At 70.2% G+C, this 57,671-nt stretch carries 42 protein-coding genes and 1 tRNA gene (1 of these 43 running past the window's edge); 12 read left to right on the top strand and 31 right to left on the bottom strand.

Features of this window, described 5'->3' with window-relative positions; all coding sequences use genetic code 11:
- The 6 genes from rho to argS form a co-directional block, all read right to left on the bottom strand.
- Nucleotides 1-1,337: the 5' portion of a transcription termination factor Rho gene (gene rho / locus H4281_RS11980; RefSeq protein ID WP_182890966.1), read on the bottom strand. The gene continues 688 nt to the left of window position 1, outside the view; 1,337 of the gene's 2,025 nt are visible here — the first part of the coding sequence; the start codon lies at nucleotides 1,335-1,337; its stop codon lies beyond the left edge, outside the window.
- 406 nt (nucleotides 1,338-1,743) lie between these two features.
- Entirely contained in the window at nucleotides 1,744-2,655 is a 912-nt protein-coding gene (gene thrB / locus H4281_RS11975) for a homoserine kinase (protein WP_182890965.1), read from the bottom strand.
- A 94-nt stretch (nucleotides 2,656-2,749) separates the two neighbouring features.
- Nucleotides 2,750-3,805 carry a threonine synthase gene (gene thrC / locus H4281_RS11970; RefSeq protein ID WP_182890964.1) on the bottom strand — a complete coding sequence of 352 codons (1,056 nt, stop codon included), beginning with the start codon at nucleotides 3,803-3,805 and terminating at the stop codon, nucleotides 2,750-2,752.
- The gene (locus H4281_RS11965; RefSeq protein ID WP_220507190.1) at nucleotides 3,802-5,076 is read right to left on the bottom strand and encodes a homoserine dehydrogenase; all 1,275 of its coding nucleotides are present in this window, start codon (nucleotides 5,074-5,076) and stop codon (nucleotides 3,802-3,804) included. Before H4281_RS11965 ends, thrC begins: the two co-directional genes overlap by 4 nt.
- Before the next feature lie 63 nt (nucleotides 5,077-5,139).
- The gene (gene lysA, locus H4281_RS11960) at nucleotides 5,140-6,570 is read right to left on the bottom strand and encodes a diaminopimelate decarboxylase (protein WP_182890962.1); all 1,431 of its coding nucleotides are present in this window, start codon (nucleotides 6,568-6,570) and stop codon (nucleotides 5,140-5,142) included.
- A gap of 3 nt (nucleotides 6,571-6,573) precedes the next feature.
- Entirely contained in the window at nucleotides 6,574-8,238 is a 1,665-nt protein-coding gene (gene argS, locus H4281_RS11955; protein ID WP_182890961.1) for an arginine--tRNA ligase, read from the bottom strand.
- A 202-nt stretch (nucleotides 8,239-8,440) separates the two neighbouring features.
- On the opposite strand from argS, the gene H4281_RS11950 reads away from it, so the two are divergent.
- Together H4281_RS11950 and H4281_RS11945 are read left to right on the top strand one after the other, a co-directional pair.
- Nucleotides 8,441-9,277 carry a thioredoxin-like domain-containing protein gene (locus tag H4281_RS11950; RefSeq protein ID WP_182890960.1) on the top strand — a complete coding sequence of 279 codons (837 nt, stop codon included), beginning with the start codon at nucleotides 8,441-8,443 and terminating at the stop codon, nucleotides 9,275-9,277.
- A 143-nt stretch (nucleotides 9,278-9,420) separates the two neighbouring features.
- Entirely contained in the window at nucleotides 9,421-10,071 is a 651-nt protein-coding gene (locus H4281_RS11945) for a DUF305 domain-containing protein (protein WP_182891527.1), read from the top strand.
- A 32-nt stretch (nucleotides 10,072-10,103) separates the two neighbouring features.
- On the opposite strand, the gene H4281_RS11940 is transcribed toward H4281_RS11945, so the two are convergent.
- The 3 genes from H4281_RS11940 to H4281_RS11930 form a co-directional block, all read right to left on the bottom strand.
- A complete protein-coding gene (locus H4281_RS11940) occupies nucleotides 10,104-10,700 on the bottom strand; it encodes a flavin reductase family protein (RefSeq protein WP_182890959.1) in 597 nt (198 codons plus the stop codon).
- A 10-nt stretch (nucleotides 10,701-10,710) separates the two neighbouring features.
- Nucleotides 10,711-11,631 (bottom strand): cation diffusion facilitator family transporter, encoded by a 921-nt coding sequence (locus H4281_RS11935; RefSeq protein ID WP_182890958.1) that lies wholly within the window; start codon nucleotides 11,629-11,631, stop codon nucleotides 10,711-10,713.
- A 133-nt stretch (nucleotides 11,632-11,764) separates the two neighbouring features.
- Complete coding sequence (locus H4281_RS11930; RefSeq protein WP_182890957.1) at nucleotides 11,765-12,886, bottom strand: epoxide hydrolase family protein; 1,122 nt, start codon at nucleotides 12,884-12,886, stop codon at nucleotides 11,765-11,767.
- Between the two features lie 105 nt (nucleotides 12,887-12,991).
- On the opposite strand from H4281_RS11930, the gene H4281_RS11925 reads away from it, so the two are divergent.
- A tRNA-Arg gene (locus tag H4281_RS11925) sits at nucleotides 12,992-13,064 on the top strand.
- Nucleotides 13,065-13,145: 81 nt separating this feature from the next.
- On the opposite strand, the gene H4281_RS11920 is transcribed toward H4281_RS11925, so the two are convergent.
- The 3 genes from H4281_RS11920 to H4281_RS11910 form a co-directional block, all read right to left on the bottom strand.
- Nucleotides 13,146-13,658, bottom strand: coding sequence for a hypothetical protein (locus H4281_RS11920; RefSeq protein WP_182890956.1), 513 nt, complete (start codon nucleotides 13,656-13,658; stop codon nucleotides 13,146-13,148).
- A 380-nt stretch (nucleotides 13,659-14,038) separates the two neighbouring features.
- Nucleotides 14,039-14,701, bottom strand: coding sequence for a response regulator (locus H4281_RS11915; protein ID WP_182890955.1), 663 nt, complete (start codon nucleotides 14,699-14,701; stop codon nucleotides 14,039-14,041).
- Nucleotides 14,698-15,783 carry a sensor histidine kinase gene (locus H4281_RS11910; RefSeq protein ID WP_182890954.1) on the bottom strand — a complete coding sequence of 362 codons (1,086 nt, stop codon included), beginning with the start codon at nucleotides 15,781-15,783 and terminating at the stop codon, nucleotides 14,698-14,700. The genes H4281_RS11915 and H4281_RS11910 overlap by 4 nt, the downstream gene beginning before the upstream one ends.
- Nucleotides 15,784-15,991: 208 nt before the next feature.
- On the opposite strand from H4281_RS11910, the gene H4281_RS11905 reads away from it, so the two are divergent.
- The gene (locus H4281_RS11905; RefSeq protein WP_246411745.1) at nucleotides 15,992-17,401 is read left to right on the top strand and encodes an alpha/beta hydrolase family protein; all 1,410 of its coding nucleotides are present in this window, start codon (nucleotides 15,992-15,994) and stop codon (nucleotides 17,399-17,401) included.
- Nucleotides 17,402-17,407: 6 nt separating this feature from the next.
- Here the strand turns inward: H4281_RS11905 and H4281_RS11900 are convergent, their stop codons facing one another.
- Nucleotides 17,408-18,403: an NAD-dependent epimerase/dehydratase family protein gene (locus tag H4281_RS11900; RefSeq protein ID WP_220507146.1), complete on the bottom strand. Its 996-nt coding sequence runs from the start codon at nucleotides 18,401-18,403 to the stop codon at nucleotides 17,408-17,410.
- A gap of 372 nt (nucleotides 18,404-18,775) precedes the next feature.
- Here H4281_RS11900 and H4281_RS11895 point away from each other — a divergent pair, with 372 nt between their 5' ends.
- Nucleotides 18,776-20,050, top strand: coding sequence for a nucleotide disphospho-sugar-binding domain-containing protein (locus H4281_RS11895; RefSeq protein ID WP_182890951.1), 1,275 nt, complete (start codon nucleotides 18,776-18,778; stop codon nucleotides 20,048-20,050).
- 91 nt (nucleotides 20,051-20,141) lie between these two features.
- On the top strand, nucleotides 20,142-21,077 hold the full coding sequence (locus tag H4281_RS11890; protein ID WP_182890950.1) for an NAD-dependent epimerase/dehydratase family protein: 936 nt from the start codon (nucleotides 20,142-20,144) through the stop codon (nucleotides 21,075-21,077).
- Between the two features lie 34 nt (nucleotides 21,078-21,111).
- On the opposite strand, the gene H4281_RS11885 is transcribed toward H4281_RS11890, so the two are convergent.
- Genes H4281_RS11885 through H4281_RS11875 form a run of 3 tightly spaced genes read right to left on the bottom strand, consistent with a single transcriptional unit; the run spans nucleotide 21,112 to nucleotide 24,772 of the window.
- Nucleotides 21,112-22,329, bottom strand: coding sequence for a class I SAM-dependent methyltransferase (locus H4281_RS11885; protein WP_182890949.1), 1,218 nt, complete (start codon nucleotides 22,327-22,329; stop codon nucleotides 21,112-21,114).
- 53 nt (nucleotides 22,330-22,382) lie between these two features.
- Complete coding sequence (locus tag H4281_RS11880; protein WP_220507145.1) at nucleotides 22,383-23,357, bottom strand: Gfo/Idh/MocA family protein; 975 nt, start codon at nucleotides 23,355-23,357, stop codon at nucleotides 22,383-22,385.
- A complete protein-coding gene (locus H4281_RS11875; protein ID WP_182890948.1) occupies nucleotides 23,354-24,772 on the bottom strand; it encodes an NDP-hexose 2,3-dehydratase family protein in 1,419 nt (472 codons plus the stop codon). The genes H4281_RS11880 and H4281_RS11875 overlap by 4 nt, the downstream gene beginning before the upstream one ends.
- Nucleotides 24,773-25,296: 524 nt before the next feature.
- On the opposite strand from H4281_RS11875, the gene H4281_RS11870 reads away from it, so the two are divergent.
- The gene (locus H4281_RS11870) at nucleotides 25,297-26,466 is read left to right on the top strand and encodes a glycosyltransferase (RefSeq protein WP_220507144.1); all 1,170 of its coding nucleotides are present in this window, start codon (nucleotides 25,297-25,299) and stop codon (nucleotides 26,464-26,466) included.
- A 238-nt stretch (nucleotides 26,467-26,704) separates the two neighbouring features.
- Here H4281_RS11870 and H4281_RS11865 read toward each other — a convergent pair whose 3' ends face one another.
- From H4281_RS11865 to H4281_RS11850, 4 genes are read right to left on the bottom strand one after another with little or no spacing between them, the layout of a single operon-like run.
- Nucleotides 26,705-27,964 (bottom strand): aromatic ring-hydroxylating oxygenase subunit alpha, encoded by a 1,260-nt coding sequence (locus tag H4281_RS11865; protein WP_182890947.1) that lies wholly within the window; start codon nucleotides 27,962-27,964, stop codon nucleotides 26,705-26,707.
- Between the two features lie 47 nt (nucleotides 27,965-28,011).
- Complete coding sequence (locus H4281_RS11860) at nucleotides 28,012-28,608, bottom strand: 3-phenylpropionate/cinnamic acid dioxygenase subunit beta (RefSeq protein WP_182890946.1); 597 nt, start codon at nucleotides 28,606-28,608, stop codon at nucleotides 28,012-28,014.
- A 17-nt stretch (nucleotides 28,609-28,625) separates the two neighbouring features.
- Nucleotides 28,626-28,958, bottom strand: coding sequence for a Rieske (2Fe-2S) protein (locus H4281_RS11855; protein WP_182890945.1), 333 nt, complete (start codon nucleotides 28,956-28,958; stop codon nucleotides 28,626-28,628).
- A gap of 13 nt (nucleotides 28,959-28,971) precedes the next feature.
- A complete protein-coding gene (locus tag H4281_RS11850; protein WP_182890944.1) occupies nucleotides 28,972-30,000 on the bottom strand; it encodes a class I SAM-dependent methyltransferase in 1,029 nt (342 codons plus the stop codon).
- Nucleotides 30,001-30,378: 378 nt separating this feature from the next.
- On the opposite strand from H4281_RS11850, the gene H4281_RS11845 reads away from it, so the two are divergent.
- From H4281_RS11845 to H4281_RS11830, 4 genes are all read left to right on the top strand, one after another.
- A complete protein-coding gene (locus tag H4281_RS11845) occupies nucleotides 30,379-31,137 on the top strand; it encodes a thioesterase II family protein (RefSeq protein WP_182890943.1) in 759 nt (252 codons plus the stop codon).
- Nucleotides 31,138-31,352: 215 nt separating this feature from the next.
- Complete coding sequence (locus H4281_RS11840) at nucleotides 31,353-34,433, top strand: AfsR/SARP family transcriptional regulator (RefSeq protein ID WP_182890942.1); 3,081 nt, start codon at nucleotides 31,353-31,355, stop codon at nucleotides 34,431-34,433.
- Between the two features lie 170 nt (nucleotides 34,434-34,603).
- A complete protein-coding gene (locus tag H4281_RS11835) occupies nucleotides 34,604-35,389 on the top strand; it encodes an FkbM family methyltransferase (RefSeq protein ID WP_312872096.1) in 786 nt (261 codons plus the stop codon).
- A 29-nt stretch (nucleotides 35,390-35,418) separates the two neighbouring features.
- The gene (locus tag H4281_RS11830) at nucleotides 35,419-36,078 is read left to right on the top strand and encodes an O-methyltransferase (RefSeq protein WP_182890941.1); all 660 of its coding nucleotides are present in this window, start codon (nucleotides 35,419-35,421) and stop codon (nucleotides 36,076-36,078) included.
- Between the two features lie 306 nt (nucleotides 36,079-36,384).
- On the opposite strand, the gene H4281_RS11825 is transcribed toward H4281_RS11830, so the two are convergent.
- The 9 genes from H4281_RS11825 to H4281_RS11785 form a co-directional block, all read right to left on the bottom strand.
- The gene (locus H4281_RS11825; RefSeq protein WP_182891523.1) at nucleotides 36,385-37,449 is read right to left on the bottom strand and encodes an HAD-IIIC family phosphatase; all 1,065 of its coding nucleotides are present in this window, start codon (nucleotides 37,447-37,449) and stop codon (nucleotides 36,385-36,387) included.
- 14 nt (nucleotides 37,450-37,463) lie between these two features.
- The gene (locus H4281_RS11820) at nucleotides 37,464-38,588 is read right to left on the bottom strand and encodes an acyl-CoA dehydrogenase family protein (protein ID WP_182890940.1); all 1,125 of its coding nucleotides are present in this window, start codon (nucleotides 38,586-38,588) and stop codon (nucleotides 37,464-37,466) included.
- Nucleotides 38,581-38,874, bottom strand: coding sequence for an acyl carrier protein (locus tag H4281_RS11815; protein WP_182890939.1), 294 nt, complete (start codon nucleotides 38,872-38,874; stop codon nucleotides 38,581-38,583). Before H4281_RS11815 ends, H4281_RS11820 begins: the two co-directional genes overlap by 8 nt.
- Complete coding sequence (locus H4281_RS11810) at nucleotides 38,871-39,737, bottom strand: 3-hydroxyacyl-CoA dehydrogenase family protein (RefSeq protein ID WP_182890938.1); 867 nt, start codon at nucleotides 39,735-39,737, stop codon at nucleotides 38,871-38,873. Before H4281_RS11810 ends, H4281_RS11815 begins: the two co-directional genes overlap by 4 nt.
- Nucleotides 39,738-39,925: 188 nt before the next feature.
- On the bottom strand, nucleotides 39,926-44,392 hold the full coding sequence (locus H4281_RS11805; protein WP_182890937.1) for a type I polyketide synthase: 4,467 nt from the start codon (nucleotides 44,390-44,392) through the stop codon (nucleotides 39,926-39,928).
- Nucleotides 44,393-44,687: 295 nt separating this feature from the next.
- Complete coding sequence (locus tag H4281_RS11800) at nucleotides 44,688-45,632, bottom strand: ParB/RepB/Spo0J family partition protein (protein ID WP_237597063.1); 945 nt, start codon at nucleotides 45,630-45,632, stop codon at nucleotides 44,688-44,690.
- Between the two features lie 536 nt (nucleotides 45,633-46,168).
- Nucleotides 46,169-48,292 (bottom strand): AfsR/SARP family transcriptional regulator, encoded by a 2,124-nt coding sequence (locus H4281_RS11795; protein WP_182890935.1) that lies wholly within the window; start codon nucleotides 48,290-48,292, stop codon nucleotides 46,169-46,171.
- Between the two features lie 492 nt (nucleotides 48,293-48,784).
- Nucleotides 48,785-49,798 carry a Gfo/Idh/MocA family protein gene (locus H4281_RS46560; protein ID WP_237597065.1) on the bottom strand — a complete coding sequence of 338 codons (1,014 nt, stop codon included), beginning with the start codon at nucleotides 49,796-49,798 and terminating at the stop codon, nucleotides 48,785-48,787.
- Nucleotides 49,799-49,836: 38 nt separating this feature from the next.
- Complete coding sequence (locus H4281_RS11785; protein ID WP_182890934.1) at nucleotides 49,837-51,468, bottom strand: GMC oxidoreductase; 1,632 nt, start codon at nucleotides 51,466-51,468, stop codon at nucleotides 49,837-49,839.
- A 164-nt stretch (nucleotides 51,469-51,632) separates the two neighbouring features.
- Here H4281_RS11785 and H4281_RS11780 point away from each other — a divergent pair, with 164 nt between their 5' ends.
- The gene (locus tag H4281_RS11780; RefSeq protein WP_182890933.1) at nucleotides 51,633-52,166 is read left to right on the top strand and encodes an SRPBCC domain-containing protein; all 534 of its coding nucleotides are present in this window, start codon (nucleotides 51,633-51,635) and stop codon (nucleotides 52,164-52,166) included.
- 212 nt (nucleotides 52,167-52,378) lie between these two features.
- Here the strand turns inward: H4281_RS11780 and H4281_RS11775 are convergent, their stop codons facing one another.
- Nucleotides 52,379-53,572, bottom strand: a complete 1,194-nt coding sequence (locus H4281_RS11775; RefSeq protein WP_370648125.1) for a cytochrome P450 — start codon at nucleotides 53,570-53,572, stop codon at nucleotides 52,379-52,381.
- Nucleotides 53,573-53,602: 30 nt separating this feature from the next.
- Nucleotides 53,603-57,671: SDR family NAD(P)-dependent oxidoreductase (locus H4281_RS11770; protein WP_182890932.1), on the bottom strand; the 4,069-nt coding region annotated here is incomplete at its 5' end.

Genomic DNA, 57,671 nt, shown 5'->3' with positions numbered 1-57,671 from the left:
TTGTTCGTGGTGATCGCGTTCGCGATGTCCTGCATGATCGTGGTCTTGCCGGCCTTGGGCGGGGACACGATCAGCGCACGCTGGCCCTTGCCGACCGGCATGATCAGGTCGATCACGCGGGTCGTGAGCTTGTGCGGCTCGGTCTCGAGGCGCAGCCGCTCGTTCGGGTACAGCGGGGTCAGCTTGGTGAAGTCGGGACGGCGCTTGGCCTCGTCCGGCTCCAGGCCGTTGATCGAGTCGACGCGCACCAGCGGGTTGAACTTCTGCCGCTGCTGCTCGCCCTCGCGCGGCTGGCGCACGACACCGGTGATCGCGTCGCCGCGGCGCAGGCCGAACTTGCGGACCAGCGACAGCGACACGTACACGTCGTTCGGCCCGGCCAGATAGCCCGAGGTGCGCACGAACGCGTAGTTGTCGAGCACGTCCAGGATGCCCGCGACCGGCAGCAGGACGTCGTCCTCGCGGATCTCGGTGTCCGGGGCGCCGCCTTCGCGCTGGCCGCCCCCGCTGCCCCGGCGGCGGCGGTCGCGGAAGCGGCGCCCGCGGCGGCCGCCTTCCTCGTCGTCGTCCTGGGGGCCGTTGTTCCGGTTGTCGCGGCTGTCCTGCTGGTTCCGCTGCCGGTTGTCCTGGCGGTCCTGCCGGTTGTCCTGGCCGCCGCGGTTGTCCCGGTTGCCGTCGCGGTTGTCGCGGCCGTTGTCGCGGTTGTCGCGGTTGCCGTCGCGATTGTCCCGGTTGCCGCCCTGGCGGTCGCCGCGCTGGTCGCGCTGGCCGTCGCCGCGGTTCGCGCCGCCGCGGCGGCGGCGGTTGCGGCCGCCCTCCTCGGACTGGCCCTCGGACTGGCCCTCGGAACGGTCGTGGCGCTCCGGGCGCTCCTGCGCGGCGGGCTTGCCGTCCTGCGCGGTCTCCGCCTTCGGGGCCTCGGCGCCGGCGGCCTTGGGGGCCTCCGCCTGGACCTGCTCGGCCTTCGGCTCCGCCTTGGGCGCCTCGGTCTTCGGAGCCTCGGCCGCCTTCGGCGCGTCGGCCTTGGCCCGGCGGGCGGGCTTCTCGGCCTTCTCCGCCTTGACCGGCTCGACGCCGTCGAGCGGCAGCGTGTCGGCCGGGACGGCGGCGCGCTTCTTGCTCTTGCCCTGGCGCTCGCGGATCGCGGCGATCAGGTCCCCTTTGCGCATGCCGGTGGTCTCGCCCACACCCAGTTCGCCCGCCAGCTGGCGGAGCTCGGCGATGACCATTCCGGACAGGCCCCCGGTGCGGCGCTTCGGAGCGGCCGCGGCCCCATTGGTCTCAGCGGCCGCGGCGGGGGTCTCCACGTCGCCGCTCAACAGATCGGTGTTGCTCACACATGTCCTTCCTGACCGATCCACGTTCCAGGTGGATCAGCGGACTGCCGCCGGTAGCGAGACGGCTTCTGCCTCCGATGCGGACGGCTCGCGCCCAGCCGTGCGAGACACAGCGAAGCGCCGCCAGCACAGGGTGTTTGCCCCCTCCGGACGGAGAAAGCGGAATTCGGCACCGCCGGAACCGGAAACCCGCCTGCGTCCCTCCGCGTCCCGCGTGCCGGGCGGTGCGGAATCGGCGGATCGACGAAGGATGCGGACCGGAGCCGCCGCTAGGGGCGAACAGGCCCGGCATCGGGTGCGGAAACGCACGGTGATCGAACGCCCCCGAGGGTAGACCGCGCCCTGTCCGCGTGCAACAACCACCCCCCGCGTGGCGCACGCTGCCGTCCAGCCTGTGACCAGGTCGTCACCTGGCCACAACCTGCACGCCATCGCGGTCCACGGGCAATTCGGCGACGTCGAAGCCGGTAACGTCCACGCCCGCGGGGAGTATTCCCGTCAGCGTGAGAGCGAGCACAGTCGGACCGGCCCCGGAAATGGCGGCGGGCACGCCGTGCGCACGCAGCGTGCGCACGAGTTCCGTGCTCGCCGGGTACGCCGCGGCGCGGTAATCCTGGTGCAACCGGTCCTCGGTGGCGGCCATCAGCAGTTCGGGCCGTTCGGTGGCCGCCAGCACGGCGAGCGCGGCCCGTCCCGCGCTGTGCGCCGCGTCGGCGTGCGGCACTTGCGCGGGCAGCAGGCCGCGCGTCGTGGTGGTGGACGACTTTTCCGCCGGTACCGCGACCACCGGCCGGATCGCCGGGTTCGGCTCCACGCGTTCGGCGCGGAACCGGCCGTCCTCGGACCACGCCACCACGAGCCCGCCGAACAGGCTCGCCGCCGCGTTGTCCGCGTGGCCTTCGAACTCGGCCGCGAGCTGGAGCGCGTCGGCGTCGAGCGGACGCTCCGCCAGTGCGTAGCCCAGCGCCACGCCGGTCACCACCGCGGCCGCCGACGACCCGAGGCCGCGCGCGTGCGGAATGCTGTTGTGGCAACGAAGATGCAGGCCGGGCGGCCGCACGTCGAGGTGTTCGCAGGCTCGCCGGAGCGCGCGGACCACCAGGTGGGATTCGTCGGTCGGCACGTCCTCGACGCCGCCCGCTCCCGCGTCGAGCACCTCGATCTTCAGCCCGCCCTCGGTGACCTGCAGTTCGACCACGTCGTAGCGGGACAGGGCAAGGCCGAGCGCGTCAAATCCCGGGCCGAGGTTCGCGCTCGACGCCGGGACCGTCGCACGGAACGCGCGCGGGGCCGTCACGACCGCGCCCCAATGTGGCATTGGGTGCATGCGACGCACCCAATGTGGCGTTCGGTGCATGAGACGCACCCAATGCCACATTGGGGCACTGTGGTCGGGGCGAGAGGCGAGCGGCTCATCGCAGGTCCAGCGCCGCCGCGACGGCCGTCGGGTCGACCGCGAGCGGTTCCACCTCGACGTTGCCCTCCAACGCAGTCGCCGGGTCCTTCAGGCCGTGCCCGGTGACCGTGCAAACCACCTTCGCGCCCTTCGGCAGCCGTCCGTCGGCCGCGGTGGCCAGCAGGCCGGCCACGCTCGTCGCGGACGCGGGCTCCACGAAGACGCCCTCGCGACGGGCCAGCAGCCGGTACGCCTCGAGGATCTTCTCGTCGGTGATCGCGTCGAACAGGCCGTCCGACTCGTCGCGCGCGGAGACCGCGCCCGCCCACGAAGCGGGGCTGCCGATGCGGATCGCGGTCGCGATGGTGTCCGGGTCGGAAACCGGTTCGCCGTGTACCAGCGGCGCGGCGCCCGCGGCCTGGAAACCGAACATCCGCGGGGTGTTCTTGACCACACCGTCGGCCGCGTACTCCGAATAGCCCTTCCAGTACGCGGTGATGTTGCCCGCGTTGCCCACCGGGAGGCAGTGCACGTCCGGAGCCTCGCCGAGGACGTCGCAGATCTCGAACGCCGCGGTCTTCTGCCCGGCGATGCGCACCGGGTTGACCGAGTTGACCAGCGTGACCGGATAGTCCGCCGCGGTCTTGCGGGCGAGTTCTAGGCAGTCGTCGAAGTTGCCGTCGACCTGGAGGATCCGCGCGCCGTGCAGCACCGCCTGGGCGAGCTTGCCCATCGCGATCTTGCCTTGGGGCACCAGCACCGCGCAGGTGAGCCCGGCCCGCGCGGCGTACGCGGCGGCCGAGGCCGAGGTGTTGCCGGTGGACGCGCAGATCACCGCTTTGAGGCCGCTCGCGAGCGCGTGCGTGATCGCCACGGTCATCCCGCGGTCCTTGAACGAGCCGGTCGGGTTCGCGCCCTCGACCTTCAGGTACACCTCGGCGCCGGTCAGCTCCGACAGGTGCGCGGCGGGCAGCAGCGGCGTGTTTCCCTCGCCGAGCGTGACCACGCGCGCCCCGTCGGGGACCGGAATCCGGTCGCGGTACGCCTCAATGATCCCCGGCCAGGAACTCATGCGTCTTCGCCTTCCACCCGCATCACGCTGACAACCTCGTGCACCACATCGAGTTTCGCGATTTCGTCCACAGTGGACTGCAAAGCCGCGTCGGGTGCGAGATGAGTGACCACGACGAGGCTCGCCGTGTCGTTCGCGTCGCGCTGGCGCACCGCGGCGATGCTCACGCCGTGCGCGGCGAACGCTTGCGCCACCTGGGCGAGCACACCCGCGCGATCCGCGACGTCGAGGCTCACGTGGTAGCGCGTCGGAGTCTGGCCCATCGGCCGCACCGGCAGCGCGGCGTGCGCCGATTCGCGCGGGCCGCGGCCGCCGTGCACCTGGTTGCGCGCCACCGCGACGAGGTCGCCGAGCACCGCGCTGGCGGTCGGCGCGCCGCCGGCGCCCTGGCCGTAGAACATCAATTCGCCCGCGGCGTCCGCTTCGACGTAGACCGCGTTGAACGCGCCGCCGACGCCGGCCAGCTGGTGGCTGCGCGGAATCATCACCGGATGCACGCGGGCGGACACCGATTCCGTGCCGTCGTCCGCGGTCACGCGTTCGCAGATCGCCAGCAGCTTCACCGTGCGGCCGAGCGTGCGCGCCGCGGCCAGATCGGACGCCGTGACGTCGGCGATGCCTTCGCGGTGCACGTCTTTCGCGGTGACCCGGGAGTGGAACGCCAGCGAGGCGAGGATCGCGGCCTTCGACGCGGCGTCGTAGCCGTCGACGTCCGCCGTCGGGTCCGCTTCGGCGTACCCGAGCCGGCTCGCCTCGTCGAGCGTTTCGGCGTAGCCCGCGCCAGTGGCGTCCATCGCGGAGAGGATGTAGTTGGTGGTGCCGTTGACGATCCCCATCACGCGGGTGATCCGGTCGCCTGCCAGCGATTCGCGCAGCGGGCGCAGCAGCGGGATGGCCCCGGCGACGGCGGCCTCGAAGTAGAGGTCCGCGCCGCTGGCGTCGGCCGCCTCGAACAGTTCGGCCGAATGCTCGGCGAGCAGCGCCTTGTTGGCGGTGACCACGGATTTGCCCGCGTTCAGCGCGGTCAGCAGCCAGCTGCGCACCGGGTCGATCCCGCCGACCAGTTCGACCACCACGTCGACGTCGTCGCGGGCCACGAGCGCCGCGGCGTCGTCGGTCAGCAGTTCGGCGGGCAGTTCCGGGTGCTTGTCCGGCCGCCGCACCGCGATGCCGGCCAGTTCCACCGGCGCTCCCGCGCGGGCCGCCAGCTCCCCGGCCTGTTCGGTGAGCAGGCGGGCGACCTCGCTGCCGACCGTGCCGCAGCCGAGCATCGCGACCCGGATGGGCGCGCGGCCGGCAGGAGACAGGCCTTTCGGAGACACTGTGGACACTTCTCAAACCTCCAGGCGCAGCATGTCGTCCGTCGTCTCCCTGCGCAGCAGCAGCCGGGCGGCGCCGTTGCGCACGGCGACCACCGCGGGCCGCGGCAGCCGGTTGTAACCACTGGCCATCGCGTAGCAGTAGGCACCGGTCGCCGCGACGGCCAGCAGGTCGCCGGGAGCCAGCGTGTCTGGCAGCCAGCAGTCTCGGACGACGATGTCGCCGGACTCACAGTGTTTTCCCACCACGCGAGACAACGCCGGGGTCACCGGCTCGTCGCCGTCCGCGGCGGAGCGCGAAACCACCCGGCAGTCGTAGACCGCGTCGTAGAGCGCCGTGCGGATGTTGTCGCTCATGCCGCCGTCGACGCTGACGTACCGGCGGGCGGACTCGTCGCCGAGCGCGACGTCCTTGATCGTGCCCACCTCGTACAGGGTGAACGTGCCCGGACCGGCGATCGCCCGGCCGGGTTCGCCCGCGATGCGCGGCACCGGAAGGTCCGCGTACGCGCATTCCTTGCGGACGATCTCGCGGATCTGCGTGATCATCTGCGAGGGCGGCGGCGGGTTGTCCTTTTCGGTGTAGGCGATGCCGAAACCGCCGCCGAGGTCGACGACGTTCATCTGCTCCAGCAGGTCCCGGCCGTGCTCCTTGGCCAGTTCGGCGAGCAGTCCGACGACGCGGCGCGCGGCGACCTCGAAGCCGTCGGCGTCGAAGATCTGCGAACCGATGTGGCTGTGCAGGCCGACCAGCTTGAGCGACGGCGCGTTCAGCACCCGGCGCACGGCCTCGGCGGCGTCGCCGGAAGCCAGCGAGAAACCGAACTTCTGGTCCTCGTGCGCGGTCGCGATGAATTCGTGCGTGTGCGCCTCGACGCCGACCGTCACCCGGACGAGCACCTTCTGCTCGACCTCGTGCGCGGCGGCGATCTCGGCGAGCCGGGCGATCTCGTAGTACGAGTCGACCACGACGGTGCCGACGCCCGCCTCGACGGCCGCGTCCAGTTCGGCGACCGATTTGTTGTTGCCGTGGAACGTGATCCGCTCCACCGGGAAGTTCGCGCGCTGCGCGACGGCCAGTTCGCCGCCGCTGCAGACGTCGAGGCTCAGTCCCTGTTCGGCCACCCACCGGGCGATCTCGACGGACAGGAACGCCTTCGACGCGTAGTGCACGAGCGCCGGGTCGTCGAACGCCTCGGCGTAGTCGGCGCAGCGGGACTTGAAGTCCGCCTCGTCGACCACGAACAGCGGCGTGCCGTAGGTCTGCGCGAGATCGCGCACGTCGACGCCGGCGATCCGGACGACGCCGTCCGCGGCGCGATAAGTGTTGCGCGGCCACACTTTCGCGGGCAACTGGTCGAGTTCGCCCGCACTCGCGGGCGGGAACCCGGAGGCGTCGGCATGGGGGTAGACGTCGGCGTGGCGGGGGCCCGCGGGGTGCGCCATTGTTTACATCCGTTCCGGAGCGGAGACACCGAGCAGCGACAGGCCGTTCGCCAGGACCTGGCGCGCGGCTTCACACAGAGCGAGCCGGGCGTACGTGAGGGGAGTGGCCTCCTCGTCGCCCTGCGGGAGGACCCGGCCCACGGTGTAGAACTTGTGGTACGCGCCGGCCAGTTCCTCGAGGTAGCGGGCCACGCGATGCGGTTCGCGCATCTCCGCCGCCCGGCGCACCACGGCGGGGAATTCGCCGATGGTGCGGATCAGGTCGCCTTCAGCAGGCAGGGTGAGCAGTCCGAATTGGACGTCCTCATCGGACTCCGAGATCTTGAGGCCGAGATCCGCCGCGCCGCGCCGCAGCGACGACAGCCGGGCGTGCGCGTACTGCACGTAGTACACCGGGTTGTCGTTGGAATGCTTGCGCAGCAAGTCCAAATCGATGTCCAAAGAGGAATCGACGGAGTAGCGGATCAGCTCGTAGCGGGCCGGGTCGACGCCGACCGCCTCCACGAGGTCCTCGAGCGTGATCACGGTGCCCGCGCGCTTGGACATCCGCACCGGCTTGCCGTCGCTGACCAGGTTCACCATCTGGCCGATCAGCACCTCGACCGTCGCCGGGTCGTCGCCGAACGCCGCCGCGGCCGCCTTGAGCCGGGCGATGTAGCCGTGGTGGTCCGCGCCGAGCATGTAGATGCAGAGGTCGGCGCCGCGGTTGCGCTTGTCCTTGAAGTACGCGAGGTCGCCGGCGATGTAGGCGGTGCTGCCGTCCTTCTTGATGACGACCCGGTCCTTGTCGTCGCCGTACTCGCTGGACTTCAGCCACCAGGCGCCGTCGGCGAAGTAAAGGTTCCCGGAGTCCTTGAGCTGCTGCACCGCCGCGTCGACCGCGCCGGACTCGTGCAGCGAGTTCTCGTGGAAGTAGACGTCGAAGTCGGTGCCGAACTCGTGCAGGCTCTGCTTGATCTGGCTGAACATCAGGTCGATGCCGATGCGCCGGAAGGTCTCGTGCCGCTGCACCTCGGGCAGGCTCAGCGCGCTCGGCTCGGCCTTGATCACCTCGGCCGCGATGTCGCTGATGTAGCCGCCCGCGTAGCCGTCCTCCGGCGCGGGCTCGCCCTTCGCGGCGGCGATCAGCGAGCGCACGAACCGGTCGATCTGCGCGCCGGCGTCGTTGAAGTAGTACTCGCGGGTGACGTCCGCGCCCTGCGCGCTCAGCACCCGGCCCAGCGCGTCGCCGACCGCCGCCCAGCGCGTGCCGCCGAGGTGGATCGGGCCGGTCGGGTTCGCGGAGACGAACTCGAGGTTGATCCGGCGCCCGGCCAGCGCGTCGCCGCGGCCGTACTCCGCGCCCGCGGCCAGCACCTGGCGCACGACCTCGCCCTGCGCGTCGGCGGCGAGCCGGAAGTTGAGGAAGCCCGGTCCGGCGACCTCGGCCGCGGCCACCCCGTCGGCCCCGGCGACGACCTCGGCGAGCGCCTCGGCGAACTCGCGCGGCTTCAGCCCGGCTTTCTTGGCCACCTGCAGCGCGAGGTTGGTCGCGTAGTCTCCGTGGTCCGGATTGCGCGGGCGTTCGATGGTCACGGTCTCCGGCAGCACGGCGGCGTCGACGCCGCGAGCGGCGAGGACCTGCTCGGCGGAGCTGCGGACCAGATCGGCGAGAGCGGCGGGAGTCACTCGCCGAATTCTAGGTGCGCTTCAGCCGCGCGCTTCCAGCGGTACAGGCTGGCGAGACGGCGGGCACACCGGAGGCGGATGTTCCGCTCGCCGGGGCGCCTCGCGGGTGTTCACGGTGATCGCACGCGCGGTCTCTACACTGGGCTACCGGCAGGGTCCGTCCGGATCCCTCCCCCGCTCTCACGAGGAGATCTCGGCAATCATGGCCAACGGGACCACCAAGAAGAAGGGCTCGTCCGCGTCCGCGGTGAAGGCGGCGAAGAACCGCTCGGTCGTCGCAGGCAAGCGTACGCCCTGGGGCACCATCATCGGCGTCGTCGTGGTGGTCGCCCTGCTGGCCGGCGTCATCGTCTACTACTTGCAGGCCTCCGCGCCCAAGCGCGACCAGGCCGCACGGGACGAGGCGGCCGCCGCGTTCGCGCCGACCGCGAGCAACCCGGACCCGTCGAAGAAGATCCCCGGCGTCGTCACCAAGCAGTACACCGGATCGGTGCACATCCTGCCCACCGAACGGGTGGCCTACGACCAGAGCCCGCCGTTCGGCGGCCCGCACGACGGCTACTGGGCCACCTGCACCGGCGTCGTGTACCCGACCGCGGTGCGCAACGAGAACATGGTGCACTCGCTCGAGCACGGCACGGTGTGGATCGCCTACAACCCGGACCTCGTCAAGGGCGACCAGATCCCGCTGCTCGAAGCGCGGGTCAAGGGCAAGCCGTACACGATGATGTCGCCCTACCCCGGCCTGGACAAGCCGATCTCGCTGCAGTCGTGGGGCCACCAGCTGAAGCTGGACAGCGCCGACGACCCGCGCATCGACCAGTTCATCGCCGCGCTGCGGACCAACCCGAACGGCGTGTACCCGGAGATCGGCGCCTCGTGCGACGCGCTCGGCAAGGGCATGTTCGACCCGAGCAACCCGCCGAAGTTCGACCCGAGCAAGCCGGGCAAGGACGCGAAGCCGATGGACTACAAGGGCAGCACCGGGGCCCAGGGCGAGCAGGGCGGCATGCCGGGGACCCCGCCGGCCGGGCAGTGACCGTGGGCCGCTCCGAAGACGGCTCTGGCCAGGCCGAGACCGGCGGTGTCGAAACCGCCCGTTCCGCCGAGACCGAGACTGCCGGGGCCGACGAATTCGCCGAGGAGTCCGCTCCGGCGGAGCGGACCGGCTGGTCCCGGTGGGTGGTCATCGGCGGGACGCTGATCGCGGTGCTGCTGGTCGGGGCCGCGATCGGGGTCTTCGCGACCCGGCTCACCGACGGCAGCGACGCGGTGCCCGCGACGCCGGGCGCGGGTTCGGTCGAGGTCGGGTTCGCCCAGGACATGTCGGTGCACCACCTTCAGGCGGTCACCATGGCCGGCTGGGCGCGCGACCACTCCACCGACCCGGAGATCCGCCAGCTCGCGTTCGACATCGAACGCACGCAGACCGAGCAGGTCGGGCGGATGAAGGGCTGGCTCATGCTGTGGGACCAGCCCGAGCAGGCGACCGGCGCATACATGACGTGGATGACCGAGCCGATGGGCCACGCGGGCATGCAGATGCCGACCAGCAGCCCGGCGGGCGGCGCGCCGATGCCGGGCATGGCCACCGACGCGGACCTCGCGAAGCTGCGCTCGCTGTCCGGCCGCGCGCTGGACGTCGAGTTCCTGCAGCTGATGCTGCGGCATCACCAGGGCGGCGTCGCGATGGCCGAGTACGCGCAGGACCACACGTCCAACGACGCGGTGAAGGCGCTGTGCCGCAGCATGCTGGTGTCGCAGGGCGCGGAGATGGACCAGATGAAGATCATGCTCAAGGGGCGGGGAGCGCAGCCGCTGCCGTTCTCGTGAGTGTTGGCGCCGGTTAGAACCGGCGCCAACACTCACGAGCTTTTGTACGTGGGCCGCGCCAGCTCCCGGATGTCGCCCAGCGTCCCCCACTCGTCGCGCCCCAGCCGCGCCAACGGCCGCAGCCGCTCGATCAGCGGATGGTCGCCCTCGAGAACGTCCTCGCTGACCGCCAAGTGCACGACCCGGCCGAACACGACCGTCGAGCGTCCGAAACCGACCGTGCTGTGCAGTTCGCATTCGAACGCCACCGGCGATTCCGCCACCCGCGGCGGGCGGACCTTCAGGCTCGGCTCGCGGGTGAGCCCGGCCTCGTCGAATTCGCTCAGTTCCGGCGGGAAGTCCGCGCCGGTGGCGTTGATCTGCTCGAACAGCGGCTCGGGCGCGAGGTTGACGACGAACTGCCGGGTCGCCTCGACATTGCGCAGGGTGTCTTTCCGGCCGACCGAGGTGAACTGCAGGACCGCGGGCGCGGCCGAGGCGACGGTGAAGAACGAATGCGGCGCGAGGTTGTCCACTCCGTCGCGGGAAACGCTCGACACCCAGGCGATGGGCCGCGGCACGACGGTCGCGGTCATCAGGTGGTAGAACGCGTTCGGGGCCAGCTGGGCGGGGTCGAAGTCCTTGCGCATGGCCCCCGGTCTACCAGGACAGCTCCGCGCACCGGCGGGCGCATTGCGGTCCCTCGACTTGCAGCGTCGCGTGTTTGATCTGGTAGCGGACCGACAGCAGGTCCTGCGCCTTGGTCAGCACGGTGGACTGTTCCGCGCCGGCCTTCACCGTCAAGTGCGCCGAAGCGACCTCCATGCCCGAGGTGAGGGTCCAGACGTGCAGGTCGTGCACGTCCGCGACGCCCGGCAGCGCGGCGAGTTCAGTGCTGATCTCGCCGACGTCCACGCCGGCCGGTGCGTGCTGGAAGAGGATCCGCAGCGCGCGGCGGGCGAGCGTCCAGGTGCGCGGCAGGACGAACAGGCCGATCGCGACACCGATGATCGGGTCGGCGTAGCGCCAGCCGGTGGTGAGCGTGATCGCGCCGCTGAGCAGCACGCCGACCGAGCCGACGAGGTCAGCCAGCACTTCGAGGTACGCGCCACGGACGTTCAGGCTCTCCTTCGCGCCCGAGCGCAGCACCAGGAAGGACACGACGTTGGCGACAAGACCCGCGGCCGCGGCGAGCAGCACCGGCAGACCCGGCACTTCCGGCGGGTCGGTGATCCGCCCGATCGCCTCGACCGCCACGTACCCGGCGACGCCGAACAGCAGCACGGCATTGGCCAGCGCGGCAAGGACTTCCGCCCGGTACATGCCGAACGTACGGCTGGGCGTCGGCCCGCTGCGCCGGGCGAGCACGATCGCGGCGAGCGCCATTCCGACGCCGAGAACGTCGGTGAACATGTGCGCGGCGTCGGAGATCAGCGCGAGCGAACCGGTCGCGAAGCCGACCGCGAACTCCAGCACCATGAACCCGGCACCGACCGCGAGTGCGATCAGCAGCGCGCGGACGTAGCGGCCGGACGCGCTCGCCGGAGCGGCGGTGTGCCCGTGGCCGTGCCCGTGTCCCATCGCTCGCCTCCCCGTTTCGGTGTCGAGAGGAATATATAGTGACATGCGCATATGTGCAATACAGGGTAGCCTAACTTCACTCTAATGCCTGGTGGAGCGTTTCTCCCAGCCCTGTTCCGCGAGGTGGGAAAGGTCAGCGCACGAGCCGGAAGAACCCGCGGATCTGCTCGACGAGCGACGCCGGTTGTTCCATCGCCGCGAAGTGCCCGCCGCGGGGCAGCCGCTCGAACCAGCGCAGATCGGTGTACTTGAGCTCCGCCTGCCGCCGCGACGGGCGGATGATGTCGCGCGGGTAGACCGAGATGCCGGACGGCGCGGTGACGAGATCGCCGAAGCTGCGGAAGCTCTCCCAGTACAGCCGCGCGGACGACGTCGCCGACGCGGTGAACCAGTACACCGAGATCGCGTCGAGCAGCTGCTGCCGGGTGACGGCGTCCTCCGGACGGCCGTTGTTGTCGGTCCAGGCCCAGAACTTCTCGGCGATCCAGGCCGCCTGCCCCGCCGGCGAGTCGGTCAGGCCGTAGCCGAGCGTTTGCGGACGCGTGCCCTGCTGCCCCGAATATCCCTGGCCGGTGCGCCGGAACTCGGCCGCCGCTTCGGCGCCTTCGCGCTCCTCGTCGGTCTCGTCCTCGAACTGGCCTTGAGGCGCGGCCGCCATGTTGACGTGCACCCCCGCGACCCGCTCCCGCGCCACCTCGCCGAGCGCCCCCGAGACCGCCGAGCCCCAGTCGCCGCCCTGCGCGCCATAGCGGCGGTAGCCGAGCGAGACCATCAGCCGATCCCAAGCAGTCGCGATTTTCCGCACACCCCAACCGGTCTCGCTCGGCTTGTCGCTCCAGCCGTACCCCGGCAGCGAAGGCGCTACGACGTGAAACGCGTCCGCCGGATCGCCGCCGTGCGCCCGCGGGTCGGTCAGCGGGCCGAGGATGTCCAGGAATTCGAGCACCGAACCCGGCCAGCCGTGCGTGATCACCAGCGGAAACGCGTCCGGTTCCGGCGAAGGCAGGTGCACGAAGTGAATCCCGAGGCCGTCGATCTGCTGGCGGAACTGCGGGAAGACGTTGAGCCGCTCGGCGAACCCGAAGTCGTAGTCCTCGGCCCAGCTGCGGCACAGCTCCCGGGCGTACGCGAGCGGCACCCCTTGCGCCCACCCCTCGGCGGTCTCCGCCTCCGGCCACCGAGTGCGCCGCAACCGCGCCCGCACGTCGTCGATGTCCTCTTCAGCCACCCTGACCTGGAACGGCTCGGCGCTCACCGCCGCCTCCCTCCGCGTCGACGATCCGACGGTACCGCGTTAAGGACCCCGCCGTGAGCGGTGGAAAAGGGGCATGCGCTAGGCTCTGTTCAGTCGCGCAAGCGAGCCCTCGTAGCTCAGGGGATAGAGCACTGCCCTCCGGAGGCAGGTGTCGCAGGTTCGAATCCTGCCGAGGGCACAGCGAACCGGGAACGGGCGGATGTCAAGTCTGACATCCGCCCGTTTTTCGTTTCGGCGCTGATCGCGTCTCCGGTCCTGTTCAGCAGACGTACCAGGAGCGGGTGACCACGCCCGCGGAGAGCTGTTTCCGCATGTCGAGGCAGTAGAACTTCGCGGGAGTGTCGCCGACCGGGACGCCGTACACGCGCAGGTGGCCCTTCCGCCAGCCGTTCGTCCCGTAAACCTCGCCGTGCCAGAAGATCCCGCCGCCCGCCGGGTTCGCCCTGCCGTTGTTCAGCACTTTCCACGGCTGGGCACTGCTGAAGACGATCTTGCCGTCGTAGATCTGGTAGTCCGTTCCCACCACGACGATGTCTCTCGCCCACTGGTCGTTGGGGTCCCGCTGCCAGTTGATCGTCGCGATTTTCTGGCCGCATGCCGCGTAGCCGACATACCGGCGGGCACCGTCGTCATTGACAACGGGGCGGGGGCATTGCACCGTTTCCGGCTCGGCGGGAAAGACGCTTGCGGCCGAGGCCGGCGGCGATGCGATAGAGGTCGCGAGCGCGGCGATACCGAAGGCCAAACTTTTCGCGGCGACAGGTGAGAACATCGATGATTCCCTTCTGAAGTCGGATATGGTTCGAATAGTTGTCCACGTACTCCCAGGGCAACGGCTGCGGGAGGTTGCGGCACGCAGTGGCAGGCGCGACCCCTCGCCACGACCGCAGTTGCCGCCGCAACGGCTTTGACAGAGTTTCTCGTCCAGAATCTCGGTATAGTCAGGCAGAAAATGCTGGCTTCGCTGTTACGCCGCCATTTCGAAGAGCCCCGCCCAAGCAACGTTATCCGCGGAACAACACCCGAGACAGGGTTTAAGCCGGAGCTAAATAGCTGTACCTCGACGGTGTTCAAAACGGCAAGTTAGTCCGAGGTGCGAGCTTCGTGCAGGAAGCTGGCGCGGGCCAGGTTCCCGAAACGCAAGCGCACACCTCACGCCGGGCGGACGAGGCGGCTCTCGTAAGCGAAGATCACCGCCTGTACACGGTCGCGGAGGTCGAGCTTGTGCAGGATCCGCCCCAGATGCGACTTCACCGTCGCCTCCGCGAGATGCAAAGCAGCGGCGATCTCGGCGTTGGACAAACCGCAGCCCACCTGGATCAGCACCTCTCGTTCGCGGGCGCTGAGTCTGCTGAGCCGTTCGTCGCGGGCGGTGGTAGCGGCGTCGGGGAGGTGCGGGCGGAATTTTTCCAGCAGGCGACCGGTGACGCGCGGGGAGACCACCGCGTCGCCGGCGGCTACGGTGCGGATCGCGGCGAGCAGTTCCTCCGGCCTGGCGTTCTTGAGCAGGAAGCCCGAGGCACCGGCTTTGAGCCCGGCGAAGGCGTATTCGTCCAGGTCGAAGGTGGTGAGGATCAGTACCTTCGTCCGTGGGCAGGTCTGGCGGATCTGCCGGGTCGCCTCGATTCCGTCGGTTCCGGGCATGCGGACGTCCATGAGCACGACATCGGGGCGCAGATCGGCGGCGAGGCGGACGGCGGCGGCGCCGTCCGCGGCTTCGCCGATCGGGTCCAGGTCCGGCTGGGCGTCCAGGACCATGTTGAACGCCATGCGCAGCAACGCCTCGTCGTCGGCGATCAGGATGCGGATCGTCATGCGGACACCGCGGAGCCGAAGACGAGACGGGTGTGCACTCGCCAGCCGCCGTCGGGGAGGGGGCCGGCCTGCACTGTGCCGCCGTAAGCGGCGGAGCGTTCGTGCATGCCGGTGATGCCGTTGCCAGGGTGAGGGGCGGAGGGAATCGGCGGGCCGGTGTCGGTGACGTCGACGGTGACGGCCTCGGCGGCGCACTCGATCCGCACTTTCGCGCGGGTGCCGGCGGGTGTGTGCTTGAAGGTGTTGGTCAAGGCTTCTTGCACCAGGCGGTAGACGGTCAGTTGCGCGGTCGCGGGCACGTGCGCGTGGTCGCCATCGATTTCGAGTTCGGTCGGGAGACCGGCGGCGCACATCTGGGTCGCGAGGGTGTCCAGTTGCGCGATGCCGGGCAGTGGGTGGCGCGCCGCGTCGGGGCGCAGGACGCCGAGGGAACGCCGCATGTCGGTCAGTGCTTGCCTGCCGGTTTCGGAGACTTGGCGCATCGCGGCGGTGGCTTTCTCAGGCTGCGCGTAGCCGGCGGCATCGGCTAGCGCGACCATGACGGACAGGTTGTGGGTGACGATGTCGTGCATCTCCCTGGTGATCCGGGCTCGTTCTTCGGCGACAGCCTGGTCCCGCATGACTTCCTGATAGGCCCGGGTAGTCCGGTGGTTGATCCCGAGGGCGGTCGCGGCGACGATCATTGCGGTGAGTGCGGCGAAGGGGGTCAGGAACGCACCGTCGGTCGCCCAGCGGAGGCAGGCGAGAACGGCGCCAAGTTCCACCACAGCGACCGCGACGAAGGTGACGCGCTCGGCTGAAGCAGCCACGGTGTAGAGAGCCACCAGAAGCGCGACGTCTGCGGGTAGCTGGATGCCTACTAGCCATTGAATGGCGGCGGCGATTGCCACTGCGCCGAAGACTGGGAGCGGGGCCCGGCGCCGCCATGCCAACGGCAGCGCGAGTGCGGCGGTGAGCACGGCGGCCACCGGCAGCTCCGCAGGTGTCCACATGATCAAGACGTGCAGCAGGAGAAGCGCGGGCAGCAGCGAGTCCTGCACTGCCGGCGGCAGCCGGGACGCCCAGCGCCGCTCAGTCCTCACCAGGCAAGGGTATGCGGACGGCTCGTCGCGCACATGAGCCTGGCGGCTGACTGCTGCGGGCCGGATTGCGACCGCAGAAGGAGTCTCGATACCGCCTGTGGTCGTAGTCCGGCGCTGGCGGGGAGCGCTCGATTGCCACTGAGGGCGGCACGGAGAACGGCTCTGGAGAGCGATGTGGCCGCACGGGTCCGCAGCCGAATATGGCCCGATGAACCTGTCCCTGCTGGAAATCCTGGCCTTGCTCAGTGCCGTCGCGCTGGTGGTGGCGCGTTGGCTTCCCGCCGTTGTCCGACCGCACGTCACGATCGCGGCGGGGGCGGTGTTCCTGCTCGCCGCGATCGCGCTTTGCGTGACCGGGATCCGCTGGCAGCTGCTGCCGGTGCTGGCGGGTGCCGTCGTCGCGGCCCCGTTCGCCTTCCCCCCTCTCGTGCGTAGCCGGGCTCGGCGGGTCCGCTGGTGGCTGGCATTGCCGGGATCGCTGGCCTGCGCCGGACTGATCGCCACCGGTCCCGTGACGGCGTGGGCTTTTCCCGTCCCGGTCTTCCCGGTGCCATCCGGCGGCTTCGCGGTCGGCACCCGTGTGCTGCAGTGGACTGACCCGGACCGTGCCGAGACCTTCACCGCCGATCCGCTGGACCGGCGCACGGTCGTGGCCCAGCTCTGGTATCCCGCGCAGAACAGTCCGGCTGACGCGTCCCGTGCCCAGTACCTCGGACGCACGGAGGACGAAGCGCGCACCGTCTCCGAAGCGCTCGCCCGCGGAGTCGGTCTGCCGGGTTTCCTGCTCGACGGGATCCCCCGCGCCCGCACCCACGCGATTCCCGACGCCCCGGTGGCCGCCGAGGGCGGACGGTTCCCGGTCGTGCTGTTCTCGCCAGGGTCCAGCGGAGTGCGCACCCAGAACACCGCGTGGGCGGAGGAACTCGCCAGCCACGGCTACGTGGTCGCCGCGCTCGACCATCCGTACGACTCCGCCGCCGTCGTGCTCTCCGACGGCCGGACGATCACCTCCGCGACCGTCTCCGCCGGCGACCGTGCCGAGGACGAACGGCTCGCCGCCGACTGGACCGCGATCCGGGCCGCCGACCTCAGCTTCGCGCTGACCCGGCTGGCCGGGCTCGTCGCCGACCCGCTGACCGGACGTCTGGACACCGGCCGGGTCGCCGCGACCGGGCACTCCATGGGCGGCGCGGCCGCGCTGCAGGCAGCCAGGCGGGACCACCGGTTCGACGCTGTCATCGACCTCGACGGTTACCCGCACGGCCCGCTGTCGCCCGCACTCGAACAGCCGACGCTCGCGCTCACCCAGGCCGTCACGCCAGGTACCGATCCGCGCTACCTGCCTCGGCTCGCCGAGGTGCTCACCCACGGCACGGCGACGAACTACCGGCTCACCATCCCCGGCGCCGCGCATCTCACCTTCACCGACGGTCCGCTGTATCTGCCGCCGGTGTCTTCGATTACCGGGTCGCTGGGGCGCGTCGAGAGTCCGCGCGTCGTCGCCGGCGCCAGTCTCGCGTTTCTGGATTCCGTGCTGCGTAAGGGCTCTGGCGATCTGGCCGGAGCGTTGTCGAGCTACGGCGAACTCAATGTGGTCCGGCCCGGCACCAGTCGCTGACCGGACTCAGGCCGAGAGCGCCGCCTCACGACCGTCCACACAGAACTCGACGGTCCGCCGCAGTCCTTCGTCAAGGGAAACCGCGGGGTGCCACCCAGTCGCCTCCCGAAAAGCGGAGGCGTCGATCGTGAGACTGCGGAAATCGGCAGCCTTGGCGTAGTCCGGCGGCGGCACCGACACGACTTTCACCGGCGGTTGTCCCGTCCGCTCCGCGACCAGGTCGGCCACTCGCCGGAACACCGCGCCGAGTGGTTCGCCGCGGCCGGTTCCCACGACCCAGCGGCGGCCGGCCAGTCGCGGGAGGTTGCGGGTCGCGGCGGCGAGGCCGACGGCGGCGTCTTCGACGTAGAGCAGGTCTCGCCGGACGGTGCCGTCGTGCCACATCGTCAACGGCTCGCCGGCGAGGGCGCGGCGGACCATGGTCGAGACCACGCCCTTGTCACGGGCGGAGGACTGTGCGCTGTAGCCGTAAGTCGCGGGCAGCCGCACCGAGGTCGCCCGCAGCACGCCTTCCGCGTCGGCGGCCAGCAGTATCTGTTCCGCGGCCAGCTTTTGCTTGCTGTACTCGTCGTTGGGCTGATCGAGTTCGGTGCCGTCGACGGTTTCGGTCTGGAGCGGGCCCGCTTGGGAAATCGCGCCGGTGAACACCACGCCCAGCCGGTCGCCGTGAGCCCTCGTGCGGGCCGCGGCGACGAGGTCTCGGGCCAGCCCGACGTTGACCCGCTCGGCCGCGCTGTCCCCCTCGTCGATCCGCCAGGTCGACGAACCGGTGATGTGGGCGACGGTGTGGATCACCACGGCGCAATCGCCGACCGCCTCGGCCAACGCACCCGGTTCGGTCAGATCGAGCGGGCACACCTCGACGTCGGCGACGGCGCCGGCCGGAATCGCCGCGGGACGCCGGGACACCGCGCGAATCCGGATCGGTTTCGCCGCGAGCCTGCGCAATACCGCCGAACCGACGAATCCGGTGGCGCCGAGCAGAACAATCTCAGTGCGCATCGATATCGACATCCTGAGTCCGGGCGGGAAAGAATGGGACGGCGGCTTCCGCGAAAATCTTCTTCGCTGCCGCGGGCCAGCGTAATGCCGTTCAATTGCGCCTTCGACGTGGTCGAATGGACACGGCACGATGCTTTTCGGGCCCGGGACCGAGTGGCCCCGGCGGCGGCAGCCCGGATCCGTGGACGGCGCCGGGCTGGCCGGGCAGCTTCCCCGCAGCGGGGAAACGGCGCGGCGAACTGGGGAATGCCGAGCGATGGCAAGGCTTTGCGGGCTGCTTCCGTCCGGAGGAACGGGGGCGGCGGCTCGTTCCCGGTGCGGCGCGCCGACCGCCGAGAACCGTGAAACCAGCGGCAATCAGGGGAGCGTGCGATGCGGATTCTGTTCACGGTGTCGAACTGGCCGGGGCATTACATGTGTCTCGTCCCGTTGGCCTGGGCCTTCCGGGCGGCCGGGCACGACGTCCGGGTCGCGTGCCCGCCGCAGCAGGTGCAGTCGATCGCGGCCGCCGGGCTGATGCCGGTTTCGGTGCTGGACGCGCCCGATTCGATGGCGGCCGCGCGGCTGGCGGTCTGGGTCCGGGTGATCAACACCCCGCCGCAGAGCGGCGAGACCCCGCTGCCGCTGCACCCGTTCACCGGCGAGACGCTGAGTTCGGTGCGCGATTTCGACCCCGGCGACCTCGGCGATTTCTGGAAGAACGCCGTCACCGCGGTGCTGCGCAGCTACGACAGCACCGTCGACTACGCCGCCGCCTGGCGGCCCGACCTCGTGGTGCACGACCTCATGGCGCTGGAGGGCGCGCTCGTCGGCGAGCTGAACGAAGTGCCGAGCGTCTACTACGGACCGGGTTTCATCGGCACCATCGAAACCGATCCGGACCTCAACCTGCTGGCCGGCGACCCCGTGCTGTGCTTCGCGAAGTACGGCGTGGAATGGTCGCGGCACAAGATCAAGTACGCGGTGGACCCGTCGCCGAGCGCGGCGATCCCGCCGTTGGGCGACGCGCTGCGCATCCCCGTCCGGTACCACCCGTACAACGGTTCGCAGGACGTGGATCCGTGGCTGCTGGGCCCGGTCCGGGGCAAGCGCGTGTGCGTGGTGTGGGGCAATTCGGCGACCGGGGTGTTCGGCAAGCAGGTGCCCGCGCTGCGGCACGCGATCGAATCCGCCGCGCAGCAGGCCGCCGAGGTGGTGCTCACCGCGGCGGTGTCCGAAGTGGAGGAACTCGGGACGCTGCCGCCGAACGTGCGCGTGCTGCGCAACTGCCCGCTGGAGCTCATCCTTCCCGGCTGCGACCTGCTCATCCACCACGGCAGCGCCAACACCCTAATGAACGGCATCGCGATGGGCGTGCCGCAGATTTCCCTCGCCCTCAACTACGACGGGCTGCTCTACGGCAGGCGCGTGGACCCGCTCGGCGCGACGAAGACGCTGCCCGGGCTGATGGCCGAACGGGAGGCGATCGACCAGGCCATCGGAGCGGTGCTGTTCAACCGCAACTACCGGCGCAGCGCCGCGGAGCTGAGCCGGTCGGTCGCCGAGGAGCCGACCGCCGCGCAGGTCGCGGGCCTGCTCACCAAGCTGGCCCGCACCGGCGAGCTGACCCAGGACGACGTGGCCGCCCTGCGCCGCGCGGACCGGTGACGGCCGGACGCGCGCGGCGCGGCCGCTGAACGGGCGTGCCCTCGGCGGATCCGGCCGCCGACCAGAACCGCAAGCTACTCAGGAGGCACGCGTGAGCGACGGTCGCGTCGTCGTGTTCGGCGGCACGGGGTTCCTCGGCCGCCAGATCTGCCAGAACTTCGTGGCCGCCGGACGCGAGGTGCTCGTGCTGGGGCGGACCGCACCGCGGGCGGCCGCGGGCTGCCGGTTCCGGGCCGTCGACGTCGCCAGGACGCCGACGCGGGACCTGGCCGGCCTGCTCGCCGCCGAACGCCCGGCGACGATCGTCAACGCCACGGGCAGCAAGTGGGGCCTCACCGGGCGAGATCTGGTGGACAGCTGTGTCGGGGCGTCGCGCAACATCATGGCGGCGCTGGCGGAAAGCGCGGTGACGCCCCGCTACATCCACCTCGGTTCGGTGCTGGAGTACGGGTATCTCGCCCCGCCGCCGGTCGGACCGGACAGCGCGTACGGCCAGCTCAAGCTCGCGGCGACGGAAACGGTGCTCGAGGCGGCCGCGGCTGGGACCGTGGACGCGGCCGTGCTGCGGCTGGCCAACGTGGTGGGCCCGGGCGCGGCGGCCGAAAGCCTGCCGGGCCTGGTCGCGGGCAAGCTCGCGGACGCCGACCGCCGCGGCGAACCCGCGTTGATCGAGGTGACCGCGCTGAACGCGCACCGCGACTACGTCGACGTCCGGGACGTGGCCGACGCCGTGGCGGCCGCGGCCCGGGTTCCGGTGCTGCGCGAACCCGTCGCGATCGGCCGCGGCGAGACCGTGCCGGTGCGCAAGCTGGTCGCCATGCTGGTCGAGGTCAGCGGGGTGCGGGCGACGGTGTCGGAACTGCCCTCCCCCGACCTTTCCGCGGAGTCGGAGGTGTCGACCCGGGTCGACCTGGCGCCGGCGCGCGAACTGCTCGGCTGGGCGCCGCGCCGCACCCTGCGCGACGCGATCGAGGCGCTCTGGCTCGACGCGAAGGAAGAACGCAAACGCGCGCAGCCCGTCCGGTGATTACGGCCACCGGACGGGCTGCGCGGGCGTCGGCTCAGACTACGTGCACATCCGGCACATAGAGAATCCATTTCCCGCCGGATTCCTGGAATTCCTTCTCCTTCGCCATGACCTCCTCGGCGTGATTCCACGCGAACAACAGCGCGTAATCCGGATAGGGCGCAGAGAACGCGGCGGGCGGCCGGACCGGAATGTGCGAACCCGGCATCAGCTTCCCTTGTTTGTCCGGCGTGGAATCGCACACGTAGGGAACCAGTTCCGTGGTGATCCCGCAGTAGTTGATCGCGGTCGCGCTCTTGGCGGTCGCGCCGTATCCGACAATCGTCTTGCCCTTGGCGCGCAGGTCGCGCAGCAGCGTCATGAGGTCGTCGCGGATGACCTTGGCGTTGGCGGCGAACTGGGTGAACGTCGCCAGGTCGGCGAGTCCCAGCGAGGCTTCCCGGTCGAGGAATTCAGCGACCGCCGCGTTCGGCCGCCGCGCGCCGGGCCGGGCCACGGTGTAGCGGGCCGCGCCGCCGTGCACCGCGAGATGCTCGACATCGACCAGTTCGAAACCGTAGCGCTCCACCAGGTTGCGCACCGACCGCACGCAGAACAGGTAGTAGTGCTCGTCGTAGATCTGGTCGAAAGCCTTGCTGGCCACGATGTCCGCGAGATAGCGCTCCTCGAAGACGAACACGCCGTCGTCGGCGAGCAGTTCGCCGACGCCTTCGAGCACCGAACCGATGTACGGGATGTGGCTGAAGGTGTTGGCGGAGAAGATGACCTTGGCCGGACCGTCGGCCTGCCGGATGGCGGCGGCCGAGGTCTTCTCGAAGAAGTCCACGCGCGCCCGCACGCCCGCGCGCTCGGCCGCACGGGCCGCTCCGGCGGACGGATCCACCCCCAGGTGCCGGACGCCGGCGTCGCTGATCGTCTTCAGCATGACCCCGTCGTTGCTGCCGATCTCGACCACGAACGGGTCGGGGCCGGCCAGCTCCGTCTCCAGGAACCGCTTCGCCACCAGCTCGAAATGCTTCGCCATCGAGGCCGATTCGGACGTGCGGTACGGATAGTCCTCGTGGAACATCATCTCCCGCGGCACCTCCGCCAGCAGCTGCACCATGGTGCAGGACTGGCAGAGCCCGGCGGCCAGATGGTAGAAGTACTCCCCGTCCGTCCGCCCCGGCACGAGGAACGCGTCGGAAATCGGCTGCCTGCCGAATTCCACGAACTCAGTGACGGTACCGCCGCAGATCCGGCATAGAGACATGTCGGGACGCCCTTCTCGATCAGGTCCTTGTGCAGAGTGGTCCCCCGGCCGCGTCACGGCGCGCTCCTCGCGGCGACGTGGCGGTCCAGGACCGCCTCGAGCAGCTCGATCTGGCGCAGACACGAGGTCTCGTCGACGGTCTGGCCCGCGCGGGCCGCCGAAACGAACCGGGAGAGAGTGGCGGCGACCTGGTCGACGCGCGGCCGGCGCAGGTACTGCGTGCCGTCCGGGCCGGCCAGCTCGATCACCGGGTCCTCGTCCGGCGGGGGCTGGTACGGCCGGTGCACCGCGATCCGGCCGCGGTCGCCGCGGAGCTCGTACTCCGCCCGGTACGCGTTGTCCATGCCGAAGGTCAGGTGCGCCGGAATGTCGTCCGGCGTCCGCAGCAGGATCGCGCCCGAGGTGTCGACCGCGTGTCCGGGTCCGCGGCGCAGCACGGTGCCGGCGACGCTCAGCTCGCCGAGGAAGTACATCGCGGCCCGCACCGGGTAAATGCCGATGTCCAGCAACGCTCCCCCGCCGAGCGCCTGCTGGTACCGGATGTCGTCCGCGGGCCGCGGCGGCACCGCGAAGGACGCGTGCAGCGACCGCAGCTCGCCGATGGCCCCGCCTTCGACCAGCCGCCGCACCTCCTCGTGCAGCGGATGCTGGACGAACATCACGTTCTCCATCAGCGCGAGCCCCCGCTCGCGCGCTAGAGCGAACAGCCGCGCGGTGGCGCCGTGGTTCGCGGTGACCGGTTTCTCCGCGAGCACGTGTTTTCCGGCGAGCAAAGCCCGTTCCACGTACTCCGGGCGCAACGCGACCGGCAGCGGAAGGTAGACGGCATCAACGTCTTCACGCTTCAGCGCGGCCTCGTAGCCGTGCGCCGGTTCCCCGCCGAAAACCGAGGCGGCAGCCGCGGCCTTCGCCGCGTCCCGGCTCGCGAGCACGGCGACGTCCACGTCCGTCATCGCCGCCGCGGCGGGCAGCATCCGCCGGAGCGCGATGTCCGCGCACCCGAGCACGGCGAGCCGCAAGGCGGTCACCGGGCGCCCGAATCCGTGGCGTGCCAGTCCATGCCGTTCAGGCAGGCGAGCAGGGTCCGCGCCTGGACGTTGAGGTAGTGCCCGTGCCGGACCAGCGACGTGAGCTGCTCGGCGGTCACCCAGAAATAGCCGGGCGGCGGGCTGAGCGGAACCTCGTCCGGACCGGTTTCCACGATCATGTACCGGCTTTCCGCGTTGAGGAAGCGGCCGCCCTCCTCCGAATGCACGGCCGAATAACGCACCCGCTCCGGGTCCGGGGAGAGGACGAGGTCGAGAAACCTCGGGCGCTGCTCCGCCGACGCGTAGTTCTCCGGAACGCACTGCACGGTCGGTGCCAGCTCCACTGTGTCCACGAACCCGCTTTCGACCCGGGCGTGCACCAAAACATGCGGAACGCCGTAGATCCGCTGGGCGACGAACGCCGCGACGCCTTGGGCCACCGGTTCGATCAATGGCTGCGACCACCGCGTCACCTCCCGGTTGCTGGCCTCCACGGAAACGCCGACGACCCGGAAGTACCGCCCGTCGGTCCGTTCGATCACCCCGCCGTCGCTCGCCCAGCCCGGCAGGCCGGCCAATCCGACGCGCTCCGAGCGCACGTCGTGTCTCGACCGTTCGGCGGTGAACCAGGACAGCAGTTCCAGATCGGAATGCAAGGCCCCGGACCGGTGCGGGTGCCCGGCCGGGGCGCACGACAGCACGGTCCGCGAATCCATGTTGACCAGATTGTCGAAGCCGAGAAGGGACCGGATCTGCCCGAAAGTGAGCCAGCAGAAGTTCTCGTCCAGCGGAACGTCCTCGTCGGTTTCGACGATCATGTTCCGGTTGCTCTTGCGGTAAAACCACGCGCCGTGCTCGGACTGCAGCACGTCGGCGAGCACCCGGGAACGGCTGGTGTCGACGAAATAGTCCAGGTACCGCACCGGCGAACCGCCGTGCACCCGGGTGTAGTTGCTGTAGGTCGCCTGCACGGTGGGGGAAAGCTGCAGCAGATTCGGGTTGCCCGGCTCCATTTTGGCCTGCATCAGGCAGTACAGCACCCCGTCGAACTCCTTGACGAGAATCCCGAGAATGCCGACCTCGGCCTGTTTGATGATCGGCTGGTGCCATTCCCGTCTCGGCTCCGGGCCGACCGAGACGTGCAGGCCTTCGACCGCGAAGAACCGGCCGCTGCGGTGGACGACGTTGCCGGTCGGCTCCTCGAACGACCAGCCGTCGAGACCGTCCAGCCGCACCCGTTCGACCTTGAACCGGTTGGCTTCGCCGCGTCCGGCGAACCAGGAAAGGAATCCGGAGATCGACAGCAGGCCCGCGTCGGTGACGGCCGCCGAACGCGCGATCCGCTGGGGCAGCGAGTGATCCTCCCTCGGCCGCAGCGAAGACCGGCTCGGAGTTCGCGTGCTGGGCTGCGACATGACTACCTCGCTTCCGTGCCGTCGAAAGAACGGTTTCACCACGCACCACGGTCGCGCGCGATCCAGTGCGGCACGACGGCCGTCCGGGATGATCGCGCGGCGAATCGTGATCGACGGCAGGACGGAACAACCGAATCGGCGCGCTTTCCGGCCGCTGCCCGGTTTCCCGTCCGCGAATCGCGGCGGTCCTCCTGCGACGTCCGGTCGAGGGCCCGCCTCCCACGGTCGTCCCCCCGATTTCCGTGCCGCAAAGATAACCTCGTACAAGTGCCCGGCGCTACCGCCGCGCCGCACAACGGCGATTCGCGGGCGAAACCGCCGTCAACGCCGCACAGACGAACACCGGCGACCAGGTTGAGCAATGCGGGTTTGCTTGGCACCCTCACTGCTGCCCGCGTCGTTCGCCGAATGGCCCTTGCCGCGGGCGGTCCCGGCGAAACAACGCTTCCGTTAAGACAGTGCTTCCCGAAACGTCATCACGTCAATTGATTTTCTCCCGATCCGATGGCGAAAGGCTCACGCGCGTGCGAATTCTCTTCTGCAGTCTCGGCAGTCCAGGGCACACCTATCCGTTGCTGCCGCTCGCCGTCGCCGCGCGCGACAGCGGACACGAGATCGCTTTCACCACCAGCGGACAGTTCCGAGATGCCTTGGCCGCGCTCGGTTTCCGGCACGAGGAATCCGGCGTGCCGGTGACCGAGGCGTATCAGGAGGGCTTGAGAACCGGCTTCGGCAAGGAAAGTCCGGACGGTCTCGGTCCGGACGAGCTCCGCGAGCTGTCGTCCCTCGTCTTCGGCAGGCTGATCCCGAAGCGGTCCGCGGGCCAGCTCGCCGAGGTGATCGAGCGGGTCCGGCCGGAGCTCGTCGTGCACGACGTGAGCAGCTACGGCGCCGCGCTCGCCGCCGCGGTGGCCGGGATTCCCGCGGTGTGCCACGGAATCGGCCGGGAAAGCCCGGACGAGTTCACCCTGGCGATCGAGGACAAGGTCCGCGGGCTGGCCGGCGAACTCGGGGTCGCGGTCCCTTCCGGACGGTTGATGGGCATGGGCAATCCGTATCTCGACCTGTACCCGGATTCGATGCAGGACCAGGAATTGCTGGACAGCGGACGGCGGTTCCCGCTGCGCCCGGTGCCGTTCTCCGACGACAGCGACCTGCCGGAATGGGTGCGCACCCGCGATCGCGGAAGGCCGCTGGCCTACCTGACCCTCGGCACGTCCGGCAGCGGCTCGGTAGGCGCGCTGCGGCGGGCCGTCGACGGGTTGGCCGCGCTGGACGTGGACGTGCTCGTCTCCAGCGGCCGCTCGCTCGACGTCAGCGAATTCGGGAAGCTCCCGCCGCGCGTCCGGCTCGAAAGCTGGGTGCCGCAGGCGAAGCTGTTCCCGGAGTTGGACCTGGCGGCGCACCACGGCGGGAGCGGCACGACTCTCGGTTCGCTGGCCGCCGGGGTGCCGCAGCTGTGCCTGCCGTGGGACAACGATCCGTTCGGCAGCGGGGACGCCGTGCTCTCCACTGGGGCCGGGCTGCGGCTGTTGCCTGATGAGCTGACGGCGGACGCAGTGCGGGAGAAGGCCGGGGAACTGCTGGCCGATGCCGGTTATCTGGCTGCGGCGGAGAAGATGGCGGCGGAGATCGCACAGATGCCTTCGCCGGAGGAAGTCGCGGCGGGGTTGGCTCGGTTCGCTGCGGGGTAAGGGTTTCGGGCCGGAGCCGCCACAGGGGGTAGCTCCGGCTTGGCTCCCGGCGGCCGCTGCACGATGAACCCGTGCAGCTGCCGGAGAGCTGCTGGCCGACGACGGTTATCTCACCGCGGCGGAGATCGCACAGATGCCCTCGCCGGAGGAAGTCGCGGCGGGGTTGGCTCGGTTCGCTGCGGGGTAAGGGTTTCGGGCCGGAGCCGCCACGGGAGGTGGCTCCGGCCCGGACAGCACGCTAGCCCCGGCCGTTGGCTCCCGGCGGCGGCGCGGACGGCGTGAGAGCCAGTTCCGGCCCGTCCATGAGCTCCGCCCAGCGGGTGTAGAAGCCGCGGGCGCCGATGTCGTTGAACAAATGCCCGGTGCGCACGTCGAAGCCCGGCAGGTCGGTGCCCGCCGGATCGTCGAAGCCCATGCCCATCTGGTAGTTCAGCGGGGTGCTGCGGGCGACGAAACCCCGGCCCACCGCGGCGATCTCCGACCAGTTCTCGCTGTCGTCGCATTCGAAGACGCCCGACGAGGAGAACGAGACCGTGACGCCGCGGAGTTTCTGCCGCCGGGTCTCCGCGTCGAGGCCTGCCGGGACGGCCACCCAGCCCCAGACTTCCATTTCCTCCGGCCCGCGCGGCTGCCACACCCGCAGCGGACCGGAGTAGCCGATGAACGAGAAATTGGGGAACACCGTGGCGTGCGCGACCGTGACCGTGTCGTTCGTGCCGTGCGGGGACGGGCCCACGCCCGCTTTCTCGTGCATCCGCTGAGTTACGCCGAGATCGGTCATCGCCGCGGCGTGCCCCGCCGCGCTGGAGTACTGGAAGATGCGGCTCGGTTCGGCCATTCCTCCGATGGCCTGCAACGCCGACGCGTGCGTGGTTTCCGCGTGGTAGCCGTCGGTGCCGAGTCCCTCGGCGGGCATTTTCCAGTTGCCCCGGATCCGCCATTTCATCGGGCCGGCCAATTCGATGTCCGAGCCGAGGGTGTCGATGAACGAATCCAGGGCGGGGCGGGCGGTTTCGAGGTAGTCGATCAGCGCCGGGGCGTCCGGGTCCCAGGTGCCGAAGACCATGCCGCGGTAGGACTCGACGCGGGTGACCGGCGTCAGCGACCAGCCCTTCTTGTCCAGCCGGTCGTGGTAGCCCTCGGTTTCGCGGGGCACCTTGACCAGTTCGCCCGCGGTGTCGTAGGTCCAGCCGTGGAAGGAGCAGGTGAATCGCTTGGTATTGCCGGAATCCTGCCGGCACACGCGCATCCCGCGGTGCCGGCACACGTTGAGCACCGCCCGGATGCCGCCGTCGCGCTGGCGCGACACGATGACCGGGTCCTCGCCCATCAGCGCGGTCACGAAATCCCCCGGCGCACGCAATTGCGATTCGTGGGCCAGGAAGAGCCAGGAGCGCGCGAACACCGTGCTCAGCTCTCTGCGGTATGTTTCCTCGGAATGGAAGATGTCCGCCGAGACTTTTCCGGTGGTGTCGAAGTCGATCAGATCGGCGTACATCTTCGCGGGCTCCCGTCGCGGGTCGAGGTTCGGATGGATTCGCGCGGTCAGAAGAACAGGCCGAGGTTGTTGGCCTGCACCACGCTTTCGGCGAGATGGATGGTGCGGTTGACGAGCTGGAAACTCAGGTCGGGGTGAGCGCGCAGCGTGTCGGTCCGCCGTCCGGAGAACGTCACGGCGTCGTCGGCGAGCCGGTTGCGGTAGACGTGGAAGACGCTGCGGACGAGGTATTCGCCTTCGGTGTCAGTGGGTTCGGCGGTGATATTGCTCAGTGCCCGTACGGTGCGAGCAGGCGGATTGTCCGACCACGCGGTGGGCTGTTGCATGCGCTTCACGCGCACCGCCAACGTGGTCTTGTTTTCGTCGTAGTGGTTGAACTCGTCGACGCCGGTCGCTTCGGACAGCAGATCGCGGTGCAGCCGGTTGCGCCGCAGCGGCATGAAGTAATGCACGTCGTCGGCGATCAGGTCGAACCAGTCGTTGTACCGGGCTTCGTCCAGCAGCCGCGCTTCGAAATACAGGAACTGCTCGATCTCGTACAGCAGTTCGTGCGGGACCCGGCGCGGCGGCCGGACCGGCGGCGCGTCGGCCGGCCGGGGCCGGTACGCCTGGGACGAAACGACGGGCCCGGTGAATGCGGTCATGCGAAACCTCCTCAGGTTCAGGGGCGCGGGGCCACGGAGATCACCCCGTCGAGGACCGTGACCGTCCAGGTGTCGACGGGTTCGGCCGCGGGCAGGGTGAGCGCGTCGCCGGTGCGCAGGCAGAACCGGGAGAAATGCGCCGGGCACTCCAGCGTGTCGCCCTCCACGAACCCGTCCGACAGTTCCACGTCGGCGTGCGAGCACCGGTCGGTCACGGCGTAGACGCCGGTGCCGGTGCGGACCACCGCCACCGGTCCCCACGGCGTCTCCGCCGCCCGCGGCTCGTTCAGCACGAGCTCGTCGTCGGGACACACCGGGAACGGCGCGGTGTCCGTCGAACGCTTCGTCATTTCCGGGACGCCCTCAGGAAACGCGGGTCGCCAGGTAGTGCCGGTAGCTGCGCACCGGGGCCTTGTCGGATACGCCGAGCCCGGTCTTCTTCCGGGACCACTTCGCCACCGGCGACATGCTGGCGTCGCCGGTGAACGGGGCACCGAGCGCGGTGAGCAGGCCGTGCTGGGCGATCGTCCGCTTCACCGGCGACATCCGCTGCTGCGCGAAGGTCCTGCGCACGAAGCTGTCGGGAGCCATCCGTTTCCGGACCGCTGCCTTGACCTGCGGCGAGATGTCGTTCTCCGCCAGCCATTCCAGCCGCGGGCAGCCGGGCATCGCCTTCGCGAAGGTGTCCGCCCGGTGGTCGGTGAGCGCGTCGACGAGCGAGAGGTAGCCGCCCGGTTTGAGCACGCGCGCGACCTCGTCGAAGAACCGGCCGAGCGACGGATAGCTGTGCGAGCTCTCCACGTTGACGACGACGTCGAAGGCGCCGTCCTCGAACGGAAGGTTCTCGGCGTCGCCGACGGTGTAGGTGAGCTGCTCGCCGCGCGAGTAGCGGCCGTTCGCCCGCGCGATCGCCGCCTTGGAAATGTCCACTCCGGACAGTTGCGCGGCTCCGGTGACCCGGGAAAGGAAGTTGAGCCCGGCTCCGATGCCGCAGCCGACCTCGAGCACGCGTTTGTCGCGATAAGCGTCCAGGCCCAGCGGAATCTGGGTCAGGGTGTGGAAGTAGAGCAGTTCGGAGAAACCGTCGCTGCCGAAGCTGGTGAACCCGGGAAGGATTTCCTCCACCTGCGCCTCGAGTTTCGCGTCGTGGAAACCCCAGTTCCACAGATCGCCGAGATTCCAGGTGGCGGCGATCATGTCGTACACCGAGGAGATCGCGGCCTTGGTCTGCTCCGCTTCCTGCTCGTTGTAGTCGTCGCCCGCTCCGGCCACGTGCAGCCGTTCCGTCGGCTTCGACAGTTCGTTCAGGTTCCGCGCACCAGGGTCGATTCGCTTCGTCTGGGCCACCGCCAGTTCCCCCTTGTCCGATTCTGCGTCGCGACGCCGGTCCATTCCGTTATTGCAGGTGCTCCGCCGCACGGGAAAGGCGGGAAGGTGCGTGTTTTCCCCGAGGGGCGCGGAGCGGCCGGGTTTCTTCCCGGACCTCGCTGTGGATCAACGTACTCGAACCGCGGGGAGTTGAGTAGGGCCCGCCCGCCGGTGTGCGACCGAGACCCGGAACGGGCTATTCCTGTGGCCCCGGCGGACTTTCCGGCCGCATCCTGTCGCATTCCCGCGGAAAAGCCAGCTGATCGACTGCGTTCGCGCGCGGGATCCGGTCCGGTGTTCGGACCGGATTGGTCGGGCGCCCGGTTCTGGATACCGTGACCGGCAGGGTCCGGCGCGCGTTCCGGCCGCCGGATGCCGTGCCGGAGAAAGGATTCTTCCCCCATGTCGGAAATCACCGAAAGCACCTCCTGGGTCCGGCGCTTCCATCCGGCTCCGGACGCGCCCGCGCGGCTGGTCTGCTTTCCCCACGCGGGCGGGTCGGCGAGTTTCTACTTCCCGATGTCGAAAGCGCTGTCCGGCGACCTGGACGTGCTGAACCTCCAGTACCCCGGAAGACAGGACCGCCGCCACGAGCCGGTGATCGCCGACCTCGGCAGGCTCGCCGACGAGACCGCCGAGGTCCTCCGGCCGTGGCTGGACCGGCCGGTGGCGTTCTTCGGGCACAGCATGGGAGCCGTGCTCGCGTTCGAGACCGCGCTGCGGCTGGAACGCGAGCACGCGTTCAGCCCGGTGCGGCTGTTCGCCTCCGGCAGGCGCGCCCCGTCGACCAGCCGCGACGAATCCGTGCACCTGCGCGACGACGAGGGCATCCTCGCCGAACTGAAGCTGATGAGCGGAACCGACGCCCGGCTGCTCGGCGACGAGGAGATCCTCCGGATGAGCCTGCCCGCCATCCGGGGCGACTACCAGGCGGTCGAGACCTACCGGGCCGAGCCCGCAGCGGCGGTGCGCTGTCCGATCGACGTGCTGACCGGGGACGACGACCCGAAGACCACGATCGCGGAGGCGCGGGCCTGGCAGGAGCACACGACCGGCGGTTTCGACCTCACGGTGTTCGCGGGCGGGCACTTTTTCCTTGCCCACCACCAGAAGGAGATCACCGCGCACATCCGGAACCGGACCGCGGCGGTCGCGCGCTGAGCGGCTTGCCTGTGCAACCGCGGAAATCCGGCGGTCGCACAGCCGATTGCGGCCGGACGTCCGAATCGTAGTGGCCCGGATCGGCTTGCGGAAGCCCGGCTCACCCGACCTTCGGCGGCCCCTGAAAGCCGCATGCTCTGACTAGTCTCACAATTCGGACATCCACCGTGCGCGGCCGGGTAGAGTTGGCCCTTGTCGGACTAGTGGAGGAACCGGTGAGTCATCCACCTTACGAGTTCGGCGTACTGGGGCCGCTGGAATTGCGTGCGCACGGTACGCCGGTGCCGGTCAACGCACCGACCCAGCGGGTCGTTCTCGCGGCTTTGCTGTTGCGCGCGAACAAGGTCGTGACGCTGGGCGAACTCACCGAAATCGTGTGGGGCGCGAGCGTGCCCGCCCAGCCGACCACCGCATTGCGCGTATACATCATGCGATTGCGCAGGCTGCTCGGGCGTTCGGAGATCATCCGGACCACGCCGACCGGGTATCTGCTCGAGGTCCCGGACGACGCGCTCGACCTGTACCGCTTCCGCGACCTCACCGTCCGGGCGGGCAGGCAGGCGGCGGACGGCGAACTAGCCCGTGCCGTCCAGCTCTGGGACGAGGCGCTGGCGCTGTGGCGGGACGAGCCGCTGCTGAACGTGCCGTCGGATTCGCTGCGCCGCTCCGAGACGCCGCAGCTGGTGGAAGCACGGCTGCGAGCCGAATGCGAGCGGGCCGAAGCGAAGCTCCGCCTCGGCGAGCATCAGGACGTCGTGAGCCATCTCCGCAGGCTGACCGCCGAGTACCCGTTGCGCGAGCAGCTCTGGCATCAGCTCATGCTCGCCCTGCACGGGGTCGGGCGGCAGGCGGAGGCGCTCAGCGCGTACCGGACGATCGTCGACGCGCTCGCCGAAAACCTGGGTACCGAGCCGGGCCCAGAACTGCAGAACCTCTTCCACGCCATCCTGAACGACGACCTCGACCTCAAAGCGCCCGCGGTGGAAGCCGTCCGGGCGCCCCGGCCGCCGCGACCCGCCTCCGCGCCCGGCGTGTCCCAGCTGCCGCCCGCACTGGAGGTGTTCGTCGGGCGCACCGCCGAGCTTCAACGGATCGGCGGCCTGCTGGAGACCGCCGGCGACGGCTCTGTGCCCGTCGTGACCGTGTCCGGGCCGCCCGGGGTCGGCAAGACCGCGCTGGCCGTCCGGCTGGCGCACCAGCTGCGTTCCCGGTTCCCGGACGGCCAGCTCTACGTCGATCTGCGCGGCTACTCGGACAAGCCCGCGCTCTCGACGCCGTCCGTGCTCGCCCGGCTGATGCGCGCGCTCGGCCTGCCCGCCGAACGCACCCCGGTGGAGGAGGAAGAGCAGGTCACCGCGTACCGCGCGCTGCTGGCGGGCAAACGGGTGCTGGTCATGCTCGACAACGCCGCCTCCGCCGCACAGATCCGGCCGCTGATCCCGGGGGACGCGGGCTGCGCCGTGCTGGTGACCAGCCGCAGCGAGCTTCGCAGCCTCGTCGCGCTCGACGGGGCCCATCTGGTCCGGCTCGACCTGTTCGAGCGGGAGGCCTCGGTGGCCCTGCTCGGCACGCTGCTCGGCGAGCAGGTCGCGCACGAGCAACGGGACGCGATCGCGCGGCTGGCCGATCTGTGCGGGCATCTGCCGCTGGCGCTGCGGATCGCGGGCGGCAATCTCGCGGGCAGGCCGCGTCCGGACATCAACGCCTACAACCGGTCCTTCGAGGAGGGCTACTGGGCCCACGCGCTGACCGTGGAGACCGAAGAGGACATCGCGGTCCACCAGGCGTTCGGTCTTTCCTACGCGGGGCTGAAACCCGAGGTCCAGACGATGTTCCGGCTGCTCGCGCTTGCCCCTGGCGCCGATTTCGCCGCCGACGCCGCCGCCGTTCTCGCCGAGCTTCCGCGGGCCGACGCCATGCGCACGCTGGAGCAACTGGCCGAGGCGAGCCTCCTGCACCGGCTGCCCGGCGAGCGGTACCACATGCACGACCTGCTGCGGGAGTACGCGGCCCAGTGCGGGGAGTCCGACGACGACCCCGAGTACCTGGAACGGGCGCGGGCGCGGCTGCGCGACTGGCATCTGCGCACCGCCGAACTGGCGGTCCGGACGCTGTACGGCGAACTCCCCCGCTACACCCGGGCGCAGCCGCCCGCTCGGACGACACCGGACGGCATCAGCCGCGCGGACGCACTGCGCTGGCTCGACGCCGAACGGGCCGCGCTGATCGCGCTGGTCGAGCACTGCGCCGAACACGGTCCGCGCGAGGTGGCCTGGCAGCTCACCGAAATCCTGGATTCCTACCTCAGCGTCAACGGCCACCAGGTGGACCTGCTCGCCGCGGCGGCGACCGGCCTGCGCGCCGCGCGCGAGGCGGGCGACGCGTCCGCCGAGACCGCCATGCTGATCCCGCTGATCCGCGAATGCCAGCTGGCCGGCGACCTGGCGAAGGCGGATCGGTACCTCGCCGAGGCACTGGACGAGGCCAAGGCGGACACGCCCGGACGGCCGATGGTGCTCGTGCTCGACGGCGGCATCCGGCTCGACCTCGACGAACTCGACGCCGCGCGGGAACGCTTCCGCCAGGTCGCCGAACCGGCCAAGGGCAGGCAGGTGCCGCCGATCGTGCGGCTGAAAGCGTTGCTGGGCTTGGGTTACGTGCAGCTGCTGCACGGCGAGTTCGCCAGCGTCCAGCCGTTGCTGAGCTCCGCGCGAAAACTGGCCGAGCGGATCGGGGCGACGATCGAACTGGTCGAATCCCTGCTCCTGCTCGGGCATTCGCGCCTCGCCCTGGGACAACCCGGTCCCGCGGCGGAGTACCTTCTCGAAGCCGTGGACCGGGCGAAGGCGTCCGGAACCCGGCACCACCACGTGGAAAGCCTTGGCCAGCTGGCGATCGCACTGCTGGCGGCGGGCGACCCGGCCAAGGCCGCGGCGATCGGCGAGCGAGCCCTCGCCTCCGCCGCGAAACTGGGCAATCCGCGGACGACGGCCAACGCGTGGAACGTCGTGGGAACCGTCCGGCTCCGGCGGGGCGAGTTCAACGAAGCGGTGCAGGCGTACGAAAACGCGCTGGAACATTCGACCGGGGGCACGGTGCACCGGTACGGCATGCTGGAAGCCCTTCTCGGGCTCGCCAGGGCGCACGGCGAGGCCGCACGGCCCAGGACCGCGTTCAGCCACGCGAGATTCGCCCTCACCGGGGCCCGCGACAGCGGTTACCGCTACCACGAAGGCCTCGCCAGAGGGATTCTCCTTCAGCACTCGGGCGGCACCGTGCCGCAGACGTTCTCCTGATCCCGCCCGGGGACGCAAGAACGCGGTCGCAAACGCCGGTCTTCGGCTACAGTGCGGGAAAGGCTTGCCGCGCCGATCCGCATTCCGACGTCGGCCGCGCAGTGCGGCAATGCCGCGATCCCCTTGGCCCGCGCCGGAAAGCGCGCGTTTCGAAAGGTGCACTGAGCATCGTGACGACCGGACAAAGTCTTTCCCCAGCGGAGTTCACCCTGCCGGACGGCCGCGTGATCTTCTGCACCAACGAACGCAACGCGGAACTGATCTGGCACGAGATGTCCACCAGCGTCTATCTGCGCGAGCAGGAGAAGCTGCCGGACGACGCGACGATCATCGACGTAGGCGCGCATTTCGGGCTGTTTTCGTTGCATACCGCGAGCGGTCTCGCGAACGCGCGGGTGCTCGCCTGCGAACCGGCCAGCGCCACGTTCGATTGCCTGTCCCGCAATTTCGCCGCCCACCTCCCCGGTGGCACCGCATTGCGAACGGCTGTCGCCGACCGGTCCGGAACCGTTGAGCTGACTTACTATCCGGCCAACGAAACCATCGCGACGATCGAGGTCGACGAGGAAGACGACCAGCGCAACATCTCGGCCGTCTTCGAGAACGTCGGAGCCGATCCGGCACAATCGGAAGCCTATTGCTCGGAACTGCGCCGCGCAGCGGAACGTTATCCAGTCCCCGTCACCACGATCGCGCAGCTGTTCGCCGACCACGACTTGGACACCGTCGACCTCCTCAAGATCGACGTCGAACGGGCCGAACTGGCGGTGCTGCGGGGAATCGGCGAGGCGAACTGGCCCCGGATCCGCACCGTTTCGGTGGAGGTGCACGACCTCGACGGCAGGCTGAACGAGGTAGTGAGCCTGCTAAGCGCGAAGGGTTACCGGACCGAGCAGCTGCAACAGGACCTCTACAAAGGATCGAGCGTCCACATCGTCCGGGCGCATCGTCCCTAGCCCCCTCTCTCCCGGATAGGCAGACTCCCTTGGCCACGCAAATCACGGCTACCGAAGAACTCCTCGACTACGTCCGGCGAATTTCGGGCCCCGAAGACACCCTGCTAGCCGAACTGCGCACCGAAACCGCCGAACTCCCCGGCGGAACCGCGATGCAGGTACTTCCGGAAGAAGCCCGTTTCCTGGCCCTGCTGGTGCTTCTGACCGGTGCCGAACGGATCCTGGAAATCGGCACCTTCACCGGTTACAGCACCCTGTCCATGGCCCGCGCACTCCCCGCGAACGGCCGCCTGGTCACCTGCGACCTCAACCCGAAATGGGTCAAGTTCGCGAAACCCTACTGGACCCGGGCCGGCGTCGCCGACCGCATCGAACCCCGCATCGGCGACGCGGGCACGACCCTGGACGAACTGGCCGCGGAAGACCCCTTCGACCTGGTCTTCATCGACGCGGACAAGGCCAACTACCCGAAATACTACGAAAAATCCGCGGACCTGCTCCGCCCAGGCGGACTGATCGTCCTGGACAACACCCTTTTCCTGGGCAGGGTAATCGACCCGTCCGCGACCGACCCGGACACCAACGGCATCAGGGAAGCAAATCACCTGATCCGAGAAGACGACCGCATGGACATCTGCGTACTCCCCCTGTCCGACGGCGTAACCCTGGCCCGCCGCAAGACTTTCTGACGCCCCAATGTGGCATTGGGTGCGTCCCACGCACCGAACGCCACATTGGGTGCATCTGACGCACCCAATGCCACATTGGGGCGCTAGCCCCAGCCACCTACGACACCGCAGCCGACGCACCCAACCAGCGAGGCACCCAGCCCCTCCCCCGCACCCCGATACAAAGCCGCCCTGCGGTTCGGGGGTGCTTGTCAAGGCATCTTTCCCGCCTTGACAAGCACCCCCGAACCGTCAGCACAATCAACCTTCGGGGTGCCCCACGCAACCCAAGACCGGGCCGATGTCGCCGCCAGGCGACGAGCCGAACTACTTCACCAACCCAAGACCAACCCCAAGCTCCGGAGCGATCAACTTCACCACCCCAGACCCTTCCCGCCGCTCAGCCGCCAAATGCAACCGCTCAATCCCACCGGCCGCGGCCCCCGCGAGACAAGCACACCCGGACTCGGCGAACCCAGCGAACCGATAAGCGATCTCCATGATCCGATTCCGCTCAGTCCGCCGGAAATCAGCCACCACATGCACTCCGGCCCGAGCAGCCTGATCCACGAGCCAGTTGAGAATCACCGCACCAGCCCCGAACGAAACCACCCGGCACGAGGTAGCCAGCAGCTTCAAGTGCCAAACCCGAGCAAGCCGCTCCACCAGCACGACCCCGACCGCCCCATGCGTCCCGAACCGATCGTCCATGGTGACAACCAGCACCTCATGCCCCGGATCCGCCAGCAACCCCCGCAACGTCTCGTCGGAGTAATGCACCCCGGTGGCATTCATCTGGCTGGTCCGCAGCGTAAGTTCCTCGACCCGGCTCAACTCGGCCTCGGTCGCCGGGAAAATCCGCATCTCCAGCTCGAGCGACCGCAGGAACTCCTCATCCGGCCCGGCGAAATCAGCCCGTTCCGCCTCCCGGCGAAACCCGGCCTGGTACATCTGCCGCCGTTTGCCCGAATCGATCGTCCGGGCTCGCGGGGTGAACTCCGGAAGACCCGGCAACCCGGCCGCCGCTTCCGCCTCGTAACAACGCACCTCCGGCAAATGGAACTGCACCTCGGCGCGTTCCGCGGGCTGGTCGTCGATGAAGGCGATCGTTTTGTGCGCGAAGTTGAGTTCGTCGGCGATCGCCCGCACCGAAGCCGATTTCGGGCCCCAGCCGATCCGGGCCAGCACGAAGTACTCGGCCACACCCAGTTCCTCCAGGCGCTGCCAGGCCGGCTCGTGGTCGTTCTTGCTCGCCACCGCCTGCAGGATGCCGCGCGCGTCCAGTTCGACGATCGTCTTCCGGATCTCGTCGGACAGGCGCACCTCGCCGTCTTCGAGCAGGGTGCCTTGCCACAGCGTGTTGTCCAGGTCCCAGACGAGGCATTTCACCATCGAAACCTTGTCGCTCACCGGTCTTCCTCCTGTTTCGCGCCAGCGAGCACGTGCTCGGACAGGATCAGCTGGCAGATTTCGTTGCTGCCTTCGATGATTTCCATCAGCTTCGCGTCCCGGTACGCGCGCGCGACCGGATGGCTGTCCCGCGCGCCCGCCGAAGCCAGCACCTGGACCGCCGAGGCCGCGCCGTCGGCCGCCTGCCGGGAACTCACGTATTTGGCCAGCACCGTGGCCAGCACCATTTCCGGAGAACGTTCGTCCCAGCGGCGGCTGGCGTGTTCGCACGCGCGGGTCGCGGATTGCTCGGCCACCAGCAGTTCGGCCACGTGCCGGGCGACGAGCTGGTGCTCTCCGAGCGGTTTGCCGAACTGTTCGCGGGAAACCGCGTGCCCGCGCACCTCGGCGAGGCAGGCGCGGAGGATCCCGACACAGCCCCAGGCAACGGAGATGCGGCCGTAGGCGAGCGCGGTGGTGACCAGCATCGCGGTGGACTGGCCCGCTCCGCCGAGCAGGTTCGCGGCCGGGAGCCGGACCCCGTCGAGCCGGATGTTCGCGTGCCCGGCGGCCCGGCAGCCCATCGGTTCCGGAACGCGCTCGACGTGCACGCCGGGCGTCGTGGCGGGCACCACCGCGGCCGCGGCCCCGCCCTCGTACCGGCCGAACACCACGAGCAGATCGGCGTAGTCCGCGGCGGTCACCCAGACCTTGTGCCCGTCCACGACGACCGAATCCCCGTCCGAGCGGATTTCGGTGTCCATAGTGGACAGGTCGCTGCCTGCTCCGGTCTCGCTGAACCCGACCGCGGCCACTGCGCCCGAGGTGAGCCGGGGCAGGAATTCCGTGCGCTGGCCCCGGTCGCCGAGCCGCTGGATCGTCCACGCGGCCATGCCCTGCGAGGTCATCAGGCTGCGCAGCGAACTGCACCGGCTGCCGACGTACGCGGTGAACTCGCCGCTTTCCGCACTGCTCAGCCCCAGTCCGCCGTAGCGGGCGGGCACCTCGGCGCACAGCGCGCCCGCTTCGGCGAGCTTGCGCACCAGATCTTCCGGAATGGCCCCGGCCCGGTCCCACGCGTCGGGCTGGTCGCCGATCAGTTCGCCGGCGAGGGCGCGGAGTTCGAGCGAGCGGTCAGCCACGACCGTCCTCGGCCTCTTCCGCCCGCAGGCGCTCGACCAGGCCCACCATGACGCGCGCGGTGCGGAAGTTGACCAGTTTGAGGTCCGGTCCGGCGATCTCGATGTCGAAGGCGCCCTCCAGGAAGACGACCAGTTCCATCGCGAACAGCGAGGACACCGTGCCCGATTCGAAGAGGTCCGCCTCGGGTTCCCAGCTGGTCTTGGTGCGTTCCGCGAGGAAACCGAGGATCCGCTCCTCGATCGCCGCCGAGGTCAGCTCGAGGTCCTGGTTCGGCGTCGTGGTCATGAAAGTTGTCCCCCGTACTCGTAGAAGCCGCGGCCGCTCTTCCGGCCGAGGTCGCCTTCCCGCACTTTCCGCAGCAGCAGTTCGTTCGGCTTGCATCCCTCGTCGCCGGTGCGCTCGTAGAGCACCCGCAGCGAGTCGGCGAGGTTGTCGAGGCCGATCAGGTCCGCCGTGCGCAGCGGGCCGGTGCGATGGCCGAGACAGCCCTCGAACAGCGCGTCGACGGTTTCCGGCGGCGCGGTGCCCTCCTGCACGACCCGCACCGCGTCGTTGATCATCGGGTGCAGCACCCGGCTGGTCACGAACCCCGGATTGTCGTTGACCACCAACGGGGTGCGCCCGAGCTCCTGCAGCGCGGACTTCAGCGTCGCCTCCGCCGCGGCCCCGGTCCGCCGTCCGCGGATCACCTCGACCATCGGGATCAGGTAGGGCGGGTTCATGAAATGGGTGCCGAGGAAATCCTCGGGGCGGGCGACCGAGTCCGCCAGTTCGTCGACCGGGATCGACGACGTGTTGGTCACCACCGGGGTACCGGGGCTGAGCAGCGCGGAAACCTTGGCCAGCGCGGCGGCTTTGACCTCGGCCAGTTCGGTCACCGCCTCGATGACCACGGTCGCTTCCGCGCCTTCCTCGAGCGAGACCGTCGTGACGAGTTCGCCGGGTTCGGCGCCGTCGGGCAGCGTGCCCATGATCCGGGCCAGCTTCAGCTGCTGGCGGACCTTCTCGCGGGCGGCCGCCAGCGTGGTCTCGTCGACGTCGACCAAGGTGACCGGAAGGCCGAACCCGAGTGCGAGCGCGGTGATCCCTATGCCCATCACGCCCGCGCCCAAAATGGTCAGCCGGTGGGCTGTGTGGTCCTTCGACATGACACCTCCATCGGGAAATCACCTTTCAGCTCATGCCCGGACTCCGGAACGCCGTCCGCGGTGGCGACGCCGCCGGTCCGCCCAGTGCGCGGGAATCCGTTGCGGGGAACCGTTCACCAGCCAACGTGCGCGCGGCCCGACGATACCCAGCCTCGGCCGCACGGTCGACAAACGCGCTTGCCCGGCGGTCACCGGCGCGGGGCCGGAACCAGCGAACGCAACAACGACGGAACCCCCGCCGGCCCCGGTTCCTCGCGCAGCGCAAGAAGATCGAACCGCACCGCAACCAGCGCCGCATCAGCACTGGCCAACGCCGCGTCGAACAACTCAAGAACCTGCTCCGCGCGCAGCGACCGGATCCCGTTGCGGAACAAGCCATCGCCTCGAAGCGGGCCCCACGCCAGCGACGTCGCTCGCAGTCCCGCGGCGCGGCGGCGGTGTGCCACTGCGTCCAGGCAGGCGTTCGCCGCGGTACGGACCGCCTGGCCCCCTGTGCCGAGGATGCCGGTCGCCGAGGAGAACAGCACGAATGCGGACAGGTCGAGGTCACGGGTCAGCTCGTGCAGTTGCCACGCGCCGAGCGCCTGGTACTTCAGCGCGTCGTCCAGCCGCTCGGGCGTGAGCGACGCGACCGTGCTGTCGTCGGGGACGCCGGCAGCGTGCACGATCCCGGTGAGACGCGGAATGTCGTTCAGTACCGCGGATAGCGCCGCCCGGTCGGCTAAGTCGCATGTCGCTTGCCTGACGTCGGCGCCCAAAGCGGACAGTTCCTCGGCCGCCGTGCTCGGCGCGTCCAGCAGAAGCAGCCGCCGGACCCCGTGGGCGCGGACCAGGTGTCCGGCGACCAGCGCGCCGGGCGGGCTGCCTGCTCCGGTGATCAGCACCGTTCCGTCTTCGGCGAAGTCGACCGGCCGGGCCGTCGCGGTGCAGGCGCGTTCCAGCCGGGGAACGAGGTATTCGCCGTCGCGCACCGTCAGTTGTGGTTCGTCCGATTCGGGCTGGAGGACCAGCGCGTCGAGATCGTCCAGGTCCGCGAGGGCGAACCGGCCTGGGTGCTCGGCTTGCGCGGCCCGGACGAGTCCCCGCCCGGGCGCGGCGTCGAGGGCGGCGCCGCGGGTGACCACGACGAGCCGGGCGTCGGTCTCGGCGGACAGCCAGGTGTGGAGGAGTTCCAGTACGACGCCCAACCGCTCGCCGGTCACGTCGACCGCCACGGTCGGCGGAATCTCGCCGGAAGCACATAATTCGCCCACTGAGTCCACATCGGACCAGACGACCCCGGTCGCCGACGGACGGACCGGGACGGCGTGCCAGCTCGTCCGGAACATCGGGAGCGCTTCGGCCGGCCCCGCCTGTCCGGGGACCGCCGGGCGCAGCGCCAGGCTGCCCGCGGAAAGCACCGGTGCGCCGGACTCGTCCCAGGCCGTGAGGTCGAGGCCGCCGGAATCGTTGGGGCGCAACCGGACCCGCAGCGCGGTGGCACCGGTGGTATGCAGGGTGACGTCGCGCCAAGCACAAGGCCGGCCGCTGGGAAGCGCGTGCAGAGCCGAGTCCAGCAGCGCGGGATGCACCCCGAAGCACGCGGCGTCCGCCAGGGCATCCTGGGGAAGAGCCGTCTCCGCGAACACCTCGCCGTCTCGCCGCCACACCGATCGCAAGCCCTGGAACAACGGCCCGTACCCGAAACCGGCGTCCGCCAGCGCGGAGTAGGCAGCGGCGACGTCCACTGGTTCGGCGTTCTCCGGCGGCCACGCCGGCGCCTCGGGACCGGGTTCGGCGGGCCGGTCGCTGACCAAGCCGACCGCGTGCCGGGTCCAGGCGGGGCCGTCTGCCCGGGAGTGGATCTCGACCCCGCGCCCGCCCTCCTCCGGTCCGCCGACCGAGACCTGAAGTTCGACCGTGCCCTCCGCCGGTAGGACGAGCGGTGCCTCCAGCGTCAGTTCGGCGAGCACCGGACAGTCCGCTTCGTCTCCCGCGCGGAGCGCCAACTCCACCAGCGCGGCACCAGGGAGCAGCACGGTGTCCCCGATCGCGTGCTCGGTCAGCCACGGATGGGTCCGCGCCGAGAGCCTGCCGGTGAGCAGCACGCCGTTCGTGCCGGCGAGCGGCAGCGCGGCCCCGAGCAGCGGGTGCCCGGCGCCGCGCCATCCGTCCAGCCGGAAACGCCGGCGCTGGAACGCATAGGTCGGCAGCTCGACCCGCGAAACGCAACGGTTGTCGAAGACGGCGGGCCAATGCACCCGGACCCCGTTGACGTGCAGTTCGGCGGCCGCGCTCAGGAACCGCTGCCGGTCGCTGTGGTCCCGGCGCAGGGTGCCGACGACCTTGCCCGCCACCCCGGCGTCCCGGAGCAGGTCTTCGATGCCGGGAATCAGCACCGGATGCGGGCTGACCTCCACGAACACGTGATGTCCCGCGTCGGCGAGAGACTGGATCGCGGGCGCGAACCGCACCTGGCCGCGCAGGTTGTCGTACCAGTACCTGGCGCCGAGTTCCGGGCCGCGCACGAGTCCGCCGGTGAGGGTCGAGCACATCGGCACCGCGGCGCGAGCTGGCCGGATCCCGGCGAGCGCCTGCGCCAGTTGCGAGCGGATCGCTTCGACCTGGGGCGCGTGCGCGGCGTAGTCCACTTCGGCCTCGCGGATGCGCACGGCTCGTTCCCGGCAGGCCGCGAGGAATTCCTCGAGCGCCTCGGGCTGCCCCGAGACCACAGTCGACTCCGGCCCGTTCACCGCCGCCAGCGACAGCCGTTCGCCCCACGGCTCAAGCCAGCGGCTCACCTCCGCCGCCGGTGCGGCCACGGAGGCCATCCCGCCGGTGCCGGACAAAGCCGCGAGCGCCTGGCTGCGCAACGCCACCACCTTCGCGCCGTCGGCGATGCTCAGCGCACCGGCGACGCACGCCGCGGCGATCTCGCCGTGCGCGTGTCCCACGACCGCAGCGGGTTCGACGCCGTGCGAGCGCCAGAGTTCCGCCAGCGACACCATCACCGCCCACAGCACCGGTTGCACCACGTCGACTCGCTCCAGCGAGGGCGCGCCTTCCGCACCGCGCACGACATCCAGCAGCGACCAGTCCACACAGCCGGACAACGCCGCCGCGCATTCCGCGAGCTGTTCGGTGAACGCCGGGGCGCAGTCCAGCAATTCGACGGCCATGCCCGCCCACTGCACGTCCTGGCCGGGAAAGACGAACACGACGCCGCGGCCCGCTCCGGTCGCGGTTCCCTGGATGAGCCCGAGATCGGCTTCGCCCCGGGCCAGCGCGGTCAGCCCATCGACCAGTTCGTCCCGGTCGCCGCCGACGATGACCGCGCGATGTTCGTGCGCGGCGCGGGTCGTGGCGAGCGAGAACCCCACGTCGGCCGGGCTCGTGCCGGGCTCGGCGGCCAGCCAGGCGCGCAACCGCTCGGCCTGCGCCCGCAGCGCCGGTTCCGTGCGCGCCGACACCAGCCACGGCAATGGGTAGAGCAGGGTGTCGTCCTCGCTCGCCGCCCGCGGTTTCGTCGCCGCCGGCACTTCCTCGACGACGACGTGCACGTTGGCGCCGCTGAGCCCGAACGACGACACGGCGGCCCGCCGCGGCCGGTCCGACCGAGGCCATTCCTTCGCCGCGATGTCCGCCGCCCAGCCGGAACCGGGGCCGCGCTGATCGGAGTGCAGGATCCGCGGCAGCGCCTCGTTCCGCATCGCCTCGACCATTTTGATCACCCCGGCCACCCCCGCGGCCGCCTGCGGCTGCCCGGCGCCCGGCCGTACCGGCTCTTGCCGCAACGGCTCGTCCGCGCGCGGGCCGCAGGTCACCAGCGGTGCCCGCGCTTCGGCCGGAACCGGGCCCGTTCCGTGCGCCTCCACCACGTCCACGTCGAACGGATCCAGGCCGGCCTTGGCCAACGCCGCCCGGATCACCCGCTGCCGCGCCGGTCCGTTCGGGTCGGCCAGCCCGTTCTGGTTCACCGCGGAACCCCGCAGCAGCGCCAAAATCGGGTGCCCGTTGCGCACGGCGTCGGACCGTCGTTCCACCAGCACCATTCCGGCGCCTTCCGCCCAGCCCGCCCCGCCCGCCAGCGCGAGATCGCATTCCCCGGCCCGCAGCGATTGTCCCGCCCAATGCAGTGCCACCAGCGACGACGAGCACGCCGTGTCCACCGTGACCGCCGGTCCTTCCAGACCGAAAATGCCCGACACCCGGCCGGACAGCCCGCTTCCGGTCGCGCCGGCCAAGTGCCCGGAATCCCGGTCCTGGCCGCTGGTTCCGACGAACACTCCGGTCGAGCTGCCGCGCAGCGTCGCCGGATCGATGCCCGCGCGTTCGAACGCCTCCCAGGAGGTTTCCAGCACGAGCCGGTGCGGAGGATCCATGGCCAGTGCCTCGCCCGGCGAGATCCCGAAGAAGTCGGCGTCGAAATCCGCCGCACCGCACAGAAACCCGGCCGCGTCCGGCGAGCCGGACCGGCCCCGGCCGCGGGCGTCCGCGCGCACCAGCTCCCACAGCTGTCCGGGAGTGCTCACCCCGCCGGGGAACCGGCAGGCCATCGCCACGATCGCGATCGGCTCCCGGCCCGCCGTCTCGAGTTCGCGCACTCGCTCGCGCGCGTGCCGCAGTTCGGCGGTCACGGCCTTGAGGCAGTCGCGAAGCTTCTCTTCATCCGCCACCGGAACGCCGCTCCCTTGCTCCCGAGGTGGTCGCCGTCATCCGCCGCCCCGGCCGACGCCCACCACGGTCCACAATGGATTACCACGCACCTGCCGCGCACGCCGCGACGATCTCCCCAGAGCATGGCCGACCGGCGACGCCGCCGCCACCCTCGGCCGAACACCGTTTACTGGCGGCGACGGCGAAACCGGATTTCCGCGTGGAAGGGCACCTCGCCGGCAACCGCGGCGAGGTGCCCAGGAACTGCTTTCCCGGCACCGGTTTTCCGGCGCAGCACCCGGGAAAGCAGCCCGGCTACGCGCTGGCGCGAACGCGTTTCTCCAGTTCGTCCGCGAAGTCCTGCCAGGTGTCCGCGCAGCGCAGCGCGAGCCTGCGCACCGCTTCCATGCCGTGGTCGGGAACCGCGTCCGTCAGCCGGTTGAGCTCGTCCGACTGAATCGCCTGGAAACTGAGCCACCGCAGCAGGGCCCGGCCGGTTTCGCTGAGCCGCAGCGACGGGTCCTTGGCCAGTTTCTGCCAGTGCAGCAGCGCCTCGGGCTCGGCCGCGACGTCGACGGTTTTCCTCGCCGGCGCTTCGGTCCGCTGCGCGGGCACCGAGACGTTCGGCGTCTCCGCGGGCCGCAATCCCGCCGGGATGGGGTTTTCGCCCCGGTTGAGCCGCAACCGCACGTCCCGTGCCGTGGCCACCGAAATCCCGGATTCCCGCGCGACCGCCCGCAGCGAGGCGTTCGGCTGCGCCGCGATCACCTCGCTGGCGCGCAGCCTGCCCGCGACGCTGTTCAGCGGGCGGACCCTGCCGTCGAGGCCGACCCTGGCGTTCGACTGCTCCTGCCCGGCAGTTGAACTCGACCGGATCACGCTGACCGTTCTCGCGGAGAGACCGGTCCGCGCCGCGATCGCCCGGTCCGACCATTGCGGATACGACGCGATGACGCGCGCCGCCGCGGCTTCCCGGTCGGCGAGCGAAAGCGGCAGGCCGCGCCCGATGTTCGACTCGACGGCGAGCAGGAAAGCCTCTTCCGGCGTACCGTCGAAGAACTTCACTTCGATCGTGTCGAGGTTGCACCGTTTCGCCGCGCACACCCGGTGCATCCCGTCGATCACCCGCATCGTGGGGCGGTGCACCAGGATGGGCGGAAGGATCGCGCTGATCTCGGCGAGCGTGCGGGTGTGCGCGAGGTCCTCTCCGGACAGTCGGGGCGAATCGGCGGGCAGCAGCGCGTCGATCGGCACCAGCACCGTGCCGTTCCTTCGCCCGGCGTCGTCGGAATCGTCGGGCCCGGCGGCCCGGATCCTTCCCGGAGAAGGAAAGTTCGCCTGGTCAAGCACCGGAACACCGCCCCTTTCCCCGCCGGCCGGCGGAACCGGGCCGTCCTGTCTCGGCAACCGAAGGTTTCTTCTTGACATCGAAAAGTAAGGTCATTTCACCGCGCCCCCAGTGACTTCAGTGTGGTTCAACGCCCCAGGCCAACCCGTGATCAGCCGCTATTCGCGGACGCTCGGGCGCCATTGCCGGAAGCGTCGCTTACCGAGCCGCGACGGGTACGAGACCAAAGCTAGCAGCAGCCAATTACAGCCCACTAACAGCTCTGGGCAGGCAGTTTGTCCGCCGGACAAGCTTCGTGACAGCGGTCGGCACACCCGATCCAGGCCATTTTCCCCTCGGTTGCATCTAGATAACGGACACGAAATAGACTATTTTCCGATACCGGCCGCACTGACGTCGGCAAGACGATTTCCCGGGGGCACGCGGATTCCGGCGCGGACTGCTCCCGTCACCGGGACAACGCGTCCAGCCTGCCGCCCACGCGCGGGGTGCTCTCCGCCAGTTTCCTTGCCGCCAGGCGCGCGGCCTCGGTGACCCAAGCCAGTTCTGGATGCTGGTTCACCGCGAGGTGGACGCGCACCCGCTCGACGAACTGCCAGAAGCCGAGGTGCCCGGTGGCGTGCCCGGCCCACCGGACGGCCACCGCGGCGAGCGTCGGCCGTTCGGTTTCCAGCCAGGCGAAGGCGGTCGCGCGATCGGACACCTCGGGCGCGGGCCCGGCCTCGTCCGGGAGCGGGCGCCCGGTTCGCGGCAGATCCGGATACAGCAGTCCGGTGGCCCGGTCCGCGACCTTCGAGTACCAGTCGAAAAGCCGGTGCCGGTCCCGGCGCAGCTGTTCCCCGCGCACCGCCGGAAGCAGCGCGACGTAGTCCGCGAGCAGGTGCGGCACCCGGTAGCGATCGTGCCCGCGGCGCTGCACCAGGCTGACCCCGGCGAGTTCTTCCAGCGTGCGGCCCGCCTGGAACAGGTTCTGGTCCGTGGCCGCGGCGACCGCGGCCTCGGCAATGTCCGCGCCGGGCAGCAACGCCAGCAGGTGGAGCACCCGCTTGGCCGCCGGGCCGAGCGAGCGGTAACTGTGCTCGAAGGCGGTGAGCACCGCGGCCTTGTCGTCGTCGCCGACTGACAGGACGCTCACGCGGTTGCCCGCGCGCAGCCGCGCCGCGTACGCCTCGAGGTGCGAGCGCGATTTGCCGACCAGGTTGCTCGCCGCGATCCGCAGCGCCAGCGGGAGATGGCCGCAAAGGTCGGCCAGCTCGCCGATGGTTTCCGCCGGATACCCGGGGTCGTCGCCGAGCGCCGCGCTCAGCAGCCCGGCCGCCTCGCCGGGCGAGGGCACGTCGACCCGGACCCGGACGCCGCCGTTCAGCACGGTCAGCCCGCGCAGTTCGTCGCGGCTCGTGACCACGACCGCGCAGCCGGGGCCGCCGGGAAGCAGCGGGCGGACCTGCTCGGTGTCGGCCGCGTTGTCCAGCACGACCAGCACGCGCCTTCCCGACAGCGCCGACCGGTAGGCGGCGACGAGCTCGTCCTGATCCTCCGGGAGCCCGGCGGCCGGAACCGAGAGGCTGCGCAGGAACCCGGTCAGCGCGGCGGTCGTGCTCAGCGGCGGGTTGGCGGCGTGGCCGCGCAGGTCCACCCAGAGCTGACCGTCGGGATAGGCCGCTCGCAGCTCGTGCGCGACCTGGGTGGCGAGCGCGGTCTTGCCGACGCCGGGCGGGCCGCACACGGTGACGATCGGCACCGAGATCCGATCCGGGGCCGGTTGCAGCAGCTCGCGGAGCCTGCCCGCCTCGGCTTCCCTTCCGAAGAACGAGGACGCCACGGGAGGAAGCTGGCACGGGACGGCAAGCGACGCCGGTTCCGCGATGCGCGGACCGTCCCCGACCACCGCGCGGTAGACCGAGCGCAGCACCGGCCCGGGGTCGATCCCGACCTCCTCGGCCAGCCTGCGGCGCACCTCCCGGTAGGCGACGAGCGCCTCGTCCCGCCGGTCCGAGAGATGCAGGGCGAGCATGAACTGGGCCCAGAACTGCTCGCGCAGCGGATACTCCTGGGTGAGCCGCCGCAGTTCCCCGATGACCTCGTGGTGGCGCCCGCGCTGCAGATTGACGTCCACCCGCTCGGCGGCGGCGCGCAACCGGTCCTCGAGCAGAAGCGGCACCTCGGACGCGTGCAGCGATTCGGACGCGACGTCGGACAGGGCGGGGCCGCGCCATTCCGCGAGCGCGCGGTCGAGCAGGTGCGCCGCACGGTCGAGCGCCCCGGCGGTGCGGGCCGCCTTGGCGCGTTCGGTCAGCCCGCGAAAGCGCAGCAGGTCGAGCCCGTCGTTGTCGACGTCGATCACGTAGCCGCTCGAACTGGTCCGGATCAGCCCAGGCTCGCCGAGCGAACGCCGGACCCGCATGATGAGCACGCGCAACGCCGCGACGGCGCTGCCCGAGGGCCGCTCGCCCCACACGTGCCGGATGAGCGTTTCCACCGACACCTCGCGGTTCGCGGACAGCAGCAGCGACGCCAGCACCGCACGGTGTCTCGCCGAACGAACCTCCACCGCCTCGTCACCCACACGCACCTCAAGCGTCCCCAAGACGCCGAAACGCAGCCGCGAAGTTCGCAAGATCCGGCCCCCAGCCAGGTCGTACCCCCTCGGATGATCACGCTACCCAAGACCGCGCGGGCCCAGCACCTCCATAAGCGTGGCCGGGGACCGGCCGGAGGACACTCCGGGTGATCATCTGAGCGGGCGGCTCGCCCCGGTTATTCGGAATGGGCGGGCGGGTGGTGGGGTGTCGGGGCCAGTGTGGGGAGGGGCTCGTCGGTTACGTGCGTGACCGGCGCGAAATGCGCCGGGTCGGTCCCCGGCGGCTATTCGGAGCGGGTGGGCAGCGCGTGGTGCGGAGCGGGAAACCGGCGCGGCGGCAGGTTTCGGCGGTCACGTGCGGGACCGGCACGAAACGGTCCAGCCCGGTCATTCGGGCCGAGCAGACAGCGGAGCCAGCGCGACGCGGTAACCGGCACGAAATGCCCGGCCCAGTCCGCAGCCGTCCGCCCCGGCTGTTCAGGGCTATTCCGACCGAGCAGACAACGAGGCGCCCCGCACCGGAAGACCGGCACGGCGGTAGATCTCGTCGATCACCCCCATCACCGGCACGAAATGCTCCGGCCCGGTCCGCAATGGCTCGCCGCGCAGGATCGCGGCTGCGAAAGCGTTCAGTTCGCAGGTGTAGGTGCCGGGCAGTTTCGCGGCCTGTTCGCTGGTCTTCTTCCCGCCGGTCTCGAGCACGATGCGGTTGAACGCCTGGGGCGCGATCGGGTTGCGCACCGTCAGCTTGCCCTTCGTGCCCTCGACGCGTCCGGTGAAGGAGAAGACCGGCCAGCCCCACATCACCGTCTTGATCCGGCCGGTCGCGCCGCCGGGGAAACGCAGCCGGGCGTCGGTCGATCGGTCCACGCCTGGCACACGGGTCTTCGCACGGGCGTGGGTCACCTCCGCGGGATCCGCGCCGGCCAGTGCGCGCAGCACCGCTACCGCGTACACCCCGAGGTCCATCAGCGCGCCGCCGCCGAGCGGGTACTGCCACCGGATGTCTTTGCTGTTGGGGACCGGGAAGCACACGCGCGCCGACACGTGCCGGATTTCGCCGATTGTGCCGTCCGCCATGATTTCGGCCACGCGGTCGAACAGGCCGTGGTACAGGGGGTGCATCGCCTCGCAGATCACCCGGCCGGTCTTGGCGGCGACGCCGGCGATCCGCCGGGCTTCGTCCTCGTTGCTGGCGATCGGTTTCTCGCACAGCACGTGCTTCCCGGCCTCCATCGCGCGAATGCTCCACTCCGCGTGCAGCGCGTTGGGAAGCGGGACGTAGACCGCGTCGAGGTCCGGGTCCGCGAGCAGTGCCTCGTAGCTCTCGTGCACCTTGGGGATGCCGAGTCGCGCGGCGCGTTCGCGGGCCCGGGCCGGGTCCCGTGCGGCGATCGCCGCGACGGTGATCTCCGGCGCGCTCTTCGCCGGATCGGTCAGCGCCTGCTTGACCACCCTGGCCGCGCCGAGAACCCCGATTCGCACCCGATCGGTCACGTGCGTTCCTTTCCTCTTCCGCGTCGGCCGGGCCTCGGCTACAGCGAACCGTGCACCACCTGCGCGACCCGGAGCGCGTTGGCGGCGATGGTGAGACTGGGGTTGATCCCCGAACTGGAGGGCAGCATCGAAGCGTCGACCACGTACAGATTGTCCAGCCCCCACGCCCGGTTGTCGGGGTTGAGCACGCTGGTCTTGGGGTCGTCGCCGAAGCGGCAGGTGCCGCATTGGTGGCCGAGCGCGCTGGTGTCCCGCGCCCCCGACAGGTGCACCGGGAAGATCCGCGAACCCGGGTACTTCCCCAGCGTCGTTTTGAGGGTCCGCATGAACCGCTGGTAGCGCTTCAGGTCCGCGGCTCCCGGCCGGTACCGCAGTTCGGCCAGCGGACCGGGTCCCTCGGGACTGCCGGGAGCGGGAAGGACGCGGTTGTGGTGGTACGGCAGGTCCTCGGCGATCGACGCCATGACGACGACGCGGTCCTGCAGCGAAGTCTTCCAGCGCTCCTCCGCCAGCCCGCGCAGCGCGCCGAAGAACTTCCGGCCCGGCCGGGTGGTGTTCATGAGCGTTTCATACGAGAACACCTTGCCCAGCGACTGCAGCGCGCCGAACTTCTCGCCGTCGTGCAGGTAGAAATCGTTGACCCCGATCTCTTTGACCTGCCCGGCGACCGGCTCCTCGGTGCGGACCCGGAAAAGATGCATGTCGAGAAAATGCCGCATCAGGTTGCGGCCGACGAGATCGTTGTCGTTGGCGAGACCGTTCGGCCATTCCTTGGAACTGGAGTTCAGCAGGAGCACCGGCGTCGCGAGCGCGCTGGCCGCGACGATGACGGTTTTCGCCCGGAAACGCAGCGTTTCGCCGTACCGCCGCGCGACGACGCGGTTCACCTTCGTCCGGCTCGCCTCCAGGCGCACGACTCTGGTCCGGTCGAGCAGCACGGCGTCGTGGTCGCGCACCGCGGGCAGGACGCAGACGTTGCCGGCGTGGTTCTTGCACTCCGAATCGCACAGAAACGCTTGGCAGGCCTGGCAATTCGTGCGGTACTCGCAGGCGACGTGCACGTTGTAGGGATGCAGGCCGCGCTCGCCGAGGAACCCGGCCAGCTCCGCGTTCGCGGCGGTCATCGGGCTCGGCGGGAGCAGCGCGTCGGTGTCGTCGCCCGGCCGGAGCGGATCCGCGGTGCCGCGCACCCGGTAGAGCTGCTCCGCTTTTCCGTACCAGGGAGCCATTTCGTCGTATTTCACCGGCCAGGACTCCGGCACGGTCGAGTCGCCGACGTCGGCGAAGTTGCCGCGCGGCTGGAAGTCCTCGCGGAAGAACCGTTCGGTGATCATGCCGTAGAGCGCCGAGGACCCGCCTGCGCCGGAACCGACGTACGGCCGGAACTTCTTCGGCTTGTCCGGACGCGTGGCGTCGAGGTACCAGTCGGTGTTCCGCCCGCTGCGGGCGAGCCGGTCCTCGTACTCGGCGTCGGTCAGGTCGGCGAGGTCGAAGGTTTCTTCCGGATAGGCGCCGGAAATCATCCGCGCGGAATCGGTGATTCCCTTTTCAAGGAAAAGCACGCGACGGCCGAGCCGGGCCAGTTCGTACCCGATGGTCCCGCCGCCCATGCCGGTTCCGACGACGATGACGTCCCACAAGACCGTCTCTTCCAGCGTCGGACTGGTCATGCGGACCCCCGTGGCTCTGCTTTCGCTCCGGCTTCGGCGACGATATCCCCGCGCGGATCCGCTGTCCACGAGCTTCGCCGCGACCGCCCGAACATGCTAATAAAGTCGGGGCATCCGCTGCGCCGAGCGCACGTCCGGAGAAGGGAATCGGAAAAATGGACGACATGGACACCTGGCTGGGCGCCACCGAACGCGAGACCGGCCAGCGGGAAATCGGCGGACAGGCCGGTTGCAGCGTGCGGATCCGGCGGAGTTTTCCCGCACCGGTGGGCGAAGTCTGGTCCGCGTGCACCACGCGGTCGCGGATCGACACGTGGTTCCTCCCGGTCACCGGCGAACTGCGGGTCGGCGGGACGTACCAATTGGAAAGCTATGCCGAGGGCGAGATCATCCGGTGCGAGAAGCCCGGATTTCTTTCGGTGACGATGGCCATCCAGGGCGCGCCGGGCGAGGCGCAATTGCGGTTGCGGGAGAATGGCGAGGAGACCGTTCTCGAATTCGAGCACACAATGGCCGCCGACGCCGCGTTGTGGAGCGCAATCGCACCGGAAATCGGGTCGGCCTGGGAAGTGGCGCTGAAATATCTGGAACGGCACCTGCGGGGCGAGCAGATCGACAAGTCCACCTTCCCCACCGCGGCGGACGACGAGCTGGGGAGTCGGTGCAAGAAGGAGTGGACGGCCGTCGTTTCCGGCTAGCCCGGGAGCGGGCCGGTTCCGGGCGATCAACTGCGGTTAATGCGGCAGTCGAACGCGCGAAGCCCGCACGACGCGCGAACGGCGGCCGGAAGCATCGCTTCCGGCCGCCGTCATTGTGGCCTAGTTCCCCGGCGATCGACTGAGGTCCGGGCAGCAGTCGAACACGCGGGCACCGCACGGCGGCCGGAAGCGAACCTCCCGGCCGCCGTTCCTCAGGCCTCCGCGGTGAGCAGCAGCGGCAGCTTCTGCGCGCCGGTCAGGTTGGGGATCGTCAGGTACGCCGGCGGGTCGTCCGGGTCGCAGCGCAGGTCCGGGAACCGGTCGAGCAGCAGGTTCATCGCGATGCGGCCCTCCAGCCGGGCCAGCGGCGCGCCGATGCAGAAGTGGATGCCCCTGCCGAACGCGAGATGCGGGTTCGGATCGCGCCGGATGTCGTAGACGTGCGGGTCGGCGAACTGGCGTTCGTCGCGGTTGGCGGCGCCGAGGACGAGCGCGACCAGCTGATCGGCCGGGATCTTCGTGCCCGCCACGTCGGCCTCGGTCTGGGTGACCCGGGAGATCGACGCGAACGGGCTGTACATCCGCAGCGCCTCCTCGATCGCCGAGGGCACGAGCGAACGGTCGTCGCGCACCTCTTTGCGCTGCTGCGGGTACTGGTCGAGGCAGAGGATCATGTTGCCGAGCAACGCCGACGTGGTGACGTGGCCCGCGAGCAGGAACAGCGCCGCGAAGTTGGTGACCTCCTGGTCGGTCAGCCGCTCGCCGTCCACCTCCGCCTCGACGAGCCGGGTCAGCAGGTCGTCGCGCGGCGCGGTCCGGCGGGATTTCGCGTGTTCGGCGATGAAGGAATTGAGGTTCTGGATGTTCTCGATCGCCCGCGAGAACTCCTTGTCGTATTCCTCGCTGCGCTCGTTCAGCGACATGTCCATGGTGCCGCTGAGCATCGCGTCGACCCAGCCGCGGAAGGTTTCCCGCTCTTCGGCCGGGATTCCGAGCAGGTCGGCGATGACGATGACCGGGAGCGGATAGGCGAAATCGGCGACGAGGTCCATCCGGCCGCCCTCGACCTGGTCCAGCAATTCCTCCGAGATCCGCTGGATGGCCGATTCCATGTCGCTCACCACGCGCGGCGTGAACGCCTTGCTGACGATCTTGCGCAGTTTGGTGTGCCGCGGCGGGTCGAGCGTGGTGAGCCCGCCTTCGGTGAACTCCGCCAGCTCCGGCACGACCCGCGAGATACCGGAGGAGAAGGTGTCCGTGTCCGCCATGATCCGCAGCGTCTCTTCGTAGCCATAGACGCTCCAGATGCCGGTTCGTTCGTCGAAGGCGACCCGCTCCTTCGGTGCTTCGCCACGCATCCAAAAGTGTCGCAGAGGCGTGGTTCCGTATTCGGCGTCAGTGCTCACGCAGGACTCCTTTCAACGTTTTTCAAAACCTTACGCCGCGTCGGGCGAATGCTCGTCATTGTTCGACAGCACTGCGGAACACAGCCATTCTTCGACCACTTGGGCGGTCGCACCGGCGAATTCGTCCATCATCGACCAGTGGTCGCCGGGCGCGTCGGCCGCGGTGTGCTCGAGTTCCCACGAGGTGCGCAAGGCCTCGGTCTCCGCTTCGGTTTCGCCGGGCACCGGCGGGGTCAGCGCGCGGACGAACAACGTGGGCGCGGAAATCTTTTCCGGCCGCCATTCCAGGAAGAGATCGGTGTAGGCGGCCATCGAGGTCAGCTGTACGTGATCGTACTGCCCGGCCTGCTGTTCGCGCTCGAGCTGGTTGTCCGCCCAGACCGAGCGGATCGACCGGACCACCTCGTGCCGGGGCAGGATCGTGTCCACGAGCACGACCGCGGCGGGCCCGTTCCCGATGCTTTCCAGCCTGCTCGCGACGGCCTGGGCGAACCAGCCGCCCGAGGAATGCCCGACCAGCACGACGGGCGCGTCCGACGCGGCCCGCAGCACCGCGTCCGCCTGCGCCTCGACCACGTCGTCGAGAGTGGCGGGCAGCAGTTCCTCCGCGACGAAACCGGGCGAAAGCAGGACGGACACGTCACGCAGCCTCCGGAGCGCGCCGGCGAACCGGGTGTACTGGTACGGGCTTTGCTCGGCCATCGGGGAGGCGAAGCAGACCACGCTCGCCTCGGAGTCCTCTTTGGACAGCCGGACCAGCCTCGGCTCCTCGGCTTCCGGGGACCCGGCGCGGAACACCGGGCGCAGCGCCGCGGCCGCCCGCAGCAGAGCGAAACCCTCGTCGTAGCGGCCGAGTTCGTTGGCCCGCCGGTAGAGGGTGGCGATGGCGTCCGACGAATCCTCCCCGCGCCCGTCTCCCGGCCCGTCCGGCGCACCCGCGACAGCGCCCACCTGCGTCCGCAGATGCCGGGCCAACGCGGTGGGAGTCGGATGGTTGAAGATCAGGCTGGCCGGAAGGGAAACCCCGGTCGCCCAGTTGAGCCGGTTGCGCAGTTCGACCGCGGTCAGCGAATCCAGCCCGAGTTCGGTGAAGGCCCGCTCCGGCTCGACCGCCTCCGTCCCGCGGTGTCCCAGCACCGCGGCGGTGTGCGCGCGCACCACCTCCAGCAGCAAGCTGTGCTGTCCGTCCGGGGACAGGCCGGCGAGCCGGGGCAGCAAGGTTTCCGCGTCGTCGGCGGCGGCCGGTTCCGTCGTGCGTCGGGCCGGGGTGCGGATCAGGCCGCGCAGCAGTGCCGGAACCCGGTCGGCGGCCCCGCGCAGGGCCGCGGTGTCGATCCTGGCAGGCACCACCAGTGCCCGGTCCCCGGCCAGTCCGGCGTCGAACAGCGTCAGCGCCTCCCGGGCGGTGAGCGAGTGGATGCCCTGTGCGGCGATCCGGCCCGCGTCGACCTCGGCGGTGAGTTCGCTGGCCTGTTCCCACAGTCCCCACGCCAGCGAGACCGCCCGGTGCCCCTGCGCCCGGCGGCGCTGGGCCAGTGCGTCCAGGAAAGCGTTGGCGGCGGCGTAGTTTCCCTGTCCGGGGCCGCCCAGCACCCCGGCGAGGGAGGAGAACAAGGCGAACACGCTCAGGTCCTCGTCCCGGGTCAGTTCGTGCAGGTTGACCGCCGCGTCGACCTTCGGCCGGAACACCGCGTCGATCCGCTCGGCCGTCAGCGATTCGATCACGCCGTCGTCGAGGACACCCGCCGCGTGCACCACTCCGGTCAGCGGATGCTCCGCCGGGATCCGGGAAAGCACGCCCGCCAGCGCGTCCCGGTCAGCCGCGTCGCATTCGGCGACCGTCACTTCCGCGCCGAGCTCGCCCAGTTCGGCGACCAGCTCCGCCGCACCGGACGCCGCCGCGCCACGACGGCTGAGCAGCATCAGCTGCCGCACGCCGTGCGCGGACACGAGATGCCGGGCCACCACGCCGCCGAGCGTCCCGGTGCCGCCGGTGACCAGCACCGTGCCGTCCGGGGCGAAACCCGGCACCCCGCCTTGCCCGAGGACGCGGTCCGGGTCGGCCGGGGCCCGCCGCAGCCGCGGCACGCGCGCGACGCCGTCCCGGACCGCCAGTTGCGGTTCGTCCAGTTCCAACGCGGCGGGCAACTGACCGAAGGACGCCGCCTCGCCGTCGACATCCACCAGCACCAGCCGTCCCGGATGTTCCGACTGCGCCGACCGCACCAGCCCCCACACCGCGGCGCCGGCCAGGTCGCTGACGCCCTCGCCCGCCTTCGCGGCGACCGCGTTCTTGGTGACCACGACCAGCCGCATCCCGTCGAACCGCGAGTCCGCCACCCAGTTCTGCACCAGGCTCAGCACGTCCGCGGCGGCGGCGTGGGTCGCCGCGACCAGGTCGCCGCTGAGCAGGTCGGACGGGGCGATGCCGACGAGCGCCAGCTCCGGGACGTCCATGCCCTCGGCGAGCGCGGTCAGGTCGCGGCAGCGGATCAGCTCCACATCGTCCACTTCGGACAGTGGGGGCAGCAGGCCCGCGCTCTCGCCCACCACGGCCCATCGGAGGAAACCGGTCTCCGGCTCGGAAACCGCGGACTCGACCCAGTCGACCCGGAACAACGCGTCGTCCTCGACCGGCCGCGCCGCCCGCAACTGGTCCGCCGACACCGAGCGCGTCACCAGCTCCCCGACCGCACCGACCGGGATCCCGGTTCCGTCGGCGAGTTCGATCGACACCCCGCCGGACTCAGCGGGAGACAGCCGCGCGCGCAGCACCGAAGCACCGGGCGACGGCATCGACACCCTGGTCCACGCGAACGGCAGCCGGGCCCGCGGGGCCTCGCCCGGGTCGTCCACGAAATCGCCCACGACGATCCCGTGCAGGGCCGCGTCCAGCAAGGCCGGATGTGCGCGGAATCCTGCGGCGCTGGTTCCGGCGGGCAGCCGCACTTCGGCGAAGACGTCGCCGTCGCGCCGCCAGACCCCGGCCAGTCCTCGGAACACCGGACCGTAGTCGAGTCCGAGCCCGCTCAGCCGGTCGTACACCTCGGTCACCGGCACCGCTTCGGCTCCGGCAGGCGGCCAGGCGGCGAGTTCGGCAGCGGGAACGGGCGCGCCCTGGGCGAGAACTCCGGTGGCGTGCCGGGTCCACGTTTCTTCGGGAGTGCCGTCGGGCCGCGTGTAGATGCTCAGCGGCCGCTTCCCCGAATCGCCAGCGCCGCCGACCAGCACCTGCACGTGGACGCCGCCCTGTTCCGGCAGCACCAGCGGCGCTTCCAGGGTCAGTTCCTCCAGCAGGTCGCAGCCGACCTGCTCGGCGGCCTGGAGCGCGAGTTCGACGAAACCGGTGCCGGGGAAGAGCACCGAGCCCAGCACCGCGTGGTCGGCGAGCCACGGCTGGGTTTCCGTCGAGAGGTGCCCGGTGAACAGCGTCCCGTCCAGTTCCGGCAACCCGGTCGCCGCGCCGAGCAACGGATGCCCGGCCGCGCTCAGGCCCAAGCTCCGCACGTCGCCGCGCGCCGCGACCGGCTCCAGCCAATAGCGCTCTCGCTGGAACGGATAAGTCGGCAAATCCACCTTGCGGGCCCCGGTTCCGGCGAAGAAGACGTCCCAGTCGACCGCACCGCCCCGGGCGAAGACCTCGCCCAGCGACACGACGAACCGGTCCAAGCCGCCGTCGTCGCGGCGCAGCGTGCCGACCGCCGCCGCGGCCGTGTCCGATTCGTCGATCGTGTCCTGCAGCCCGGGAACCAGCACGGGATGCGGGCTGACCTCCACGAACACCCGGTGCCCGTCGGCCAGCAACCGCCGGGTCGCCTGCTCGAACTCCACGGTCTGGCGGAGGTTGCGATACCAGTACTCCGCGTCCAGGGTCGCGGTGTCGAGCAGTTCCCCAGTCACCGCGGAGTAGAACGGCACCTGTCCGGACACCGGCGACACCGGGGCCAGCACGTCGCGCAGTTCGTCGCGGATCTGCTCCACGTGCGCCGAATGCGAGGCATAGTCGACCGGAACCTTCCGCGCCCGGACACCGTCCCGCTCACACGCCGCGATCAATTCGTCCAACGCGTCCGGGTCGCCCGAGACGACCACCGAGCCC

The organism is Amycolatopsis dendrobii, assembly GCF_014145675.1.
Taxonomy (GTDB): Bacteria; Actinomycetota; Actinomycetes; order Mycobacteriales; family Pseudonocardiaceae; genus Amycolatopsis; species Amycolatopsis dendrobii.
Note: the sequence above shows the minus strand (reverse complement) of the source record. Positions and strands in the feature narration are given on the sequence as shown.

Bases quoted from the DNA above. Each gene is read 5' to 3' on its own strand.
- H4281_RS11965 (WP_220507190.1), bottom strand. From the start codon at position 5,076: ATGCTCGGCTGCGGCACGGTCGGCAGCGAGGTCGCCCGCCTGCTCACC.
- thrC (WP_182890964.1), bottom strand. From the start codon at position 3,805: ATGAGTTCCTGGCCGGGGATCATTGAGGCGTACCGCGACCGGATTCCG.
- H4281_RS11895 (WP_182890951.1), top strand. From the start codon at position 18,776: ATGCGGATTCTGTTCACGGTGTCGAACTGGCCGGGGCATTACATGTGT.
- H4281_RS11920 (WP_182890956.1), bottom strand. From the start codon at position 13,658: ATGTTCTCACCTGTCGCCGCGAAAAGTTTGGCCTTCGGTATCGCCGCG.
- H4281_RS11875 (WP_182890948.1), bottom strand. From the start codon at position 24,772: ATGTCGCAGCCCAGCACGCGAACTCCGAGCCGGTCTTCGCTGCGGCCG.
- H4281_RS11810 (WP_182890938.1), bottom strand. From the start codon at position 39,737: ATGTCGAAGGACCACACAGCCCACCGGCTGACCATTTTGGGCGCGGGC.
- H4281_RS11900 (WP_220507146.1), bottom strand. From the start codon at position 18,403: ATGCGCACTGAGATTGTTCTGCTCGGCGCCACCGGATTCGTCGGTTCG.
- H4281_RS11845 (WP_182890943.1), top strand. From the start codon at position 30,379: ATGTCGGAAATCACCGAAAGCACCTCCTGGGTCCGGCGCTTCCATCCG.
- H4281_RS11850 (WP_182890944.1), bottom strand. From the start codon at position 30,000: ATGGACCGGCGTCGCGACGCAGAATCGGACAAGGGGGAACTGGCGGTG.
- lysA (WP_182890962.1), bottom strand. From the start codon at position 6,570: ATGGCGCACCCCGCGGGCCCCCGCCACGCCGACGTCTACCCCCATGCC.
- H4281_RS11905 (WP_246411745.1), top strand. From the start codon at position 15,992: ATGAACCTGTCCCTGCTGGAAATCCTGGCCTTGCTCAGTGCCGTCGCG.
- H4281_RS11815 (WP_182890939.1), bottom strand. From the start codon at position 38,874: ATGACCACGACGCCGAACCAGGACCTCGAGCTGACCTCGGCGGCGATC.
- H4281_RS11950 (WP_182890960.1), top strand. From the start codon at position 8,441: ATGGCCAACGGGACCACCAAGAAGAAGGGCTCGTCCGCGTCCGCGGTG.
- H4281_RS11785 (WP_182890934.1), bottom strand. From the start codon at position 51,468: ATGACCAGTCCGACGCTGGAAGAGACGGTCTTGTGGGACGTCATCGTC.
- H4281_RS11935 (WP_182890958.1), bottom strand. From the start codon at position 11,631: ATGGGACACGGGCACGGCCACGGGCACACCGCCGCTCCGGCGAGCGCG.
- H4281_RS11825 (WP_182891523.1), bottom strand. From the start codon at position 37,449: ATGGTGAAATGCCTCGTCTGGGACCTGGACAACACGCTGTGGCAAGGC.
- H4281_RS11780 (WP_182890933.1), top strand. From the start codon at position 51,633: ATGGACACCTGGCTGGGCGCCACCGAACGCGAGACCGGCCAGCGGGAA.
- H4281_RS11940 (WP_182890959.1), bottom strand. From the start codon at position 10,700: ATGCGCAAGGACTTCGACCCCGCCCAGCTGGCCCCGAACGCGTTCTAC.
- H4281_RS11855 (WP_182890945.1), bottom strand. From the start codon at position 28,958: ATGACGAAGCGTTCGACGGACACCGCGCCGTTCCCGGTGTGTCCCGAC.
- H4281_RS11865 (WP_182890947.1), bottom strand. From the start codon at position 27,964: ATGTACGCCGATCTGATCGACTTCGACACCACCGGAAAAGTCTCGGCG.
- thrB (WP_182890965.1), bottom strand. From the start codon at position 2,655: ATGCCACATTGGGGCGCGGTCGTGACGGCCCCGCGCGCGTTCCGTGCG.
- H4281_RS11915 (WP_182890955.1), bottom strand. From the start codon at position 14,701: ATGACGATCCGCATCCTGATCGCCGACGACGAGGCGTTGCTGCGCATG.
- H4281_RS11860 (WP_182890946.1), bottom strand. From the start codon at position 28,608: ATGACCGCATTCACCGGGCCCGTCGTTTCGTCCCAGGCGTACCGGCCC.
- H4281_RS11885 (WP_182890949.1), bottom strand. From the start codon at position 22,329: ATGTCTCTATGCCGGATCTGCGGCGGTACCGTCACTGAGTTCGTGGAA.